This is a genomic window from Chryseobacterium arthrosphaerae, from assembly GCF_001684965.1.
GTDB classification, from domain to species: domain Bacteria; phylum Bacteroidota; class Bacteroidia; order Flavobacteriales; family Weeksellaceae; genus Chryseobacterium; species Chryseobacterium arthrosphaerae.
The window spans coordinates 3,112,977-3,170,647 of record NZ_MAYG01000001.1 but is presented as its reverse complement, the minus strand read 5'-3'; the positions used below and the strand labels follow the sequence as shown (position 1 = coordinate 3,170,647).

49 protein-coding genes and 1 tRNA gene (1 of these 50 only partly in view) are annotated in these 57,671 nt (G+C 38.9%); 41 read left to right on the top strand and 9 right to left on the bottom strand.

All coding sequences use genetic code 11. The annotated features are described in order from the left end of the window. Positions 1–1,326: the 5' portion of a DUF4394 domain-containing protein gene (locus tag BBI00_RS14230; protein ID WP_065399379.1), read on the bottom strand. It extends 174 nt beyond the left edge of the window; the window shows 1,326 of its 1,500 coding nt (coding positions 1–1,326); its start codon is at positions 1,324–1,326; the stop codon falls past the left edge of the window. A 327-nt stretch (positions 1,327–1,653) separates the two neighbouring features. Here BBI00_RS14230 and tuf point away from each other — a divergent pair, with 327 nt between their 5' ends. From tuf to BBI00_RS14050, 36 genes are all read left to right on the top strand, one after another. After that, on the top strand, positions 1,654–2,841 hold the full coding sequence (gene tuf / locus BBI00_RS14225; protein ID WP_062697363.1) for an elongation factor Tu: 1,188 nt from the start codon (positions 1,654–1,656) through the stop codon (positions 2,839–2,841). A 62-nt stretch (positions 2,842–2,903) separates the two neighbouring features. Then, positions 2,904–2,974, top strand: a tRNA-Trp gene (locus tag BBI00_RS14220). Positions 2,975–2,986: 12 nt separating this feature from the next. After that, entirely contained in the window at positions 2,987–3,193 is a 207-nt protein-coding gene (gene secE / locus BBI00_RS14215) for a preprotein translocase subunit SecE (protein ID WP_002976410.1), read from the top strand. Positions 3,194–3,213: 20 nt separating this feature from the next. Beyond that, the gene (gene nusG / locus BBI00_RS14210; protein WP_002976412.1) at positions 3,214–3,756 is read left to right on the top strand and encodes a transcription termination/antitermination protein NusG; all 543 of its coding nucleotides are present in this window, start codon (positions 3,214–3,216) and stop codon (positions 3,754–3,756) included. 620 nt (positions 3,757–4,376) lie between these two features. Next, complete coding sequence (locus BBI00_RS14205; protein WP_065399752.1) at positions 4,377–4,997, top strand: hypothetical protein; 621 nt, start codon at positions 4,377–4,379, stop codon at positions 4,995–4,997. 17 nt (positions 4,998–5,014) lie between these two features. Next, positions 5,015–5,656, top strand: coding sequence for a hypothetical protein (locus tag BBI00_RS14200; protein ID WP_065399378.1), 642 nt, complete (start codon positions 5,015–5,017; stop codon positions 5,654–5,656). Between the two features lie 12 nt (positions 5,657–5,668). Further along, positions 5,669–6,340: a hypothetical protein gene (locus tag BBI00_RS14195; protein WP_065399377.1), complete on the top strand. Its 672-nt coding sequence runs from the start codon at positions 5,669–5,671 to the stop codon at positions 6,338–6,340. Positions 6,341–6,504: 164 nt separating this feature from the next. After that, positions 6,505–8,064 carry a tetratricopeptide repeat protein gene (locus BBI00_RS14190; protein WP_065399376.1) on the top strand — a complete coding sequence of 520 codons (1,560 nt, stop codon included), beginning with the start codon at positions 6,505–6,507 and terminating at the stop codon, positions 8,062–8,064. A 143-nt stretch (positions 8,065–8,207) separates the two neighbouring features. Continuing rightward, complete coding sequence (locus BBI00_RS14185) at positions 8,208–9,833, top strand: T9SS type A sorting domain-containing protein (RefSeq protein ID WP_065399375.1); 1,626 nt, start codon at positions 8,208–8,210, stop codon at positions 9,831–9,833. A 294-nt stretch (positions 9,834–10,127) separates the two neighbouring features. After that, the gene (rplK, locus tag BBI00_RS14180; RefSeq protein ID WP_065399374.1) at positions 10,128–10,574 is read left to right on the top strand and encodes a 50S ribosomal protein L11; all 447 of its coding nucleotides are present in this window, start codon (positions 10,128–10,130) and stop codon (positions 10,572–10,574) included. A gap of 11 nt (positions 10,575–10,585) precedes the next feature. Beyond that, entirely contained in the window at positions 10,586–11,278 is a 693-nt protein-coding gene (gene rplA, locus BBI00_RS14175) for a 50S ribosomal protein L1 (RefSeq protein ID WP_050022253.1), read from the top strand. Between the two features lie 17 nt (positions 11,279–11,295). Continuing rightward, positions 11,296–11,883 carry a 50S ribosomal protein L10 gene (rplJ, locus tag BBI00_RS14170; protein ID WP_065399373.1) on the top strand — a complete coding sequence of 196 codons (588 nt, stop codon included), beginning with the start codon at positions 11,296–11,298 and terminating at the stop codon, positions 11,881–11,883. A 46-nt stretch (positions 11,884–11,929) separates the two neighbouring features. Further along, the gene (gene rplL / locus BBI00_RS14165) at positions 11,930–12,298 is read left to right on the top strand and encodes a 50S ribosomal protein L7/L12 (RefSeq protein WP_062675820.1); all 369 of its coding nucleotides are present in this window, start codon (positions 11,930–11,932) and stop codon (positions 12,296–12,298) included. A 267-nt stretch (positions 12,299–12,565) separates the two neighbouring features. Beyond that, a complete protein-coding gene (locus tag BBI00_RS14160; protein ID WP_065399372.1) occupies positions 12,566–13,057 on the top strand; it encodes a hypothetical protein in 492 nt (163 codons plus the stop codon). A 124-nt stretch (positions 13,058–13,181) separates the two neighbouring features. Continuing rightward, entirely contained in the window at positions 13,182–14,342 is a 1,161-nt protein-coding gene (locus BBI00_RS14155; protein WP_065399371.1) for a hypothetical protein, read from the top strand. Positions 14,343–14,373: 31 nt separating this feature from the next. Continuing rightward, positions 14,374–16,959, top strand: a complete 2,586-nt coding sequence (locus BBI00_RS14150) for a T9SS type A sorting domain-containing protein (protein ID WP_065399370.1) — start codon at positions 14,374–14,376, stop codon at positions 16,957–16,959. Between the two features lie 428 nt (positions 16,960–17,387). After that, a complete protein-coding gene (locus BBI00_RS14145) occupies positions 17,388–18,524 on the top strand; it encodes a hypothetical protein (RefSeq protein ID WP_065399369.1) in 1,137 nt (378 codons plus the stop codon). A gap of 26 nt (positions 18,525–18,550) precedes the next feature. After that, the gene (locus tag BBI00_RS14140; protein ID WP_065399368.1) at positions 18,551–21,139 is read left to right on the top strand and encodes a T9SS type A sorting domain-containing protein; all 2,589 of its coding nucleotides are present in this window, start codon (positions 18,551–18,553) and stop codon (positions 21,137–21,139) included. Between the two features lie 438 nt (positions 21,140–21,577). Next, the gene (gene rpoB / locus BBI00_RS14135; protein ID WP_065399367.1) at positions 21,578–25,399 is read left to right on the top strand and encodes a DNA-directed RNA polymerase subunit beta; all 3,822 of its coding nucleotides are present in this window, start codon (positions 21,578–21,580) and stop codon (positions 25,397–25,399) included. A gap of 71 nt (positions 25,400–25,470) precedes the next feature. Further along, entirely contained in the window at positions 25,471–29,736 is a 4,266-nt protein-coding gene (gene rpoC / locus BBI00_RS14130; RefSeq protein ID WP_065399366.1) for a DNA-directed RNA polymerase subunit beta', read from the top strand. Positions 29,737–29,823: 87 nt separating this feature from the next. Further along, entirely contained in the window at positions 29,824–30,129 is a 306-nt protein-coding gene (locus BBI00_RS14125) for a DUF3467 domain-containing protein (protein ID WP_002976436.1), read from the top strand. Between the two features lie 295 nt (positions 30,130–30,424). Then, complete coding sequence (locus BBI00_RS14120; protein ID WP_228394764.1) at positions 30,425–33,268, top strand: T9SS type A sorting domain-containing protein; 2,844 nt, start codon at positions 30,425–30,427, stop codon at positions 33,266–33,268. 12 nt (positions 33,269–33,280) lie between these two features. Beyond that, positions 33,281–33,739 (top strand): hypothetical protein, encoded by a 459-nt coding sequence (locus tag BBI00_RS14115; protein ID WP_123843494.1) that lies wholly within the window; start codon positions 33,281–33,283, stop codon positions 33,737–33,739. Between the two features lie 73 nt (positions 33,740–33,812). Then, the gene (locus BBI00_RS14110) at positions 33,813–34,301 is read left to right on the top strand and encodes a hypothetical protein (RefSeq protein ID WP_165602528.1); all 489 of its coding nucleotides are present in this window, start codon (positions 33,813–33,815) and stop codon (positions 34,299–34,301) included. A gap of 39 nt (positions 34,302–34,340) precedes the next feature. After that, positions 34,341–36,530, top strand: a complete 2,190-nt coding sequence (locus BBI00_RS14105; protein WP_065399363.1) for a TonB-dependent receptor — start codon at positions 34,341–34,343, stop codon at positions 36,528–36,530. A gap of 267 nt (positions 36,531–36,797) precedes the next feature. After that, positions 36,798–37,448, top strand: a complete 651-nt coding sequence (locus BBI00_RS14100; protein ID WP_065399362.1) for a Crp/Fnr family transcriptional regulator — start codon at positions 36,798–36,800, stop codon at positions 37,446–37,448. Positions 37,449–37,575: 127 nt separating this feature from the next. Then, a complete protein-coding gene (locus BBI00_RS14095) occupies positions 37,576–38,418 on the top strand; it encodes a DUF5777 family beta-barrel protein (RefSeq protein WP_065399361.1) in 843 nt (280 codons plus the stop codon). A gap of 1 nt (position 38,419) precedes the next feature. Next, positions 38,420–38,770 (top strand): c-type cytochrome, encoded by a 351-nt coding sequence (locus BBI00_RS14090; protein WP_065399360.1) that lies wholly within the window; start codon positions 38,420–38,422, stop codon positions 38,768–38,770. Between the two features lie 12 nt (positions 38,771–38,782). Beyond that, positions 38,783–39,328 carry a YceI family protein gene (locus BBI00_RS14085; protein ID WP_065399359.1) on the top strand — a complete coding sequence of 182 codons (546 nt, stop codon included), beginning with the start codon at positions 38,783–38,785 and terminating at the stop codon, positions 39,326–39,328. Beyond that, a complete protein-coding gene (locus tag BBI00_RS14080) occupies positions 39,325–39,849 on the top strand; it encodes an ankyrin repeat domain-containing protein (RefSeq protein WP_065399358.1) in 525 nt (174 codons plus the stop codon). The genes BBI00_RS14085 and BBI00_RS14080 overlap by 4 nt, the downstream gene beginning before the upstream one ends. A gap of 1 nt (position 39,850) precedes the next feature. Next, a complete protein-coding gene (locus tag BBI00_RS14075; RefSeq protein WP_065399357.1) occupies positions 39,851–40,615 on the top strand; it encodes a T9SS type A sorting domain-containing protein in 765 nt (254 codons plus the stop codon). A gap of 151 nt (positions 40,616–40,766) precedes the next feature. Beyond that, positions 40,767–41,366 carry a GrpB family protein gene (locus BBI00_RS14070; RefSeq protein WP_065399356.1) on the top strand — a complete coding sequence of 200 codons (600 nt, stop codon included), beginning with the start codon at positions 40,767–40,769 and terminating at the stop codon, positions 41,364–41,366. 24 nt (positions 41,367–41,390) lie between these two features. Continuing rightward, complete coding sequence (locus BBI00_RS14065; RefSeq protein ID WP_065399355.1) at positions 41,391–41,786, top strand: cytidine deaminase family protein; 396 nt, start codon at positions 41,391–41,393, stop codon at positions 41,784–41,786. Positions 41,787–41,815: 29 nt separating this feature from the next. Next, the gene (locus tag BBI00_RS14060) at positions 41,816–42,667 is read left to right on the top strand and encodes a GNAT family N-acetyltransferase (RefSeq protein ID WP_065399354.1); all 852 of its coding nucleotides are present in this window, start codon (positions 41,816–41,818) and stop codon (positions 42,665–42,667) included. A 107-nt stretch (positions 42,668–42,774) separates the two neighbouring features. Continuing rightward, complete coding sequence (locus tag BBI00_RS14055) at positions 42,775–44,058, top strand: alkaline phosphatase family protein (protein ID WP_065399353.1); 1,284 nt, start codon at positions 42,775–42,777, stop codon at positions 44,056–44,058. 119 nt (positions 44,059–44,177) lie between these two features. After that, positions 44,178–44,984 carry an alpha/beta hydrolase gene (locus BBI00_RS14050; RefSeq protein ID WP_065399352.1) on the top strand — a complete coding sequence of 269 codons (807 nt, stop codon included), beginning with the start codon at positions 44,178–44,180 and terminating at the stop codon, positions 44,982–44,984. A gap of 82 nt (positions 44,985–45,066) precedes the next feature. Here the strand turns inward: BBI00_RS14050 and BBI00_RS14045 are convergent, their stop codons facing one another. Continuing rightward, positions 45,067–45,945: an NAD(P)H-binding protein gene (locus tag BBI00_RS14045; protein WP_065399351.1), complete on the bottom strand. Its 879-nt coding sequence runs from the start codon at positions 45,943–45,945 to the stop codon at positions 45,067–45,069. A gap of 153 nt (positions 45,946–46,098) precedes the next feature. On the opposite strand from BBI00_RS14045, the gene BBI00_RS14040 reads away from it, so the two are divergent. Next, complete coding sequence (locus BBI00_RS14040) at positions 46,099–46,527, top strand: winged helix-turn-helix transcriptional regulator (protein ID WP_083988505.1); 429 nt, start codon at positions 46,099–46,101, stop codon at positions 46,525–46,527. 52 nt (positions 46,528–46,579) lie between these two features. Here the strand turns inward: BBI00_RS14040 and BBI00_RS14035 are convergent, their stop codons facing one another. Beyond that, positions 46,580–47,632 (bottom strand): NAD(P)-dependent alcohol dehydrogenase, encoded by a 1,053-nt coding sequence (locus BBI00_RS14035; protein WP_123902281.1) that lies wholly within the window; start codon positions 47,630–47,632, stop codon positions 46,580–46,582. Positions 47,633–47,884: 252 nt separating this feature from the next. On the opposite strand from BBI00_RS14035, the gene BBI00_RS14030 reads away from it, so the two are divergent. The 3 genes from BBI00_RS14030 (at position 47,885) to BBI00_RS23370 (ending at position 50,612) form a co-directional block, all read left to right on the top strand. After that, positions 47,885–48,787, top strand: a complete 903-nt coding sequence (locus BBI00_RS14030) for a helix-turn-helix domain-containing protein (RefSeq protein ID WP_065399350.1) — start codon at positions 47,885–47,887, stop codon at positions 48,785–48,787. 125 nt (positions 48,788–48,912) lie between these two features. Continuing rightward, positions 48,913–50,250 carry a carboxylesterase family protein gene (locus tag BBI00_RS14025; RefSeq protein ID WP_065399349.1) on the top strand — a complete coding sequence of 446 codons (1,338 nt, stop codon included), beginning with the start codon at positions 48,913–48,915 and terminating at the stop codon, positions 50,248–50,250. Between the two features lie 191 nt (positions 50,251–50,441). Beyond that, complete coding sequence (locus tag BBI00_RS23370; protein ID WP_165602527.1) at positions 50,442–50,612, top strand: hypothetical protein; 171 nt, start codon at positions 50,442–50,444, stop codon at positions 50,610–50,612. Between the two features lie 91 nt (positions 50,613–50,703). On the opposite strand, the gene BBI00_RS14020 is transcribed toward BBI00_RS23370, so the two are convergent. From BBI00_RS14020 to lpxK, 6 genes are all read right to left on the bottom strand, one after another. Beyond that, positions 50,704–52,176: an alpha-amylase gene (locus BBI00_RS14020; RefSeq protein ID WP_065399348.1), complete on the bottom strand. Its 1,473-nt coding sequence runs from the start codon at positions 52,174–52,176 to the stop codon at positions 50,704–50,706. A 44-nt stretch (positions 52,177–52,220) separates the two neighbouring features. Beyond that, positions 52,221–53,318 carry a DNA polymerase IV gene (gene dinB / locus BBI00_RS14015; RefSeq protein ID WP_065399347.1) on the bottom strand — a complete coding sequence of 366 codons (1,098 nt, stop codon included), beginning with the start codon at positions 53,316–53,318 and terminating at the stop codon, positions 52,221–52,223. A gap of 96 nt (positions 53,319–53,414) precedes the next feature. After that, a complete protein-coding gene (locus BBI00_RS14010; RefSeq protein WP_065399346.1) occupies positions 53,415–53,870 on the bottom strand; it encodes a GNAT family N-acetyltransferase in 456 nt (151 codons plus the stop codon). Between the two features lie 98 nt (positions 53,871–53,968). Next, the gene (locus BBI00_RS14005) at positions 53,969–54,484 is read right to left on the bottom strand and encodes a TlpA family protein disulfide reductase (protein WP_065399345.1); all 516 of its coding nucleotides are present in this window, start codon (positions 54,482–54,484) and stop codon (positions 53,969–53,971) included. 275 nt (positions 54,485–54,759) lie between these two features. Further along, the gene (locus BBI00_RS14000) at positions 54,760–55,575 is read right to left on the bottom strand and encodes a purine-nucleoside phosphorylase (protein WP_065399344.1); all 816 of its coding nucleotides are present in this window, start codon (positions 55,573–55,575) and stop codon (positions 54,760–54,762) included. Beyond that, positions 55,559–56,584, bottom strand: a complete 1,026-nt coding sequence (gene lpxK / locus BBI00_RS13995) for a tetraacyldisaccharide 4'-kinase (RefSeq protein WP_065399343.1) — start codon at positions 56,582–56,584, stop codon at positions 55,559–55,561. Before lpxK ends, BBI00_RS14000 begins: the two co-directional genes overlap by 17 nt. A 109-nt stretch (positions 56,585–56,693) precedes the next feature. On the opposite strand from lpxK, the gene truA reads away from it, so the two are divergent. Next, entirely contained in the window at positions 56,694–57,425 is a 732-nt protein-coding gene (truA, locus tag BBI00_RS13990; protein WP_065399342.1) for a tRNA pseudouridine(38-40) synthase TruA, read from the top strand. Positions 57,426–57,671: the final 246 nt, after the last annotated feature.

Sequence of the window (57,671 nt, the reverse complement as noted above, 5' to 3'; positions counted from 1 at the left end):
GTTGATTCCTAAAGGACCGGTCTCTACTAAAGTTCCGTTGTTCGGAGGGTTTTGCTGATATAATTTATCGGTATTATGATCAATAACAAAAAGAGTAGTAGAGGCTGCTCCCGCAAAATTATTGGTATATGCTGCAGCGCTTATTATAGGACTTCCCGGATTCAATATAATATCAGTTGCTGCAATTGTTCCGTCATTAGGATTGAGCCTGAGATTCTGTCCCGTATTACTCACCACTCTTATCCTGTCTACAGTGGGATTAAAATCAAATCCGAAATCTGTTCCGGAAAGCAGGGTTGAAAAAGGAGCTGATCCTACAGCAGTGGCAGTACCGGTTCCCAAATTAATAGTATAAATTCTGCTTGAACTTCCTAATGCATACAGCTGACCATTAACAGGACGGAAATCTATTCCTAAAATATTTTCACCGCTTTGCAGTCCCGCCACTGTTTTGGAGACGGGCATCGGGTTGTTTGGATTGAATATCTGCAGATTATTTGAATTGTCAATAGCGTACGCTACCGGTTCTGTAGGAATGGCAATATCTATTATTCCCTGTTGCAGAGACCCGATAGAGGTTGTTTTTCCGTTATTCAGATCCAGGATGTGCAATTGATTATTCAAAGCCAATAATGCAATGCTGTTATCATATTTAATATCAAATGCAGCCTGTCCCGTAAAAGTTGTTCCCAGACTTCCGACTTCCACTAAGGTTCCATTGTTGGGAGGATCCTGTTTGTATAATTTTCCTGAAGCCGGATCAATATCATATAAGATCGTTGCTGAAGCTCCAGCTTTACTGTTTGTATAAGCTAATCCTGTTACAGAAGGATTTCCTGTTCCGTTAATATTGATGTCAGTAGCGGCAACAGCCCCTGTTTCAGGATGTAAACGTAGATTTTGTCCGGTATTGCTCACCAGACGGATCCTGTCAACGGTAGGGTTGAAGTCAATAGCAGCTGTTGTTCCTGAAATCATGGGAGTAAACGCTGTTGAGCCGACAACTCTTGCAGAGGCATTGGAGGTGTTGATAATATATAATTTACTGGCATTCGACAATGCGTACAGTTCTCCGGTGGCAGGTCTGAAGTCGATGCTTAGCAGTTTCTCTCCTGAAGGTATACCGGTAACAGCTGTTTTTGAGGTGAACGTTTTGGGATTGTTGGAATTGAAGTAGACAAGTTCATTCATTGCAGTTATTCCATATACCATAAGGTCCGGGCCCTGAGGATTCATCATGTCAGGCATGTTGTCGTCCGAATTATCGCATGAAAGCAGGGCTATAAAAGCAAACAGGGCGAAGTAGGTGTGTAATAATTTTCTCATAATAGTAATTTTAGTTGTTGTACTTATATCTACGAGAAAAAAACAGGCCCGGATTTAAAGATCGATGCAATTTTCTTTATTTTTTATGCATGCATATTGTATTCATAATTAGTGAGATAGTTTATATTTTTAATAAAACATTTCTGAGATTTTTTTCTATTCGGAAAAATGTGTAAATTTGCAGTCTCAATACGTTGAAATATAAGGTTTGTCCTTCATTGGAAGATAATATTGAAAGTTTTTTTAATAAAAAGTTTTTGGTATTTAAAAATTCATTATATTTGCACACCGAAAATTTGAAAAACAATAAATAAATAATTTTAAATCATGGCAAAGGAAACGTTTAATCGTAACAAACCACACTTGAACATTGGTACTATTGGTCACGTTGACCATGGTAAAACTACACTTACTGCAGCTATCAGTAGTGTATTAGCGAACAAGGGTCTTGCTGAGAAAAAAGATTTCTCTTCTATTGACTCTGCTCCAGAAGAAAAAGAAAGAGGTATCACTATTAATACAGCTCACATCGAGTACGAAACTGAAAACAGACACTATGCACACGTTGACTGTCCAGGTCACGCTGACTATGTTAAGAACATGGTAACTGGTGCTGCTCAGATGGATGGAGCGATCTTAGTATGTGCTGCAACTGATGGACCAATGCCTCAAACTAGAGAGCACATCCTACTTTGCCGTCAGGTAAACGTACCAAGAATCGTTGTTTTCATGAACAAAGTTGATATGGTGGATGATGCTGAGCTTTTAGAGCTTGTTGAACTTGAACTTAGAGATTTATTATCTACTTACGAATATGACGGAGATAACTCTCCAGTAATCCAGGGATCTGCTCTTGGAGCTCTTAACGGAGACGAGAAGTGGGTTAAGACTGTTGAAGAATTGATGGATGCAGTTGATACTTGGATCGAGCAGCCTGTTAGAGATCAGGATAAGCCATTCTTGATGCCAATCGAAGACGTATTCTCTATTACAGGTAGAGGTACTGTAGCAACTGGTAGAATCGAGGCTGGTGTTATCAACACTGGTGATCCGGTTGATATCGTAGGTATGGGTGATGAGAAATTAACTTCTACTATTACAGGGGTTGAGATGTTCAGAAAAATCCTAGACAGAGGTGAAGCTGGTGATAACGTAGGTCTATTGTTGAGAGGTATTGAAAAAACTGACATCAAGAGAGGTATGGTTATCGCTAAGAAAGATTCAGTTAAGCCACACAAAAAATTCAAAGCTGAGGTTTATATCCTTTCTAAAGAAGAAGGTGGACGTCACACTCCATTCCACAACAAGTACCGTCCTCAGTTCTACGTAAGAACTACTGACGTTACAGGTGAGATCTTCTTACCAGAAGGTGTAGAAATGGTAATGCCTGGTGATAACTTAACTATTACTGTAGAATTGTTACAGCCAATCGCTCTTAACGAGGGTCTTAGATTCGCGATCAGAGAAGGAGGTAGAACAGTTGGTGCAGGTCAGGTTACTGAAATCATCGAGTAATTATTCTCTTAAAAATATAAAAAGCTTCCGTAAGGAACTTCTTTACGGAGCTTTTTTAAACTACGGGCATCGTCCAATGGTAGGATACCGGTCTCCAAAACCGTTGATCAGGGTTCGAATCCTTGTGCCCGTGCAAATATAAATTATGAGTTCATTTGTCGATTTTTTAAAAGGTTCTTATAACGAATTCAGACATAAAGTTGAATGGCCAAAGTGGGCTGACCTTCAGTCTTCTACAATTGTAGTGACTATTGCGACAGTGATTCTGGCATTATTTACCTTTGGAGTTGATGAATTGTTTTCAAAAGCAATCAGCAACATCATCGGAATGCTAATCAACTTGTTCAATTAATTAAAAAGTATTTTCCCATAATGAGCGAATTGAAATGGTATGTGCTGAAAGCTATCAGCGGACAGGAAAATAAAGTGAAAAACTATATTGAGACAGAAATCAAACGTTTAGGGTTTGAGCAGTACGTTACTCAAGTGGTTATTCCTATGGAAAAGGTGATTCAGATTAGAAACGGTAAAAAAGTTCCTAAAGAGAGACCTTACTATCCTGGATACTTAATGATCGAAGCTGATCTGATGGGAGAAATTCCTCACGTAATCAAAAACATCCCTGGAGTTATATCTTTCTTAAGCTTGACAAAAGGAGGAGATCCTGTTCCAATGAGAAAATCAGAAGTGAACAGAATGCTTGGAAGAATGGATGAACTTTCAGAATTCGCAAGCGATGTTGAGATTCCATATGTAGTAGGTGAAAACGTGAAAGTAATCGATGGACCTTTCAACGGATTCAACGGTACAGTTGAGAAAATTCTTGAAGACAAAAAGAAAATTGAAGTTTCTGTATTGATCTTCGGTAGAAAGACTCCAATGGAGCTAAGCTACATGCAAGTAGAAAAAGTATAATAATTACTTTATATAAAATTAAAAGACTGCTGTTTCAGCGGTCTTTTTTTGTTTTGTACATTCGTTTGATATTAAGTTGATAGTGCCTTATAAACCTTCCTGCTGGTAGATTCATGGTTGATTTCAGTCCTTTTCTAAGTTGTTCTTTTATCCTTATAATTTAATATTGAATCCGCAGAGTTATTGAATAGGCCAGTATATCTCTTAACCATCCCCGAAATTTTAACTTATCTGTGTTTAAATTAGAAAATATAATAATAATATACTAAACCTGATTTGTGATTTTATTCCCAGGTGTTAGAGTTTTCATAATTTTTTGCTGTTATTTTTATTAATAATTAAAATTTCGGTTCACCGCTGGCTCCTTCTGCATAGGAGTTTACCTTAATTTATTTATCTCTTCCGCGGGATAAAAGCTGTTTTTCACAGTATTGGTGCGGGTTTAGCCATCATATTTACCTATGGATGGCATACTTCTTGTAACTTGTTTTTCAGTTAATCCATAACTTTATTTTGCTTACTCGGTGCACAGTATAGTATGTGTAAAGGGTTTCTTGTTTTTGTATTCAATGATTACTGAGACAGGAATAAAGGAAAATAATAAAATAAACACATATCCAATGACAAAAATTATTTCGACAATCCTTTTGTTGGGCTTGTTCTCTATGACTGATGCTCAGGTTGGTATAAACACCAAAACACCTGAAAAAGACCTGACTGTTAACGGTACGATGAAGACGTCCGGAATGGTTTTCAAAAAACCAATAGAAAAGCTTGGAGCCAGTGAAAATTATACTTTTATTATTAAGTCTCCTGCTCCGGAAAATAAAATTACCGCTTATAATGATGCTTTCGTACCTAATTCGCCGGCGCCTATCAATCTGATCCAGTATAAAATTACCTGTGATCCTACCGATAAGGACTGGGTGAATGAATTTGACACTAAAATCAATTCCAGCAAATTTTTGGTAGTAATCTCTTCATTTGGATTTACTCAGGCCGTTAAAACCGGTGCTGCGGACTGGTTGACGCCGGTTCCTCAGATTTTTGCCTACTCTACCGGGACAACATGGAAGCTTAAAGCCGATTATCAGGGTTTTGCCCCGGATGCCTCTTTACCAACAGGTGTATGGACGCTCAATCTAATGGTTTTTGACCGTGCCTATGCAAAAGAGTTTAATCCTACACAGGCGATGGGAACTTCAACCACAGGCGCTGCAGCCGCACCTTTAATTCAGTAAAATAAAAACATAACATAATGAAAAAAATAATCACCTTACTCTTTGCAGCCGGAGCTTTTTTTACCGCAAATGCCCAAGTAGGAATAAATACAACTAAACCGCAGTCGACACTGGATGTAGCAGGGGAAACTTTAGTGGAATCCTATCTTATTGACACGGTAAACTCACCAGCAGGAGGAAATTATTTTCTTTTGACACGTTCTAAAGATACTACTCCGGTAGGAAAAGTGAAAATGATGGATATCGCTCTCAGAAATGTAGCACCCGTAAATGCCTATAAAGTTGTTCTTACCAATGTGAACCAGGATGAAGTAGTGAGCCTTAACACAGGCCTGGAAACCGGTAAATATGTTATTGCAATTACCGGAGCCACTTTTTCATCTGCTATTTCTGCAGCCAATACCAGTACAACTCCTAAATCTTTTGGAGCGTATTCTACAGAAGTAACACCGGTTACAAGTGGAGGAAAGACTTATCATGCCATTAATCTGAGCTTTAAAGGGGCCGGAACAGTATCTTCGGCTAACGGTACCTGGACACTTACTCTGAATGTATTTGAAAGATCTCTGGTAAAAGATTGGGGAACGTTTAATGGTTCCGTATCAGCAGCAGCAGGTTATACAGGCGTTTCATCAAACACTCCGCTTGGACTTCAATAAAAAATAACAATTATGGAAAGAAAAATTTATATTATCATAATCATGTGTCTGGGAGTTTTTTTTAATGCTCAGACCGGCAGAGTGGGAATAAAAACAACCAATCCCACAGAGACATTAGATGTGAACGGAGATACCCGTACCGATGCGTTATATCTTAGAAACCCGGGAGAACCTACCATGACTGGGGGGAGCTTTCTTGCCACTTCACAGAATTCACTTCAGTTGTATAACCCTGCATTAGAGAGCAGTGGATTGTTTAATTACCTTAAGCTTACGTTAACAGGAGTGTCTGGGGCAGGAATTACAGATTATGATACTAAGATAGATGCCAATAATTTTCTTCTTGTAGTGCATAATTATGCCTTCAAGCTTAATGATGGAACTACAAGTGTGGCTTTGGATTTCGGAGACAACGGGATCAATGATAACCGTCAGGGATCTCCGGATGTGACCGCATTCGTAAGTAATGGAACCTGGCATCTTAAAGCAGGATTTACCAATAACAGCAGATTGATTGCTTTTACATCAGCCAGCCCTGCAAGAACCTATAATAATTTTACAGTAGAATTTTATCTGATGGCTTATAAAAGGCTTATTACAAAACAGAACTTCAGTGATATCAATGCTAATCTGGGGGGAACCGATGGCTCAGCACAAACACTGAGCAAACCTTCAGGATTTTAAAAACAGAGAGAGTATTTCAGAATATAAAAGGCCATTTTTTAATAAATGGCCTTTTTTTATTTAATGGTATGTGTGAAATATTTTATGATTTATAAGGCAGATTAGCAGATTGCATATTGTTTTATCAAATGATTTTATAATTTTATAAGGAATTATATTGAAATATGGGAAAACTTCTACTTTTTGTCTGGCTGTTGTGCTGTTCAACGGTATTCTGCTTCGGGCAGGATAGGAAAGAATACGAGCAGTATATACATACGGCCGATGAGCTGAAGTTTAAAGATTGGGCGAAAGCAGAGCAATACATCCGTAAAGCCAGAAAAAGTGTTCCGGATAAAGAATTGGGTAATTTTTATATGGAAGCTGCCAAAATTTACAGCGACATGAATTATTTTGATCTTGCACTGGATTATTCTAATAAGGCCTATCATATTTTTCTGGATAAGGATGAAGAGAAAACAGCAAAGATAGATGGTATTTTTGCGTATACCTATTCACAGCTCAATGATACCAGGAGAGCTGTTACTTACTATAAGAAACTTCTCAACTTTTATCAGAAACAGAAAAAGCAGGTAGAAACGGTTAAAGCACTGAACAATCTGGGAAATGCATATCTGGTACTGTCGAAGCTTGATTCGTCACGGTATTATTTCGAAAAGAGTCTGATGACATTTGAGAATTATGACAATCCGGTTCTGAAGGCCTTTGTATTTTCAAATTTCGGTAAACTGAATTTTCAGGAAGGAAATAAAACAAAAGCGGAAAATTATTTACTTGAAGCAAGTGATATCTTACAGAAGAATAATATTGAGGACCATAAATCAAATTACCAGGTCAATTATAACCTTGCCAATTTCTATATTAAAACCCAAAACCCTGAAAAAGCATTGCTATATGCCCGTAATCTTGGGAAATATGTCATTCCGGATGCCGTAAGTTTTGATAATACCAATTATCTGAGAACCCTGTATGAAGCCTATCAGCTGAACAGGGATTACAGGCTTTCCGCAGAAACCTTCAAAAAATATGATTCTATACGTGATTTGCTGAATATAGAAGAAAAAGCAGTGAATGTAGAAAGACTGAAAGTGCAGCACGATTACGAACTGAGGAAAAGGCTTGACAAAATAGAACAGGACAAAAAGAATATCCTGTATGCAGTAATGGTCATTATTCTTTTACTCGTTCTGGTGATCTGTATTTTACTGCTTATTAATTTCAGAAATAAAGCTGAGAAGTTACGGCTTGAAAAGAAGCTGATCGAAAATAGAGAAAAACAGCTGGAAATAGACAATCAGATGAAAGAAAAAATGCTGGTCTATAAATCTATGGAGCAGTCTAAAATTGAAGAAATTTTCAAATCTCTTTTAGAACAGATCAATGTTCTGAAATCTAAACTGAAAGATAGTGAAATTGATGAAGTTTCAAGAATTATCAATGAAATAAAACTGAACACCAAACAGGACTCCTGGGGAGATTTTGAATATCATTTTCTGAATATCCACGAATCATTTTATGAAAATCTGGACCGTAAACATCCGGGACTTACCAATTATGATAAAAGGCTGGCTGCCATGCTGAAGCTTAAATTATCTACAAAAGAAATCTCCAATCTCCTTAACGTGACTCCGAAAACAATTGAAAATTCAAGGACAAGACTCCGTAAAAAAATGAATCTTACCAATACAAAAGAAGATCTTTCTCAATATTTAAATGAATTGTAATTGGTTGGTTATTAATGGTTAATGTGTAGGTGTGTGGTAATGATGTGGTGCTTTTTACTCCCTAAGTGGTAATTGTGTGGAAGATTTTGAATGCGGTTCGCAGACATTCTATTTCTTTGTTTCATATTTAAAACAATACCGCTATGAAAAAAATACTTATCCTTTTCGGAACCCTGCTTTTTTGGTTTACAGGGAAAGCACAATGGAATCCTGTTCTTGACCAGAACCTTGCCGTAACAAAACAGGCGAGTTCTTCTTTTGCTGCCACTACAAGTGACGGAAAGACCTATATAGGATACTGGAAAAGCGTACCGGCTCCTGTCAACTTTGAATTATGGGTACAGATGCTGGATCAGCAGGGAAATAAACTGTTAGGTTCAGACGGAATTAAAATTTCTGATCAGATTCCCATGAGTACCTATACCGTAATGGAAAGTACTGCCGTTGATTCTTCAAACAATTTCTATATAGGCGTGACGGGTACCGGGGCCGGAAATCCCGGATACATATTTAAGATTACTCCACAAGGCACATCAGAATGGCCAAACGGGATCAGCTTAGGAGAAGCTTATCTGCCAACCATCCTTCCACTGTCTGCCGGAGGTATTCTCGTGGCTTATTTTCCATCCAGCCAGAAATATACCAAAGTACAGAAGTACGATGCTGCCGGGCAGGCGGTATGGGCTACTCCAACTCAGATCAAGTCTGATGATACCACTAAAAATACAGTTCCTGGCAATCTTTTCGAACTTTCTAACAATGAATGTGAAATAATCTTCCATAAGCAGCTCTCTTTCGGAACCACAAGCTATCTGTTTGCTCAGAAACTTAACCTGGAAACCGGAACTATAGCATGGGATGCCCCTAAGCAGATTACCACCAAGTCTACCGCTTACAATGCCAAATATTCAGGTGCTGTGGATGGTAACGTCGTGTATTACGGATTCAGCAGTGGAGAAAATATGAGATTTGATGCCTATATTCAGAGAATTGATGCCAATAGTAACCTTCCGTGGGGGAATGTAGGCGTAGACTTTGATACCAATCAGACTTATTTTGAAAAAGATATGAAAATGGCATTTGCTCCGGGATCTCCTTATGTATGGGCAATAGCAAACTATAGCTCTTCATCGCAGGGACAAAACGGAGAATTCGTACAAAAGTTTGATAAAGCTACAGGAGCAAGGCTTTTAACAGATAATGCCAAACAGGTTTTTCCGGTTGATAATACATCAATGTTTCATTACGGGAACCTGCAGCTGGTGAACAACAGTCCTTATTTTGTAGTACAGAAGAAAGAAGGTACCGGTCTTAATGTATCACTGAATGCTGTTTTGCTTAATACTGACGGGGAATTTACATGGCCGGAACATTACCTTCCTGTTGCTACGTATGCAGCCTCAAAATCTTATCCGAGCGTACTAAGGCCTGTTAACGGGCAGGCTGTGGTTGTCTTTCATGAGCAGAAAAGTGGCGATATTCAGCCGGTTGCCTATGCACAGAATTTAATTTTTCCTTCCGGATCCATGTCAACACACGAAATTTCAGGTAAAAAATCAGAAATCAGAATATATCCTAACCCTGCAGCAGACTTTATTCATATAGATGGAGTAAAAGATCAGAATGTTGGTATCTATAATGCAGCAGGCCAGCTGATAAAAACCGGATCCGTGAAACAGGGAATGATAGATGTAAAAGATCTTGTGAAAGGAATGTATATTTTAAAAATAAAAGATCAGGAAGAAGGACTGAAGTTCCTTAAAAAGTAATTTTTCATCATATTAATATAATAGTATTTGGGAAGAGGGGAGGACAAGATGTGTTCTCCTTTCTTTTTTATATAATTGAAACCGTTTTAAAACAGCAGTACAGGAAAATATAAACTTCAGGATCTTAATTATTTTTTTAAAACTTTTTAAAAATCAACAATATCCGTTTGTAGTTTCAAAAATATTTTATACTTTTGCAGTCCAAAAAGTAGGCTTATCATAGGTGAGTGCGATAACCTGCTGAATAATAAATGCTTCCAAACTCATTAATTATTCAAATTTAAAAAACAAACAATGGCTAAGAAAGTCTTTAAAATGGTAAAGCTTCAGGTGAAAGGTGGCGCAGCTAACCCTTCTCCACCAGTAGGTCCGGCATTAGGTTCTGCAGGTGTGAACATCATGGAGTTTTGTAAGCAATTTAACGGAAGAACCCAAGATAAGCCAGGGCAAGTTTTACCTGTAGTAATTACAGTATACGAAGACAAATCTTTTGAATTCGTTATTAAAACTCCACCTGCAGCAATCCAGTTAATGGATGCGGCTAAGATCAAGGGAGGTTCCGGTGAACCAAACAGAAACAAAGTAGGTTCTGTATCTTGGGATCAAGTGAAAAAAATCGCTGAGGACAAAATGAGTGACCTTAACTGCTTTACAATGGATTCTGCAGTTTCTATGGTTGCAGGTACTGCTAGATCTATGGGATTAAGAGTAACAGGAACTAAACCAACTTTTAACGCTTAAAACTATTAGAAATGGCAAAATTGACTAAAAAGCAAAAGGAAGCTTTAAGCAAAGTAGAAAAAGGAAGAATCTATAACCTTGAAGAAGGTTCAGCTCTTGTAAAAGAAGTGAACACTGCAAAGTTTGATGCTTCTGTAGATATCGCTGTAAGATTAGGTGTAGACCCAAGAAAAGCAAACCAAATGGTAAGAGGTGTTGTATCTCTTCCTCACGGTACCGGTAAAGATGTTAAAGTTTTGGCTTTAGTAACTCCGGATAAAGAAGCAGAAGCTAAAGCTGCTGGTGCTGACTATGTAGGTCTTGACGAATATTTACAAAAAATTAAAGATGGTTGGACAGACGTTGACGTTATCGTTACGATGCCAGCTGTAATGGGTAAATTAGGTCCATTAGGTAGAGTATTAGGTCCAAGAGGTTTAATGCCGAACCCTAAATCAGGAACTGTAACAATGGAAATTGGTAAAGCAGTAACTGAAGTAAAAGCAGGTAAAATTGATTTCAAAGTAGACAAGTATGGTATCATCCATGCTGGTATTGGTAAAGTATCTTTCGATGCTGCTAAGATCAAAGAAAATGCTCAGGAATTAATCCAGACATTGATCAAAATGAAACCAACTGCTGCTAAAGGAACTTATGTGAAGTCTATCTATCTGTCTTCTACAATGAGCCCAGGTATTGCAATTGATACTAAATCTGTTAACTAATATTTAATCCTAAGACAATGACAAAAGACCAAAAAGTTGTAGCGATACAAGAGATCAAAGATTTGCTTCAGGATGCAAAAGTAGTATACGTAGCAGATCTAGAAGGTTTGAACGCTGGTAAATCTTCAGATTTCAGAAGACAGGCTTTCAAACAAAATATCAAAGTAAAAGTAGTAAAAAATACACTTTTACAAAAAGCAATGGAGCAGATTGAAGGAGTAGATTACTCTGAAATGTTCCCATCTTTCAAAGGAAACTCAGCGTTAATGATTGCTGATACAGCTAACGCTCCTGCGAAACTTATCCAAGGATTCAGAAAGAAAGAAGAAAAGCCGGCTTTGAAGTCTGCTTTCGTTCAGGAAACTTTCTACGTTGGTGACAACAACCTGGACATGTTGGCTAACATCAAGTCTAGAGAAGAAATGATCGGTGAAATCATCGGATTACTTCAGTCTCCAATCCAGAGAGTTGTTTCTGCTCTTCAAAACAAACCTGAAACTGTAGAAGCTAAAGCTGAAGAAGCTGCTCCTGCGGTAGAAGAAACTCCTGCTGCTGAAGCTCCTGAAGCTGCTGCAGATAGCACTGAAGAAACAAGTGCTGAATAATTACACTCAAAAAATTAAATAAATAATCAACAAAAACATTACAACAATGTCAGATTTAAAAAATTTAGCTGAAACGCTAGTAAACCTAACTGTAAAAGACGTAAACGAATTAGCTGCTATCCTTAAGGATGAGTACGGAATTGAGCCAGCTGCTGCTGCTGTAGTTGTTGCTGCAGGTGGTGCAGGTGATGCTGCTGAAGAAAAGACTGAATTCGACGTAATTCTTAAGTCTGCAGGTGCTTCTAAATTAGCTATCGTTAAATTAGTAAAAGATTTAACTGGTGCTGGTCTTAAAGAAGCTAAAGATATCGTAGACGGAGCTCCTGCTGCAATCAAGCAAGGTGTTTCTAAAGACGAAGCTGAAGCTCTTAAGAAGCAATTAGAAGAAGCTGGTGCTGAAGTAGAATTGAAATAATTTCAGTTTTATTATAAATATAAGAGCCCGGGCAAATGCCCGGGCTTTTTTGTTGTATACTTCTGAATAGCAGATTTTGTAAGCAATTGTATTTGAATATTATTATTCTGAATAAGTTGATATTGTTTTATTATTAATTATTTCGTAATTTTTAATGTGATATTTTGATTAATTAATGTGTATTGTAATATTTTAAGTTATTTTTTTTAATAAAATATTGTTTTGATTGGAAAAATGTTATATTTGTATTGAAAAAACACAACAGAATTGGATAGAAATTACTTTCTTTCTTATGGTCATAAAGTTGCATTGATATTGTTGCTGGTGGCTATTGGAAAATTAAATGCAAAGCTTATATCTGTGGCAGCAAATAAAGCAGAATTGCTGTATTACACAGATGTAAATAAGACTTTGCACTTTGGCCCCGCCGGTGTTTCTATACACCCCGTAAAAAGTAGGAATACTTCTTCCGGAACTGCTCAGGATGGAAATGATCATAAGGGCAGCCACAAAATTCATCATTACATCATTAAAAATAGTTATCCTTCTATCGACGGTAAATACTTTTTTCTTTCCTGTCTTAAGAAATTCAAATGTATGACGGTCTGGTATAAATGGAGCTTTTTTCATTTGGTGAACAGCCAGGGATTGAACCCATTTGATGAGACCAAAAAGTTCTGTATAAACCCTTTTAAACTTATTGACGGTTTTAAACTTATTATTAAAATTCCCGATAAGCTTTCTTCTCCATATAAATAATTCAGTATTTTCTGAAACCTTACGGTCCTTCGCCATAATCATTGGCTCATTTCATTTATCATTTGAATGGAATCACTTGGGGACTGTCTTCCAATACAACACACAAAAAAACATATCATTAGAAATGAAAAACAAATTATTCACTCTTGCACTTTTATCTGCAGGTTTACCAATGTTAGCACAGGTTGGGATTAATACAGGATCGCCTCAGGCTACTCTGGATGTGACAGGAACGCCGGAAACGGCAAGTAAGTTAGATGGTATAATTGCTCCAAGGCTTACGGGAGCTCAACTGAAAGCAAAAAGCTATACGTCTGCTCAGACAGGGGCATTAGTATTTGTCACTGCAGCAGAAACAGCACCTTCAGGTCAAACTGCAGAGGTGCTGTCTCCTGGGTATTATTTTTTTGACGGAACCAAATGGAATGGTTTGAGTACAAGCTGGAATACCATAGGAAATTCAGGGACTACCGCCACAGCATCAACACTGGGAACGGATATTTCCAAAGGAAATTATTTAGGAACCACTGATGGTCAGAGCCTTGTTCTGGCTACCCAGAAGAATGTAAAAGCAATATTGGATGTAAATGGAACCCTGCAAGGTGGGAATTCTAATGACGCTACAGGTGCTTATGCAGCTTTTTCCTGGGGGTCAAATAATGCAACCAATGCGGTGTCTTCCAATGTTGCCATAGGTAGAAATAATACCGCTACTGCCAATAATGCAAACTTTCCCTCTTTAGCTATAGGGGCAAATAATTCAGCAGCGAACGGAGCAAAAATCATTGGAAATTCCAATACGGCGACCGGAGCTAATCATTTTGTATTTGGAAACTCAAATACAGTTACCGGTGTAACAGGATTGACATTAGGAAACTCCCATATCAACAAGGGAGGGATTGCCATAGGAGGTGGAAATACAGTAGACCCGAACAGCTTTGCAGTGGGATCAGCAAGCGTTGCGGTAGGAGGTAAAGCTTTTGTAGCTGGATTTTCAGGAACAGCAAATCCCGGGCAGTCTGTATATGCAAATGGTACTCATATATTCTTCAGTGAAAACAATGCGGCAACTGCTGATGTAGGGGTCAATATGGTTCCCAATTCAACCAATTTTGCTGATCTGGAGGTAAGTAAAGCTATACTGATCAAAGCCAGCACAAGACCTGCATGTAATGCTGCCAACGCAGGAACAATCGTATATGAATTATCAGGAACAACAGGAAGTTTTGTAGGATGTAAGCAAACAGGACCCAATGCTGCTGATTTTGCATGGCAGACCCTTTAACAGAAACACAAACTTTATAAAACAATAAAAAATGACTAAAAAATTATTCGGGAAACTGGCTGCAGTACTTATGACATTCGTGATGTCTGTCACAGTATTTGGGCAGCAGGGCTATGAGCCTATCCGTGGGATGGGGGTAGAGGCAAAGCCTGTCAGCAATTCAGGAATTTGTCTGGCGTGCTATAACGGGAGTATGAACCCGGTGGTGGATGCTGATCTTGACAATAAAGTGAGTATGGGGAATTTCGCTTCTTTATTAAGCGGGAACGGGATTTCTGTGAAAAATACTAACACAACCTATCCGGCGGGAGATATTACAGGATTTAATGTAGATCTTGGGACAAGCTTTATTACCATAGAACTTTTAAGCTCTCTGAGAATCAGTACCTATAAAAACGGAGTTCTGCAGGAATCTGCGACCAGTAGTACTTTATTGTCTGTACCGGCATTTGGAGGTAATAAAAACAGAATATTCCTTCATTTTAAAACTACGAAAGAATTTAATGAGGTAAGGCTGTATCAAACCAATGTGCTGTCGGTATTCAGTTCGATGAATGTGTATTATGCATTTGCGTTTGATCCTGCAAAAGTCCCTACAGATAACAATGGAATTTGTGATGATATCATTGCCGGAAGTGGTGTTGATGGGAATGTGTCCGGAAGCAGCAGCTTTCTTGCTCCGCTTTCATATGTTCAGAACAGAGAAAGAATAGGGGATGGTGATAAGAACTCTTATGGATCAATTGTGCTTCCGGTAGGGTTATTGGGATCTTATTCCGTGGGAGTTTTAGATAAAAACCAGGTGTATCCTGCAGGCAACAGAACAGGATTTGTGATTGAACCTGATGATCAGGGGAAATTATTAAGTGCTGAATTCCTTAAGAATATTACTGTAGAAACCTATTTGTTCGGGCAGCTTCAGGATTCAAGACAATTATCAGACGGCGGAGGTCTTATCAATATTAAAATTCTTAGCTATGGCTCGGGAAGACAGAAAGTAACGTTGACTACAACCAAACCTTTTAACGAAGTCAGGCTAAAGATTACCCAGACATTAGGATTTAATTTAGGAAAACTGAACGTATATTATGCATTCGAAGAACCTGTGGGATGTGAATGTGACGATAAAATTCAGACCAGTGGATCTTCAGTTCAGGGCGACATTGTGAATGGATTCGGATGGACGCAGTCGGGACTGGGCTTTCTTTCTCCGAGCCTTACCAATGCCGGAGCGGTAGTAGATAATAATCCTTCCAATTATGCGAGGCTTACTTTTCCATTGTTAGGAACTTTTCTTTTCTCTGCCAACTTAACAGTGGGAAGCAACAGTTTGCTGCCTAAAAATACTGTCGCAGGATATACCGTGGAAAAAACAGGCGGTCTGATCGGAGTAAGCGTTCTGGATGCAGTTATAGTTCAGTTTTATAACGGAAATACGCTGACGGACACCTTCACTTCAGGAAGTCTTATTACAGGGAACTTCTTTACCAGCGGATCCAATAAATTCTATATCGGAGGGAAGGCAACCAAACCTTTCAACCGTATTAAAATTACGTTCAGTTCATTGCTTTCTGTAAATTTATCCCAGGGATATAATATTTACAATGCTTTTGCCAGCAAAGATGATGATAATGACGGAGTTCCCAATTGTTTCGACCGCTGTCCAAACGGAGATGATAGTATTGATAATAATGGTAACGGTATTCCTGACTGTGCGGAAGGATGTACTGTGATCAATGATAAATCTCCGACGCTGGATACAGATGGTGACGGTATTGTGGATGCCTGTGATTTTGATTCTGATAATGACGGTATTCCGGATTCAATGGAAGACTTTGATATGAACAGTAAATTTGAAGATGATGATATGGAAGGTGATATTCTGATTACTCCGGTATTGGGAGACGGAATTCCAAATTACCGTGATCTTGATTCTGATAATGACGGAATCCTGGATTTATTCGAATCGGGTATCCCAACATCAGTGATCACTCAGATTGATGCAGATCGTAACGGAGTTATTGATGCAGGCGTTGCTGTAGGTAAAAATGGCCTGGCAGATATACTGGAAACATATCCGGATTCCGGAACTTTAAAATATGCTCTGAAGAATACGGATGGAGATAACAGACCGGATTTCCTTGATCTTACTTCCAACGGATCGGATCTTGACTTGTATCAGATCGGAAAAGGTAATCTTGATACATTGGGAGGCGGATTTATTTCTACAATCAATGATGCTGATAAAGACGGTATTCAGGCAGTTGTAGATACGGATCTTGTGAAAAGAGGAGCGCCGGGCTCTCCACTTTCACCATATGCCACATTATTGAAAAATGCATCCGGTACAGCAGCGAAAATGACAGCTTCAGACGTTGCAGGGGCTGCCGTTGATGTGAAGATATATCCCAACCCGGTAAAGGCCGGAGAAAATCTTATGATTACATCTGCTGAAGAAGGAGTGTATACTTTATTCTCTGCAGAAGGCAAGGTGGTAAAATCTGATAAATTCTCTTCACGTACAGGTATTGATACTTCTTCATTGCCGGCCGGAGTTTATATCATTAAGATTGAAACCCAATCAACCGTGAAATCTTATAAGGTTATTGTGAAATAATCTTATAGCTTCATAATAAGGTGAAGGCTGTCCGTTTTCGGGCAGCTTTTTTTTGTCTGATAGCTGAAAGAGAAGCATGTTTTTTTATGTTGTCATTAATTCACCTCTGCTTGTGAAAAAAAATGATTCTTTATAAATGCATTATTAGGAATCATTTTCTTTATTAAAAGTTTATTTAATGATTTTTAATTTTAGCCTTATTGTTTTTATTTAAAATTATTTGTTTTTGTTTTTTATTGTTTTGATCATAATAAAAAGAGGAAAATGATTGAAATCTGTCATTTTTATGACGGGTTGTAAAAGGTAAATTTGCATAAGAGATTTTATCGATAATTAAAATTAATCTCATGTATTAAATAGGGTCGTAAGTTTTATTTTACCACCAAATTTTTAATATAAGTAAAAAAACACTTTAAATTTTTAATAGAATGAAAATAAGATTATTGAATTTTGCAATTTTATTTGCAGGGTACACTGTGTCTGCCCAAATTGGAATTAATACAACCAAACCGCAGGCTACTCTAGATGTGGTGGGATCAGCAACAAATGCCGACAAGTTGGATGGAATTATTGCTCCACGACTTACAGGAGATCAGCTGAAGGTAAAAAATTATACAGCTGCCCAAACGGGAACTATAGTATATGTTACGGCAGCTGGAGCAGCTCCTTCAGGTAAGACTGCGGGCGTTCAATCTCCAGGATACTATTTTTTTGACGGTACAAAGTGGAATGGCTTAAGCACAGGCTGGGATAAAATAGGAAATGCAGGTACCACAGCTACCACATCTGCCCTGGGAACTGATATTACCCAAGGAAATTATTTAGGAACAAATGACGGGCAAAACCTGATTCTAGCTACTCAAAGTAATGTAAAAGGTATATTAGACGTTAACGGAACACTGCAAGGTGGAAATTCAAACACATCATCAGGACCATATGCATCATTTACCTGGGGATCAAATAATGTACTATCCAACAGTATATCTTCCAATGTGGCATTGGGAAGAAACAATACGGTATCTGCACAAGGAGCGAATTTCCCGGCCATAGCTATTGGAATCGGGAACACCGCAACAAGTGGCGCTAAGGTAATAGGTAATTCAAATACAGTAAACGGAGCTACCAATCTGGTCTTTGGAAATCTGAATCAGGCGCCAACTGGTTTAGGACTTACTTTTGGGAATTCCAATACAAATAATGGTGGAATTGCATTCGGAACCGGAAATACTGTATCCTCTAATACTATTGCTGTAGGATCAGGTAATACTGCTTCAGGTACAGAAAGTATGGGATTAGGATTCTCCGCAACGGCTGGTGCGGGCCAGATTGTATATGCAAATGCGCAACATATCTTTTACAGTAAGGGCAACGGAGAAAATACAATAGTTGGGATCAACATGGTTCCCACAGCAAATACAACATCAGGAGCGGCCATTCAGATAAAGGGAATAAAACCTGCCGATAATAACTGTACAGTTAATGATGAAGGCGCAATCCGCTACAATAGTAATTTAAGAGTACATGAAGGCTGTAATGGAAGCAGTTGGAAAGCTTTTACTAATTAAAACACAAAAACCTTAAAATAAAAAAAATGACAAAAAAATTATTCGGGAAATTAATTACGGTACTTATGGTTTTCATGATATCTGTAAAAGCATTTTCACAAAAAGGCTATGAACCTATCCGTGGAATGGGGGTAGAAGCTAAACCTGTAAACAACTCAGGAATTTGTTTAGGCTGCTTTAATGGAAGTATGAATGCCGTTGTTGATTCAGATCTGGACAATAGTGTCAGCCTATCCAATTTTGCTTCAGTGGTAAGTGGAAACGGAATATCAGTAAAGAATACAAACACAACATACCCTGCCGGATATATTGCCGGGTTTAACGTAGACCTTGGATCAGGACTTCTAACGGTAGAACTTTTAAGTTCATTGAGAATTGAAACATATAAAAAAGGTGTTCGTCAGGAAACATCAAGCAGTAATACCTTGCTTTCAGTTCCTTTATTGGGTGGGACTAAAAACAGGTCTTTTCTTCATTTAAAAACTACAAAAGAATTTGATGAAGTAAGGTTGTATCAGACCAACGTATTGTCTGTATTCAGCGCACTAAGAATATATTATGCGTTTGCATTTGATCCTGCTAAGATTCCTGCTGATAACAATAAAATCTGTGATGATATGATTGCAGGTAATGGTGTAGATGGAAACGTTTCAAGTGCTAACACTCTTCTTGCGCCACTTTCTTTTGTTCAAAATAGAGAAAAGATAGGAGATGGAGATAAAAATTCTTTCGGGTCAATAGTATTTCCGGTAGGAGTACTTTCTTCCTATAGTATAGGGGTAATGGATAAGAACCAGGTGTATCCTGCGGGAAACAGAGCTGGATTTGCTATAGAACCTGGAGATCAGGGGAAATTAATAAGTGCTGAGCTTCTGAAAAATATGACCGTGGAAACCTATTTGTTTGGACAGCTTCAGGATTCTCAGACTTTATTCAACTCAAGTGCCTTGCTGAATATTAAGCTTGTGAGCTATGGATCAGGAAAACAGAAGGTGAGTATAGTAACAACAAAACCTTTTAACGAGATAAGGCTTAGAGTAACTCAGACCATTGGAGTAAATATAGGAACATTAAAGGTATATTACGCTTTTGAAGAACCTCAGGTGAATTGCGACTGTGATGATAAAATTCAGAAAAGTGGCTCATCAATTACCGGAGATATTGTTAGAGGCGACAGGTGGACATTGGCTGGCTGGGGCTTGTTAAGAGCCAGAATTGATAATGCAGACCGGGTAGTAGATGATAATCCTTCTAATTTTGCAACTGCAACTTTGCCATTGGTGGGTACATTTCTTACTCCTGCAGTTTTAACAGTTAGGTCTAATCCGTTACTTCCTGCCAATACCGTTGCCGGATATGTCATTGAAAAAACTTCAGGTCTTCTGGGAGTGGGAGTTCTTGATGGGGTAACTGTCGAATTTTACAATGGAAATACGAAAACAAATACATTTACTTCAGGAAGCCTTGTGACCGGTGAGCTTCTTTCAAGCGGATCAAAAAAAATATATGTAGGTGGTAAAGCGACCAAACCTTTTAACCGTATTAAGATTATTTTCAGCACATTAGTATCTGTCAATTTAGCTCAGCAATATAGAATCTATAATGCATTTGCCAGTATTGATGATGATAATGATGGGGTTCCGAACTGCTTTGATCGTTGCCCGGGCGGAGATGACAATATCGATACAAACGGGAACGGTATTCCGGATTGCGCAGAAAACTGTACAGGGATAAATGACAAGTCACCTGTACTGGATACAGATGGAGATGGTATTGTAGATGCTTGTGATCTTGATTCTGATAATGATGGTATCCCTGACTCTGTAGAAGATTTCAACCAGTCTGGTAAATTTGAAGATGATGATACTGAAGGTGATATTCTGCTTACACCGGTATTAGGAGACGGAATTCCAAATTACCTTGACCTTGATTCTGATAACGATGGTATTTTAGACCTTTTTGAATCCGGTATTCCAGCTTCGGTTATCAATCAGATTGATAAAGACCGCAATGGTATTATTGATAGTGATATTCCGGTTGGTAAAAACGGTCTTGCGGATATCCTTGAAACATTCCCGGATTCCGGAGTGCTGAAATATCCGATTAAAAATACAAACAACGATGATAAGCCGGATTTCCTTGACTTAAGATCGAACGGGGTAGATTTTGATTTGTACCAAATAGGAAAAGAAAATCTTGATGTTATGGGAGGCGGATTCATCTCTACTATTGATGATAAGGACAAAGACGGTATTCAGGCAGTTGTAGATACGGATCTTGTGAAAAGAGGAGCGCCGGGCTCTCCACTTTCACCATATGCCACATTATTGAAAAATGCATCCGGTACAGCAGCGAAAATGACAGCTTCAGACGTTGCAGGGGCTGCCGTTGATGTGAAGATATATCCCAACCCGGTAAAGGCCGGAGAAAATCTTATGATTACATCTGCTGAAGAAGGAGTGTATACTTTATTCTCTGCAGAAGGCAAGGTGGTAAAATCTGATAAATTCTCTTCACGTACAGGTATTGATACTTCTTCATTGCCGGCCGGAGTTTATATCATCAAGATTGAAACCCAATCAACTGTGAAATCTTATAAGGTTATTGTCAAATAATCCTGTAGCTTCATAATAAGGTGAAGGCTGTCCGTTTTCGGGCAGCCTTTTTTATTTTAACAACTTAAAAATGAGATGATTTATTTGTTATTGTGGATAACTTTTTGTATCTTTGCCCCTCTTTTGGCGCTAAAAATTGTTTGTAAATTTATAAAATACTGAAAATCAACTCTTTCACTGTGTAATGCAGGAAAGGGATTTTGTGTTTGTAGGTATTACGGGTAATATAGCCTCAAAAGTAATAAAAATATTTTGCATTACGCTGTGAAAAGATATACCAGTGTTGCAGTTAGAAAGAATCAAGTACAAAGTTAAAGAGCCTTAAGGTCCTTCGTGAGCGCCAAAAACACTTTTACCTTTACTTTTACCTTGCTTCTTGTTCTTTTCTGATATTTTTTAATGAATCAAAATATTTTTTAACCCTTTCTTAAAAGTTTTATGAGTAAAACAAAATCAACAACTCAAGGAAATCCGAGAATTAATTTCTCATCAGCGAAAGGAAAAATTGTAACTCCAGACTTCTTGGACATCCAAATCGAGTCTTTCAGAGAATTTTTCCAGCTTGATACACTTCCTGAAGCCAGAAAGACAGAAGCTCTTTACAAGACTTTCCAAGAGAATTTCCCAATTACGGATTCAAGAAACCAGTTCGTATTAGAATTCTTAGACTATCTGGTAGATTCTCCACGTTATTCAATCGATGAGTGTGTGGAAAGAGGACTTACGTATTCAGTTCCTCTGAAAGCAAGACTTAAACTGTACTGTACTGACCCGGAACACGAAGATTTCCAGACTGTGGTTCAGGATGTATATTTAGGTCCGGTTCCTTATATGACGCCAAGTGGATCTTTCATCATCAATGGTGCAGAAAGAGTTATCGTTACGCAGCTTCACCGTTCACCTGGTGTATTCTTCGGACAGACTTACCACGCTAACGGAACCAAACTTTACTATTCAAGAATTATTCCTTTCAAAGGATCTTGGATGGAATTTACAACCGATATCAACAGCGTAATGTACGCTTATATCGACCGTAAGAAGAAATTACCATTAACAACTTTATTAAGAGCTATCGGGTATGAATCTGATAAGGATATCCTTCAGATCTTCGACCTTGCTGAAGAAGTGAAAGTTTCTAAAGCTGCCCTTAAAAAAGTAGAAGGGAGAACATTGGCTGCGAGAGTATTGAACACATGGTTCGAAGACTTCGTAGACGAAGATACAGGTGAAGTAGTTTCTATCGAAAGAAACGAAATCATCTTAGATAGAGAAACAATCCTTGAAAAAGAACATTTGGATCTTATCCTGGATGCTGGTGTGAAATCTATCCTGATTCACAAAGAAAACAGCAATGAATTCTCTATCATCCAGAATACATTACAAAAAGACCCTACGAACTCTGAGAAAGAAGCGGTAGAGTACATCTATCGTCAGTTAAGAAACGCAGATCCGCCAGATGAGGAAACGGCAAGAGGAATCATTGAAAAATTATTCTTCTCTGAGCAGAGATATTCATTAGGTGAAGTAGGACGTTACAGACTAAACAAAAAGTTAGGTCTTAATATCCCGACAACAACTGAGGTTCTTACAAAAGAAGATATCATTGCGATCGTAAGACACCTGATCGAACTTGTAAACTCTAAAGCGGAGGTGGATGACATCGACCACTTATCCAACAGAAGAATCAAAACTGTTGGTGAGCAATTGGCAGGACAGTTCGGAGTAGGTCTTTCAAGAATTGCAAGAACAATCAAGGAGAGAATGAACGTTAGAGATAACGAAATCTTTACTCCTCTTGACCTTGTTAACGCTAAGACATTAACATCTGTAATCAACTCATTCTTCGGTACCAACCAGCTGTCTCAGTTCATGGACCAGACCAACCCGCTTTCAGAAATCACGCACAAGCGTAGACTTTCTGCACTAGGGCCTGGTGGTTTATCAAGAGAAAGAGCAGGTTTCGAGGTTCGAGACGTTCACCATACTCACTACGGAAGAATCTGTCCGATTGAAACTCCGGAAGGACCAAACATCGGTTTGATTTCATCTTTAGGTATTTATGCAAAAATCAACAACCTTGGTTTCATCGAAACGCCATATAGAAAAGTAGAAGACGGTAAGATTGATCTTAACGCAGACCCTATTTATCTGAATGCAGAAGACGAAGAAGACAAAGTAATTGCTCAGGCAAACGTTGAATTGAGTGATAATGGAGACTTCTTAACAGACAGGATTATTGCAAGATTGGATGGTGACTACCCGGTAGTGGAGCCTGCTCAGGTTAACCTTATCGACGTTGCACCTAACCAGATTTCCGGTATTTCCGCTTCATTGATTCCATTCCTGGAGCATGATGATGCGAACCGTGCATTGATGGGATCTAACATGATGCGTCAGGCCGTTCCTCTATTGAAGCCACAGGCTCCGGTTGTAGGTACAGGGCTTGAGCAACAGGTTGCAAGAGATTCAAGAATCTTAATTAACGCTGAAGGTACTGGTACTGTAGAGTACGTAGATGCTGACAGAATCGTTATTAAATATGAAAGAAGCGAAGACGAAGATTTAGTACAATTCGAGTCTGCTACTAAAACATACAACCTTACCAAGTTCAGAAAAACGAACCAGAGTACAACCATTACCCTAAGACCAAACGTAAGAGTAGGTGATGTAGTGGAAAAAGGACAGGTACTTTGTGATGGTTATGCTACTGAAAAAGGAGAATTGGCTCTTGGTAGAAACCTGGTAGTAGCCTTCATGCCTTGGAAAGGATACAACTTCGAGGATGCGATCGTAATCAACGAAAAAGTTGTACGTGAAGACTGGTTTACTTCAATCCACGTAGATGAATATTCACTGGAGGTTCGTGATACTAAATTAGGTATGGAAGAACTTACGGCTGATATTCCAAACGTATCTGAAGAAGCTACCAAAGATCTTGACGAGAACGGTATGATCAGAATCGGTGCTGAAGTGAAGCCTGGAGATATCATGATTGGTAAAATCACTCCAAAAGGTGAATCAGACCCGACTCCTGAAGAAAAACTTCTGAGAGCTATCTTCGGTGATAAAGCTGGTGATGTAAAAGATGCATCATTAAAAGCTGACTCTTCATTAAGAGGGGTGGTTATCAACAAGAAACTGTTCTCAAGAAACATTAAAGACAAAAAGAAAAGAACTGAAGAAAAACTTAAACTTGAAGAGATTGAAAACACTTACAAGGCTAAGTTTGACGAGTTGAGAAACACTTTAATTGAAAAATTAAATACACTGGTAAGCGGTAAAACTTCTCAGGGGGTACAAAATGACCTTGACGAAGAGATCATCGGTAAAGGAGTGAAGTTTACTCACAAATTATTAACTTCAGTTGAAGATTATGTAAACGTTAGCGGTTCAGACTGGACAGTAGACGCTGACAAGAATGAATTGATCAAACAATTGATTCACAATTACAAAATCAAATATAACGACATCCAGGGAGTTAAAAACCGTGAGAAATTCGCTATTTCAATCGGAGATGAGCTTCCGGCAGGTATCATGAAGCTGGCTAAAGTTTACATCGCTAAGAAACGTAAACTGAATGTAGGGGATAAAATGGCAGGACGTCACGGTAACAAAGGGATTGTATCAAGAATCGTTCGTGAAGAAGATATGCCATTCCTTGAAGACGGAACACCGGTAGATATCGTATTGAATCCACTAGGGGTACCTTCCCGTATGAACATCGGTCAGATCTATGAAACAGTTCTTGGATGGGCTGGTCAGAAATTAGGACTGAAGTTTGCTACGCCAATCTTCGATGGAGCAACCCTTGATCAGATTACTGAGTACACTGAGAAAGCAGGTCTTCCTAAATTCGGTCACACACACCTTTATGATGGTGGTACCGGAGAAAGATTTACACAGGCGGCTACAGTGGGTGTTATCTACATGCTGAAACTGGGACACATGGTTGATGATAAGATGCACGCACGTTCTATCGGTCCTTACTCATTGATTACTCAGCAGCCGTTAGGAGGTAAAGCTCAGTTCGGTGGTCAGAGATTCGGAGAGATGGAGGTTTGGGCACTTGAAGCATTCGGTGCATCTAATATCCTGAGAGAGATCCTTACTGTGAAGTCGGATGACGTAATTGGTAGAGCAAAAACTTATGAAGCAATCGCTAAGGGTGAATCTATGCCTGAGCCAGGTATTCCGGAATCATTCAACGTATTACTTCACGAGTTACAAGGACTTGGACTTGATGTAAGACTTGAGGAATAAATCCCATTTGAAATTAATTTATAGAGATATAAATCTCAAATTTCAAATGTCAAATCTCAAATTTAAAAAAGATGTCAAATAAAAATAAAACGAGTAGATTTAATAAAATAACCATCGGTTTAGCTTCACCGGAGTCTATTTTACAGGACTCAAGAGGAGAGGTTCTAAAACCGGAAACTATTAACTACAGAACTCACAAACCTGAAAGAGACGGGCTATTCTGTGAGAAAATTTTCGGTCCTGTAAAGGATTACGAATGTGCTTGTGGTAAGTACAAGAGAATTCGTTACAAAGGGATCGTTTGTGACCGTTGTGGAGTAGAAGTTACTGAGAAAAAAGTAAGAAGAGAGAGAATCGGGCACATCAACCTTGTAGTTCCAATTGCACACATCTGGTATTTCCGTTCATTGCCAAACAAAATCGGATACCTTCTTGGAATTCCTTCCAAGAAATTAGATATGATCATCTACTACGAAAGATATGTAGTGATCCAGCAGGGGATTGCCAAGAAATTAGACGGTTCTGATTTCGAAAATATGGAATTCCTTACAGAAGAAGAGTACCTTGATATCATGGAGACCCTTCCTGTAGAAAACCAGTATCTTGACGATTCCGATCCAAACAAATTCATCGCTAAAATGGGTGCTGAAGCTGTTGAGGAATTATTAAAAAGAATCGATCTTGATGCATTGTCTTTCGATTTAAGACACAAAGCTCACAATGAAGGTTCTAAACAAAGAAGAACTGAAGCTCTTAAAAGGTTGAACGTTGTAGAAGCATTAAGAGGTGCCAATACAAGAATGATCAACAGACCGGAGTGGATGATCATGCGTGTTCTTCCAGTTATCCCGCCAGAACTGAGACCATTGGTTCCGTTGGATGGAGGACGTTTCGCAACTTCTGACTTAAATGACCTTTACAGAAGAGTTATTATCAGAAATAACCGTTTGAAGAGATTATTGGAGATCAAAGCTCCGGAAGTAATCTTGAGAAACGAGAAGCGTATGCTTCAGGAATCAGTAGATTCATTATTCGATAACACAAGAAAATCTTCTGCCGTAAAATCTGAATCAAACAGACCACTGAAATCACTTTCTGATTCATTGAAAGGTAAGCAGGGGCGTTTCCGTCAGAACCTACTTGGGAAAAGGGTAGACTACTCTGCGCGTTCGGTAATTGTTGTAGGTCCAAACTTACAGCTTCACGAGTGTGGTATTCCTAAAGATATGGCAGCTGAACTTTACAAACCGTTCATCATCAGAAAACTGATTGAAAGAGGTATTGTAAAAACAGTAAAATCTGCAAAGAGAATTATCGATAGAAAAGAACCTGTAGTTTATGATATCCTTGAAAACGTGATGAAAGGTCACCCGGTACTGTTGAACAGGGCACCTACCCTTCACAGACTGGGGATCCAGGCTTTCCAGCCTAAGATGATCGAAGGTAAGGCAATCCAGCTACACCCGTTAGTAACTACGGCATTCAACGCCGATTTCGACGGTGACCAGATGGCGGTACACTTACCGTTAGGTCCTGAAGCGATCCTTGAAGCGCAGTTATTGATGTTAGGTTCTCAGAACATCCTGAACCCTGCAAACGGTTCTCCGATTACGGTACCTTCTCAGGACATGGTTCTTGGTCTTTATTTCATGACTAAAGAATTAAGTTCTACAGAAGATATGAAAGTAAAAGGGGAAGGTCTTGCTTTCTATTCTCCTGAAGAAGCGGAAATCGCTTATGCAGAAGGTAGAGTTTCATTAAATGCCAAGGTAAGATGTAGACTGCCAATCAAAGAAGACGGACAGATCGTAACAAGACTGATCGAAACTTCTGTAGGTAGAATCTTATTCAACCAGATTGTACCTAAGCAGGTAGGATATATCAATGAACTTCTTACTAAGAAATCATTGAGAAACGTTATCGGTAAGATCCTTGCTGATACGGATTTCCCTACAACAGTGAAGTTCCTTGATGCAATGAAGGACCTAGGGTATTCAAACGCATTCAAAGGAGGTCTTTCTTTCTCTCTTGGGGATATCGTAGTTCCTGTTGAGAAAAAGCAGATGATTGCACAATCAATCGAAACTGTAGACGAAATCAGAGCCAACTATAACATGGGTCTGATTACCGATACAGAACGTTATAATCAGGTAATCGACGTTTGGACAAACACCAACGCCGGATTAACTGAAATGATCATGAGCAGAATGAAAACTGACCAAGGTGGTTTCAACTCTGTATACATGATGCTTGACTCTGGAGCGAGGGGTTCTAAAGAACAGATCCGTCAGTTATCAGGGATGAGAGGTTTGATGGCAAAACCGCAAAAAGCCGGTTCTACCGGAGCGGAGATCATCGAAAACCCGATCCTTGCCAACTTTAAGGAAGGTCTTTCGATTCTAGAGTACTTTATCTCTACCCACGGTGCCCGTAAAGGTCTTGCGGATACCGCTCTTAAAACTGCCGATGCCGGTTACCTGACCAGAAGATTGGTAGACGTTGCACAGGACGTTATCGTTACAGAAGACGACTGTGGAACTTTAAGAGGAACAGAAGTTACTGCACTTAAGAAAAATGACGAGATCGTTGAAAGAATCTCTGAAAGAATCTTAGGTAGAGTATCTCTTCATGATATCTATGATCCTGAAACTGACGAGTTAATAGCAAGTGCAGATCAGGTAATCATCGAAGAATTAGCGAAGAAAATTGAAGAAGCAGGATTAGAAGCCGTTGAAGTACGTTCTCCGTTAACCTGTGAAGCTAAGAAAGGTATCTGTGCGAAATGTTACGGTAGAAACTTAGCAACAGGTAAAGTAATCCATATGGGTGAAGCGGTAGGTGTAATTGCAGCACAGTCTATTGGGGAACCGGGTACTCAGCTTACGTTGAGAACCTTCCACCAGGGGGGTACTGCAGGTAACGTATCAGAAAACCCATCAATCGTTGCAAGAAGAGACGGTATCGTAGAAATGGATGAAGTAAGAACCATTACTTCTGAAGATGAAAACGGTAATACAGCTGAGGTTGTAGTTTCCCGTTCAACGGAATTCAGATTAGTTGCTGATAACGATTCAAGAACTCCATTGATGGTAGCGAACGTACCTTACGGATCGATATTATCTGTAAAACCAGGTGATAAAGTGAAGAAAGGAGATACGATCTGTAGATGGGATCCGTATAACGCGGTTATCATTGCGGAAACTTCAGGTAAGGTAGAATACGAGGATATCATCCAGGGTATTTCATTCCAGCTTGAAATTGACGAACAGACAGGATTTGAAGAGAAAGTAATCTCTGAATCCAGAAATAAGAAAGCCGTACCTACCCTGAAGGTGGTAGACTCTAAAGGAGTTGAGCAGAAAGCTTACAACTTACCGGTAGGAGCCCACTTGATGGTAAACGATGGTGAAAAAATCAAGGCTGGTAAAGTCCTGATCAAGATCCCAAGAAAATCTGCAAAAGCAGGGGATATCACTGGAGGTCTTCCGAGAGTTACCGAATTATTCGAAGCAAGAAACCCTTCAAACCCAGCAGTTGTTACTGAAATTGACGGGGTAGTTTCTTACGGAAAAATCAAGAGAGGTAACCGAGAATTGATCGTTGAAGCTAAAACTGGTGAAAGAAAGATTTACTTAGTGAAATTATCTAACCAGATTCTTGTTCAGGAGAATGACTTCGTAAGAGCAGGTTCTCCGCTTTCTGACGGTTCTATCACACCGGAAGATATCTTAAGAATTAAAGGGCCAACAGCGGTTCAGGAATACTTAGTAAACGAAATCCAGGAAGTTTACCGTCTGCAGGGGGTAAAAATCGACGACAAGCACTTCGAAATCATCGTAAGACAGATGATGACAAAAGTATCTATCGTGGATGGAGGTGATACTCAGTTCCTTGAAGGAGCTCTTGAGCACAAGTATGATTTCCTTGAAGAGAACAACAGAGTATTCGGTCTTAAAGTAGTAGTAGATGCCGGTGATTCGAAAGAATTCAAACCAGGTCAGATGATTACTGCAAGAGAATTAAGAGACGAAAACTCTAAGTTGAGACGTGAAGACTTAGCATTGGTAGAAGTAAGAGAAGCTCTTCCTGCTACAGCGACTCCGGTATTACAGGGTATTACAAGAGCGGCGCTTCAAACGAAATCGTTCATGTCTGCAGCATCGTTCCAGGAAACAACTAAAGTTCTTAACGAAGCAGCAGTTGCCGGTAAGATAGATGATCTGAACGGTCTTAAAGAAAATGTAATTGTAGGACACAGAATTCCTGCAGGTACAGGTCTTAAAGAGTATCAGAATGTTATCGTAGGTTCTAAGAAAGAATTCGAAGACCTTAACTAAAATTAATGATTTGAAATTTGGGATTTGAAATTATTTTTATATTTTCACAATCTCAAATTTCGAATTTTAAAAACATAATTTATAACAATGGACAACAATCAAAATCCACAAGACGGAAACATCAACATCGAATTAAACGAAATGGTAGCTGCTGGTATCTATGCTAACTTAGCTTTGGTAAACCACTCTCCATCTGAATTTGTAGTAGACTTTATTCAGTTGATGCCAGGTGTTCAGCAGGCTAAAGTAAGATCAAGAGTTATTCTTGCTCCACTTCACGCTAAAAGAGTATTAAACGCTCTTCAGCAGAACATCGCTAACTACGAGCAGCAGTTCGGAGAAATCAAAGAAGTTGAGCCTTTCGTATTAGGTGGAAACAACGTACAAGCATAAGATTTCTTTTACAATAAAATAGAATGCCCCGGTTTTTATCGGGGCATTTTTTATTAAGTCTTGACACTGCCTCAAGTTTTCCAAAGAAAATTATTTCACTTTGCGGTATTAATTCACAATCCTGTTCTTTTTTTCATTTTTTTATATTTTCTTAAATTTTGACATTGTTTTAATGAATTTAAATATTTAAAATGCAATTTGTATTTTATTATTGATTTTGAATATAAATTAATAATAATTGTTTGTGCATTTTAGAAATATCTCATGTAACTTATCTACATTTGCGAAAAATTGAATGGAAATGAAACTCTACCCTATTGCAGCGGTTCTTCTTTTTATGGGCGTACATGCTCAGAAACAAAACACAGTTGAGGAGAATCAGAAACACTTACAAAAGCTTTATGCAAAATATGACAAAGACCTTAAAAAGGTACATAAAAATGCAAAAGCAGCAGGAATACCTCCTAATTTATATAATGAAGAGGACTATAAAAGAACCATGGACCCTGTGACCGGGAGAACTAATTTTGAAGAATTGGCAAAGCTCAACCAGGAGATTGTTTCCGGAAAATATGAGGCGACACAGCCAATGTCTTTTCTTTCCAATCATAGCTCTGCTTCAGGTAAGATCATCAATGAACCCTGGATTGAAAGAGGTCCCTACAGCGTAGGAGGAAGAACAAGAGCCATTATGTATGATCCTAATGATGCAACAGGCAAAAGAGTTTTTGCAGGAAGTGTTTCCGGCGGGCTTTGGGTGAATCAGGATCCCTCTGTGTCTACTAACGAATGGCAGCCCTTAAGCACGTTCTGGGCAAATACTTCAATTTCATGTATTGCTTATGACCCGAACAATCCTCAGGTCTTTTACGTAGGAACAGGAGAGTCATCTACTACTGATGCTGTGGGATCCGGAATATGGAAGTCCACAGATGGGGGAGCAACCTGGACGCAGATTTTTACCATTCCGGTAACGTATTCTTCTACCGGGGTAAGAAACGGAAATTTTTATATCAATGATATCAAAGTAAGAAATAATAATGGGGTTTCAGAAGTATATGCCGGAGTAAGCGGTGCCTATGTCGGAATTTCATTTAATGACGGATGGCAGGGATTAAGCCAGGCCGGGTTATATAAATCCACAGACGGCGGAACAACATTTACCAAAAATAACAGCTTGCTGGCTCTTAATACGACAACTGGTTTAACCAGCACAACAGGGTATTCTATTCAACAGATAGAAATAGGGGCAGATAATGCAGTATGGGTTTCTACCAGATCTTCCCGGTTTACAAACATAGACTCCGGAGGGAGAATTTTTAAATCTACAGACGGAAATACCTTTAGCCAGGTTTATAATGTTGGAAGTTCCGGCTCAAGAGTAAACTTCACTCTTTCTAAAACAGATGCCAATAAAATATACGCATTTATGCAGGGAGTTGGTACTGCAGAGCCCATCAGGATTGCAAAATCTGCAGATGGAGGAACCACCTGGCAGGCAACCAATGATGCAACCCCGGTTTTAACATTACCTACAGCAACGGATACCAGTATTCCTGCTAATGACTTTACCAGGGGACAGTCTTTTTATGACCTGATCATTGAGGCAGATCCTCAGGATGATAATACATTATATATAGGAGGTATTGATTTATTTAAATCTACCAATGGAGGGACCAGCTGGACCCAGATTTCAAAATGGTCTAACAACAATAATATGGCGGCTCTGCAGGTTTCACAGGTACATGCTGACCAGCACGAAATTGTTTTCAACCCTTTTAACAATTACTCCACAGGACAAATGATGTTTGGAAATGATGGGGGGATTTACTATGCTGCCAATAAAGCAAATATTGGTGCTGTTGGAGGTCTTGCAGCAAGAAATACCAGATATAATGTAACGCAGTTTTACTCTGCAATGTTAAATCCGATAAAAACACCTTCCAATGAAGAATTATTAGCAGGTGCTCAGGATAACGGCTCATGGTGGCTATATGGGGTGCCACAGGCGAATAACTTCCTTACTTCTCAGTCGGCTACAGGGGGAGACGGTATGTATACAGAATATGACGATCAGGATAATTATGAAATTGCCAGCTACGTATACAATAGCCATTATATATTACTGAATACCGGTACTTATTATCTGATAACCAGTGCCAACAGAAATGCAGGGCATTTTGTAAATGAAATTGCTTTAGACAGAAATAATGATGTATTCTTTTCTTACCGTTCCGGGCTTACCCTCTTCAGAACAAGCGGACTTTCAGCTACATCTACATCATTTACGAATAATACGGTAACTGTAGGTACTGCACAGAGCGGAGAACAGATTTCCTGGATGAAAGTATCACCTCATACTACTGCTTCCACCACACTTTTTGTAGGAACGAACCTTGGAAGAATCTTTAAAATCACCAATGCCAATACCGCATCATACGCCTCTGCCTTATTGGCCTCTTCACCGGTGACGGGAACTGTCTCTGATATAGAATTTGGCGCTAATGAGAATGAAATCATTGTAACTTTTTCCAATTATAATCTGGCCAGTGTATTCTATACTACAGATGGTGGAACTACCTGGCTGAATAAAGAAGGCAATCTCCCTGATATGCCGGTAAGAACGGTATTAAGAAATCCTGATAATCCAAACGAAGTATTGCTGGGAACGGAAATGGGAGTTTGGGGAACAACTAATTTCCTTGCTACAACCCCTGAATGGGCTTCTGTAACAGGAAATATAGGCAATGTAAGAATTACCAATTTAGATTACAGACCTTCTACCAAAACAGTATTGGTTTCTACTTATGGAAGAGGTGCATGGACAACACAGAATACAGAAACTGCATTATCAACAACAGAGACCAAAACTAAAAAGAACCTGAATATCATATATCCGAATCCGTCAAAAGGAATTTCTCATTTGAGATTTGATACTGCTAAATACAGCACTGTGGATATAAGCATCGTAGATGGATCAGGAAGGCTTGTATACAGTAAGAAAAATGTAAAGTCTGATGAAGAGTTTGGACAAAAAATGGTACCTGGAAACTATATATTAAAAGCCGAATCCAAAGGCGAGATTGTGTATAGCGGTAACTTCCTGGTATTAGGACGTACAGGCGGTGATGATGATTAAGCAATGAATCAGATGTATTTAATATTATTTTGGGTACTGGCTTCCTGCGGGAGGCCGGTACCCTCTTTATATCAGGATAAAACAATATCGCTACACTCTGCTGAAAAAACAGAATGGGTAGGAGGCAGAGCAGGTGTAAGAGGGACCATGTATACCATTATATTAAAGAAAAACAATACCGGTATTGTAACAGTAAAAACGTTGAGAGCAGAAGGAAACATCATTCCGTTTACCCAGAATAATATTGGAAACACCATTACACTGAGAGGAAATTTTCAGCATAGAAATGATGAAGATACCCGGACTGCTGATCAGGCCCCTTCGGGAATTTCTACAGAGAATCCTGTTCCTCAAAAATTACATCCAAAAGATAATTGGATAGAATACACTGTAAAAGGTTCTCAAAAACTGCATAGAATAAATATTTCTAAATTCACTGCTGTAGAATCTTCTGAAGAACCTGCTCCTTAATATCTTTCATTCCTTGAATAAAAAACTATTTTTTATTTTCCTTTGTATTCCGGTCATTATGTTATTCAGCAACATGATCTGTTCTGTAATGTCTCATGTCAAAAGAGAACTCTATGCAAAAACGCAATATACGATCAAACGGAGTAATCTGAGAAAAGGAGAAACAATCTGTTTCACAGAAAATGATCTTACGGAAGCAGAATGGAGGGAAGAAAAAGAATTTACCCTTAACGGGCTTTCTTATGATATTATCAGCGTCAGTATTGTGAACGGAAAAAAAACATATTTCTGTTATATTGACAAAAAAGATATCATCATCAATTCATTACTGGATTTTTCAAAAAAACTGGCGGTCAAAAAAACCTATATAAAACGGCAGATTGATCTTCCGGTACATGAGAAAAATATCTTTAAAACTTCTCATTTCTTTGTTGATTTTGATAAAAATGATCTCCGGTTTACTTCTGTTTTTCATTTGAAAATAATACATAACCTTTACAATCAATCAGAAAAGAATCATTATTTATCCATTATTATACCTCCTCCGGAGCCAGCTCTGTGATACAGTGGATATAATATTAATGGTAATAAATTTTAAATAATGAAAAGATACATATGCATAGCAGCGCTGTTAGGCTGCTCTATTGCCCATGCTCAGCAGAATCAGGAGGGCTCAATTGACGAAATCAACATCCTGGGAAGGAAAAAAATAAAACAGGAACGGGCAGAATTCAAAAGACACGCACAATCAGTGGAAACACTTTCAGAAGAAGATCTTAACAGAAACAATCCGGCTGCAATCGACCAGACTTTGTCTACCATGCCCGGACTTCAGGTGGATAAAAGGACCAACTTCGGAGGACAGAGAATTGTTCTGAGAGGGTACGGAAATGACCAGAAATTCAACAACTGGGGGATAAAAGCGTATTGGAATAATATGCCACTCACCACCGCAGAGGGAATCACAACCCTTGACGATATTGATTTTGCTTATGTAACGAATGTAGAAGTTATTAAAGGGCCTGCTGCCACAATGTACGGTGGAGGCGTAGGTGGAGCGGTACGTTTCTACACCCGTCCGGACTTCACGAAAGGAGCATCTGTTTCGGAAAATGCAATGTTTGGAGCATTTAAAACCTTCCAGTCCAGAACACAACTGAACGTTGCGGATGATAATTATTCCGTGAGTGCAGCTTATGGACATCTTGAAACTGATGGCTACAGACCGAATGGAAGCGGACTGAAAAATTTTTTCAACGTAAACGGTACCGTTAAGCTGGGCAAAAAAGATCAGCTGAGCTTCTTTGCCAGCCAGGCATATTCCTATGAACATACTTCCGGACAGATTTCCTATAATGATTACTATGCAGGAATTGATAACGGAAATGCAGCCTATATTCGTAAAAATGCAGGAACCAAAATAAAATCAACCAGAGTAGGATTGAGTAATATGGTAAGCCTTACTTCCAATTTTAGGAATTATACCACTTTATTCTATTATAACGGAAATACGGAAAGTGTTTCTGCCGGAGCCTATGGTATTACCAGCGCTCCCAATGTGGGATTACGTTCTACCTTTACCCTGAAGAATGAATTTAAAGACTTTGAAAACCGTTTGGACTTTGGTGCTGAAATACAGAATTCGGCTTCCACAACATCAAGCTACCGTTTTACAGGTTCAGAAACAATTCCATTGCAGACAACAGGAATGAAAGATGCTTCTTATTTCAAATATAATAATAACCAGTCCACTTATTTTGTCATTGATTATCTTACTTACAAACCCTGGGGACTTACCTTGCTTGCAGGACTTAGTGCCAATAGAACCAATTATGACAGAAAAGACCTGTATGCATTGCCGGAGTTGATTCCCGGCCGTAAAGATCAGTCATTTAATAAAAAATATGACATGGCATACACTCCGCATTTTGCTTTACAGAAAGAATGGAAGCACCAGATCTTTAATTTGAGTTACAGTGAAGGATACAACTCTCCTACCGCAGCTTCTTCATTTATTACAGCAACGAATACCGTAAATGATGACTTAAAGCCTGAACGGGCGAGAATGTTTGATTTCAGTGTCCATGGGCTGCTACTCAATACGAAATTAGATTACCGTATTTCCGCATTCAGAATTGATTATTCGGACAAACTTGCCCAATTACTCATCCCGGGAAGCACTGTTCCGGGACAAACCTATTGGACAAATACCGGGAGTCAGAAAAACACAGGATTGGAATTCAGTGTAGGATATCAATACAGAACTGAGAACTCTTTCATAGAGAGAGTGGTTCCGTTTGTAAATCTTTCTTATTATGATACAAAGTATAAGAATTTCTCTGTTTATGATCCAAAATATCAGGACCCTGATACGGGAAAGACTATAGGAAAACTCATGGTGTATGACCATAAAACAGTGGTGGGAGTTCCAAGAAATAAATATGCTGTAGGATTGGACATCTTTACCAAGCCTGGATTTTATCTTGTAAATACCTATAATTATCTTGGAAATGTATATGCTGATTTTAATAATACAAATCAGGTAAAAGGATTCGGATTGCTTAATTCCAAATTAGGATTTAAAAAGTCCTTCAATAAACTGGATGTGGATGTATACGTAATGGGGAATAACCTTACCAGCCAGGTCAATTATACTTTCCTGTTCTTAGGAAATAATATTGGGGATTGGGATCAGGGCAGTAATTACCCAAAAGGTACATCTACCGATCTTAATCCCGGGCCAGGCAAAGCTTATTTCTTTTATGGCCTGAATTTAAAATACCGGTTCTAAAATTAAAAACTGTTTCATTTTCTGAAGCAGTTTTTTTTATGGTAATCCTCAAGAGCTGATATCACTGAAAAGTTTTATTCACTAAACCCCATCGATATCTGAATAGATTGAACTATTTTTAATAGTATTCCATGTTGTTAATTGAAATGTGCATTTAAATAAACTGATTATTGATGTTTTTGTTTAAATAATAAAAGAATTTTATTTATATGATATATTGATGAGGTGATTTTATATATTTGTTGCAAATACTTGACAAAAAAAGATATGATAAGCGATCCATTTATTCTTCAGAAATTTGGTTTTTTAGGCAGTGGTTTTTCTGCAGAACTGGAAAAACATGCGGTAATGACCTCTATAAAAGCCAAGACAGAGATTATAAGGGAAGGACAGAAAAATAAGTATGTCCCTTTTCTGATCAAGGGTTCCATTAAAGTCTTTACCCTTAATGACGGGCGGGAACTTATTTATTATTATATCAAGCCCAGCGACAGCTGTCTTATGACCTTTTCTTCCATTTTTACAGATTATGTAAGCAGGGTATATGCTGTGGCGGAAGAAGACTCTGAAGCGCTGCTCATTCCTGTTTCGGTAATGCATGACTGGCTGATCCGGTTTCCCGAAATCAATAAATTATTTTACCGTGAGTATGACAGACGTTTCTCAGAAGTCATGAATATGGTGAATGATGCAGTTTTTCACAGGCTGGATAAAAGAGTGCTGAATTATATAAAGCAGCAGATTGAGCTTACCGGGAATAATCCTATCAGGATAACGCACCGTGAAATAGCCAATAATCTGGGGACTTCAAGAGAAGTGGTAAGCAGGGTATTAAAGAAAATTGAAAGTGACGGAGAAATTACCCAGACTAAAGAAGGAATAAAAATAGCTGTCAATGAGAATGTTAGATTGATCTAATTTATATTGTTTTAAAAGTTTTTGTTCCATGATTGATAAAAACAATTTCCATGGTGACTTTTATCACATATTTTTGAATTGAGAACTCTATAAGTTTGTCATATGATAATTAAATTCAAATTAAAATATGACAAAAGCTCTCTTATTTTTGTCGGTATTTTTTTCAGGTTTTGCCTTTGCACAGGAGGATCTGCTGAAAGATATTGACACCGTCAAAACCAATACGGAAACCTCACAACCCGCCTTCAAGGCCCTTCAGATTGTTACAGGACAATCTACAAAACTCCCTGCAAAAAAGGAATGGTACATTATTGTTGCCCACCGGTTCGGTGATATCAGTGCAGGATTTAAGGATTTTTTTGGTCTTGATAATGCTTCAACCAAATTAGGGGTTATTTACGGTGTTTCAGACGCTGTTTCAGTCAGCCTCTCCAGGGAAACCAATATGAAAACCTTTGAAGGCGCTGTCAAATACCGGTTGGTAAGACAAAACGAAAATTTTCCTGTAGATATTGCCGGTTACAATGTAATGGCCGTCAATACTGCTTTGGATAAAGATACTTATCCACACCTTAAGTTCAACGACAGGCTTTCTTACCTTACCCAGGCACTCATCTCAAGACGGTTTAATGATAAACTGTCACTACAGCTTACCCCTTCCTATGTTCATAAGAATCTTTATGATCCGGCCATTGAAGATAAAAATCAGTTTCTGGCAGGTTTGGGCGGACGCTATAAAATATCAAAAAGAGTCTCTGTGAATGCAGAGTATTTTGTGAATTTCGATAATCACAGTTTTTATAAAAACCCTCTTTCATTGGGGGTAGATATAGAAACCGGGGGACATGTTTTCCAGCTTTTATTCACCAATTCCCAGATCAATTCAGATATAGGATATCTTACCAATGCATCCGGCAATTGGGGAAAAGGACATATTTTCTTTGGGTTTAATCTTTATAGAGTCTTTTAATATGAAAAAATTAGTATACCTGTTGAGCTTATCCTCAATGATCATCCTGAACAGCTGTGATAGCAGGACCTATGAAGAAATATCAGACAATACCCCTATCGTATTGCCTGTAAAATATACCGCAGACATAACACCTATTATAGACAATAACTGTATCGGATGTCATTCTGCAGACGGCTTCATTAAGCCATTGGCGACTTATGATCAGGTGAAAGCCAATATAGACGGTATTCTGGACCGCATCCAAAGACCCAATGGAGATCCGGAAAAAATGCCCAAAGGAGGTTCATTATCTGCAACGCAGATCAATACTTTCATTAAATGGAAAGCTGACGGACTTAGTGAAAATTAAAAAATATTTGATATGAAAAAAGTAATATTATTGAGTGTATCCCTGCTTTCTGCCGGTTACGCATCAGCACAGAAATATAGCTCCAAGACAGGAAAGGTTACCTTTGAGGCTTCAGTACCGTTATTTGAAGATATTTATGCCCAGGATGATAATAATACCGTGGTGATCAATGCTGATACCGGGGAAATGGCCTCTGTTTCCGCTGTAAAGAACTTTCATTTTAAAACAAAACTTATGGAAGAACATTTCAATGAAAGCTACGCAGAAACGGCAAAATATCCTAAAACAACTTTCAGGGGAAAAATTACAGGATTTGATAAAACAAAACTTACGACAAGCCCTCAAAAGTACACTGTTCAGGGAACCCTTAATTTTCATGGCGTGGATAAAGCGGTTTCTTCTGCAGCTACAATATATTCAAAAGACGGGAAGATCTATATGCAAGGTAATTTTGTGGCCAGACCTGCAGATTATAAAGTGACCATTCCAAAGATGGTGACGAAGAAAATTGCGGAAAATGTAAATGTTGAGTATAACTATGTACTGATCAGACAATGAAAAACTTCATCTTAGTATTAGGGCTCATTCTGAGCAGTCTTCTGTCTGCGCAGGAAAAGGCAAAATCAATCTATGATGTTGCCAGGAGCGGAACAGTGGCCGAAGTCAAAGAGCTGATGAAACAGAATCCGGATATTATCAACCAGATTAATGAAAACGGATTTTCACCCCTGATATTGGCCTGTTACAGAGGAAATACCGAGGTTGCCAAGTATCTTATAGATCATGTAAAAGATCTGAATTATAAAAGCAGGGAAGGAACAGCCCTGGCAGGATTATCCATAAAATACAACAAAGAGCTTACAGAATATTTATTAAAGAAAAATGCAGATCCCAATATTGCAGATCCCACAGGATTTACCCCTTTGTTCTGGGCTGTAAAATTCGGGAATAAAGAATTGACAGAGCTTCTGCTGAAATACAAGGCAGATAAGACATTAAAGGATTCAATGGGAATGACTCCCTTTGAATATGCTTTAAAGGCAGACAATAAAGAAATTATCAATCTCTTAAAAAATTAATATGAAAAAAACTTTACTAACACTCAGTTTGGTCCTTGCCAATTTTGCATGGGCCCAGTTTTCATCAGGAACGGTGCCTCTTTCGGCTACCGGTATGACGGTGAAATTAGACACTACCCCTGCGGGAGTAACCCTTACAGTAACGGGGGACAGCAATTCTATGCTAGGAATTGGTTTCGGTGGGAACGGTATCGATACCGGTGGTATGGCTTCCGGTGCAGATGGTTTTATTTATAATGCTTCTGCGAACAGGGATTATTCATTTAGTGGAAAACCTAATCCTCCTACAGCAGATGCTATACAAGACTGGACTGAGACATCCAATACGGTTTCAGGAAGTACCAGAACAGTGGTTGCTACAAGATCCCTTTCAGGAGGAACCGGCGATTTTGCCATTGCCAATGCTGCAGGAACCATCAATATCTTTTACTCTCGCAAAAGCGGAGGCACTACGTTGGGGTATCATGATGCCGGAAGAGGATATGCTACATTAACAATGGCAGCCAGCACTTTATCTGTAAATGAGGCTGTTGCAGAGGCTAAAAAAACGATTCTCTATCCTAATCCTGCCAAAACATCAGTCAGCCTTAAGAATTTCGACAGCGTAAAATCCATCGGAATTTATGAAGCATCAGGAAGAAAAGTAAGATCAATAAGACCGGATCAGGAAAAAATAAATGTTGAAGACCTGAAGTCCGGAATTTATTATTTTGAAATTCTGCTGAAAGACGGAAGTACATCTTACGAAAAACTTATCAAAGAATAACCTTAAAAAAACACACCTAAATATTTCAAAAGAATGCCTCTGATTTTTCAGGGGTGTTTTTTTTTATTTATGAATTTTAAAAATTATTGAAAGGCTTTATTTTAAAGGCTTTGGCCGAAATTCCATATATTTGTATACAACCGGATCTCCCATGAAAATCACCTTTGAAAAATACAATCCATCCTGGAAAGACCAATTTGAATCCATCAGAAATGAGTTGGAAGAAAATACCGGTTTTTTGAATCCACAGATTGAGCATATTGGAAGCACATCAGTAGAAGGTCTGTCGGCAAAGCCTATCATAGACATTATGATCGGTGTACAGAATGAAGAAGATCTGGATAAAATTCCACCTTTGCTGAAAGAGAAAGACTATGTGTATTACGAAAAGTATAACGGAGAAATGCCGTATCGCCGTTTCTTTATTAAACTTACAGACCGTCCGCAGAATTTAGGACTTCCGGACATCATTCACCAGGGAGATGAAATTCCTGAGAAAATGCATGATCACAAACTGCGTATTGCCCATATTCACACCATTCCTGTTTCCTCAGAACACTGGCTTCGCCATATCGCTTTCAGAGATTATCTGCGTACACATCCTGAAGTAAGGAATGAATATCAAAAGATAAAAGAACGTCTAAGCATGCAGGAATGGCATGACGGGAATGACTATAATGAAGGAAAAGATCCGTTTATCAAAAAAGAAGAGCAAAAAGCTGTTCAATGGTATTTGGATCATCATCAATAAAAAAACAACCATAATATTTGCTGTATGAGAAAAGATCTGAAGGAAATTGCTGCCAGGTTTGCAACATCAAAAACGCTGAATGACTTTGTAGAATATGGAGGAGTAGCCGCTGCCATTGAAACAGCAGAAGGAAATGTATACACGGGGATCAGCATAGATACAGCCTGTTCTATGGGTTTTTGTGCAGAACACAGTGCTGTGGCGGAAATGCTGAAAAATGGCGAACATCTTATCAGGGCTGTGGTAGCTGTAGGTGATGACGGGAATGCTGTACCTCCCTGCGGACGCTGCAGGGAACTGATGAGCCAGCTGTCAAAAGAAAACCTCAATGCAATAATAGAAGTGAAAAACGGAGTGTTTATGACTTTAAAAGAACTTTTACCCTACGATTGGAAAGAAGATCTAGGCAGGGAATGGTAACTTTTTAATCTGAAATTTTTAAACAACATATGACAATAGAATTCAAAACCCTTTCAAATACGAGTGTAGAAGATGTTTTATCCGTATTCAACCATTCATTTTCAGACTATATCGTCCCTTTTCATCTGTCAGAAGAACAGCTGATGACAAAAATTGTGGCGGAAAAAATAGATTTTGAGATATCGGTAGGTGCATTTGAAAATGATAAGCTGGTCGGATTTATCCTTCAGGCTGAAAAAACAGGAAATGGCGGGAAAACTATATACAACGGAGGAACAGGAGTAGTTCCGGAGAGCAGAGGAAAAGGGCTGGTAAGAAAAATGTATGACTTCATCATTCCCATATTGAAAGAAAGAAATGCAGATACGCTGCTTCTTGAGGTTATTGAAGGTAATAATGCTGCAATCAGGGCCTATGAGAACTTAGGCTTTCATAAAGTTCGGAGACTGCTTTGTTTTAACGGAAATATTAATCCGGCAGAAGGAAATACCGAAATATCTGTTCGGGATATGAAAGACTTCCAGTGGGACAGATTATCCGCTTTCTGGGATATTGAGCCGTCGTGGCAGGGATCTGTTTTTGTACTGGACCCAATGCCAGAAAGTTATATTACGTTGGGAGCTTATGCTGATGAAAAACTGGTGGGCTATATCATTTACGGACCTGCCGCAAAAAAGGTATACCAGGTTGCAGTAGATAAAGAATACAGAAAACAGGGAATAGGAACGAAGCTTTTCAATGCAATCCGGGAAAAAAATAACGGAGAAACCATTTCCCTTAACAATGTGGATGATATTTCTGAAGACTCAGCTGCCTTTTTATCAAAAACAGTAGGACTTAAAAATCCTGTTTCTCAATTCGAAATGAAGCGGAGCATTTGATCATAAAATTTTTTTGAACAGGAGAATGAGAGGTTTTTAATATACTTTTAACCTCTTAAACTTTTCAGGCAGCAGCAGAGAATGTACCTTTGCCCAAAATTTAAACAATGAAGCAAGGAATACACCTTTTGCTGCTGCTTATTTCCTTTACGGTTTTGGCACAGCAGGCCAATACGGATACAGCTCAGGTAACAATACCGGGCCGTCACAATAATATTGAAGCACAGTCCAAGCCTTACGTTATCATGATCTCTACAGACGGTTTCCGTTATGATTATGCTGAAAAATATAACGCTCAAAATCTACTCAGGCTTTCCAACAGCGGAATCAAAGCAAAGGCAATGATCCCAAGTTATCCGAGTATTACCTTTCCCAATCACTGGAGCCTGATTACCGGTCTCTATCCTTCCCATCACGGGTTGATCGATAATTTCTTCTATGATTACAAGCGTAAGGAATCTTATGCGCTCAGCAATAAGAAAAATGCTGAGGACGGAAGCTGGTACGGAGGAACTCCACTTTGGGGATTAGCAGAAAAACAGGGCTTGGTAACAGCCTCTCTGATGTGGGTGGGCTCTGCCAGTGATGCCGGAGGATTGAGGCCTTCTTATTATTATCCTTATCACGAAAAATTTACCCCTTCCGAAAAAGTGGAAAAAGTGGTGAACTGGCTGAAATTACCTGAAGATACAAGACCACATTTTATTTCTTTATATTTCCCGGAAGTAGATGGAAGCGGGCATCATTACGGTCCGGATACCAAAGAAACCGAAACTGCCGTTCATCTGATCGATCAGGCTATTGGTGATCTGGTACAGAAAGTAAATGCATTAGGCTTAAAAGATGTCAACTTTGTGTTTGTTTCAGACCATGGAATGATTAAAGTAGATGGAGGGACACCGTTAGAAATTCCTTCGGTTCTTTTGGATAAAAACCGGTTCGATTTTTATAATTCCCAGACCCTGTTGAGGGTATATGTAAAAAATCCTGATGAGGTAAAGGCCGTATACAAAGAACTCAAAGCAGACAAAACAGAAGATTACGAAGTATATCTGGATAAAAAACTTCCGAAATACCTGCATTTTGCAACAAGAGATGACCGCTACAACAGGATAGGGCAGATTCTTCTGATTCCTAAAGCTCCGAAAATATTTTTAGAAAAAGGCAAGAAAACCTCAGTAGGAAAGCATGGCTATGATCCCCGTATTGTTCCGGAAATGAAAGCTACATTCTATGCCTGGGGACCGGAATTTAAAAACAATATGGTCATCGACGAGTTTGCCAATGTAAATGTGTATCCTCTGGTTGCTGAAATTTTAGGCTTAAAAATTGACCATCCGGTTGATGGAAAGCTGAAAGTGCTGAAAGAAATTCTGAAAGAGAAAAAATAATAATTAAAGCTGAAACTGAGATCATAAAATCGCAGTGTATCATGAACAGATACATTGCGATTTTGTTGAATATAGGTTTGTTATCAATAAAAAGCACTACTTTTATTAAAAAAATAAACATGAAGTATAGGTTACTATTCGTATTTTTATTGCTGTTGAGCTGCCAGGTATTTTCTCAGAATCAGGATCCTGTTCCGGCACATGATGATTTTAAAATCGAGTCGAAAGAAGTAGGTGAAACCAGAACCATTAATGTATGGAAGCCTTCCGGCTACGATAAAAGCTCAGCAAAATTTTCGGTTTTATATATGGCAGACGGAGGCATCCAGGAAGATTTTCCCCATGTTGCCAATACCCTGGCTAAGCTTATCAAATCAAAAAAAATACCTCCTGTGATCCTGGTCGGGATTGAAAATACACAGCGCAGAAGAGACCTTACCGGACCTACAGAAGATGAGGAGGATAAAAAAATTGCTCCTGTTGTAGGTGGTTCTGAAAAATTCAGGGCATTCATCAATAATGAACTTTTTACTGAAATCAACAAACGGTACAGAACCGGCAATGAAAAAGGGATCATTGGAGAATCCTTGGCAGGACTTTTTGTAATGGAGACTTTTTTGCACCACTCTGATATGTTTGATTTCTACATTGCCATTGACCCGTCATTATGGTGGAACAAAGAATATGAAGTAAAAACGGCTAAAGAAAGCCTTGCCGGTATTGGCAAAAAAACTAAAAAGCTGTGGTTTACTTCATCCGGTGAAAAAGGAATTTCCGAAGCTGTAAATGGATTGTCCCAGGTACTGAAAGCAACGGAGATGAAAAATGTGAAATGGAAATATGAAAAAGCACCTGGAGAAACCCATGCTACTATTTTCAGGGCCAGTAAAGAAAAAGCTTTAATCTGGACTTTTACCACTAAATAATCGGACAGATATAATTTTGTTACTCAAATAATACTTTTCGGCGCACCTTTGGTGCGCCGAAAAGTATTTATCATATTTCAATTTAAAATTTAGAAGAAAATTCCTTCGCAAAATCTTCCAGCTTTACACTTCCCGTAACAGGAGATCCGTGCTCAACGAAATCCCTTTGCACAGTACCGGTTCTCAATCCTTTTCCCATTTCAACATACAATTCTGCCATATCGTAAGGTAAACCTGCCTGAAGCATTCCGTTCAAGGCATCTTCATCGGAGAACTCTACCCATGGAAGTTCCGGTTTCTGCACAGATGCGCCTAAAACTTTGGCAAAATCAGAAGCCTTTCGCTGGTCACTTACAATGTACCGGATATTTTTACCGGTATGGTCTTTCAGCAGTTCTTCAGCGGCTGCTTTGGCAATGTCATTGGGATGTACCACAGGGATTTCTATATCTCCGGCATAATTACCGCCTATAATTCCTGCATTTTGGATCAGTGGAATGTCATTAAAGAAATTCGTATAGAAATATCCCGCTCTTAAAAACGTGAAAGAAGTGTTCTCAAGCTGATGATATAGATTTTCAATATGATGAAGTCCTTTGATAGGTCCATTTTCTACAGGAGATGCCGCCCCTACGCTACTGAGCATAACCGCTCTTTTCACATTGGCGTTCTTTAAAGCTTCTGCATAATTTTTTCCTGCATTGATCGTCTGCTCCACAATATGATTTTCACTGATGGCAGGAGGAGTCATTACAAAAACGGCATCTGCCCCCTGGAATGTCTGGGTCAGGAAATCTACATCTGTAATAGATCCGATAGCCGGAGTTGCTCCCAGAGATTCAATATCGTGTTTTCTGGTTTCGTTACTGCTGATAACAGTAAGATCGTGTCCAGCTGCAGCCAATTGCTGGGTTAATGGTTTTGCTACATTTCCTAATGATCCGGTGATTACAATTTTCATAAGTAAATTTTTTATTGTTTTTAATGATTGTATGTAATAGCTGAATGAATTGATCAGGCATCAGCAATTTCATACAAATATTTTTTTATTTCTGAGAACAAAGGTATATTTGTACTTACTTTTATACAAGTACTTACCCTAAAGTATGTGACAATGACAGCAATCAAAGAAAGCTCAACGATTCAGGAAAATAAAAAAATAGTGCAGGATTGTCCTGTAATGTATGTAATGGAAAGAATAGGTGGATTCTGGAAGCCTATTATCCTGTTTAACCTTTCCACAGGAGAGAAAAGATACAGCGAATTGAAAAAAGCAATTCCTGCCGTGACGGAAAAAATGCTGATTCAGCATCTGAAACAACTGGAAGCAGACGGATTGATCATCAGAACCGCAAAACCTGTAGTGCCGCCACATGTGACGTATAAGCTGAGTGAAGCAGGAAATGAACTGGCTCCTGTCATTGATGCCATGGCTGCATGGGCCTTCCAGGATATGGAAAGGAATGATATAAGATGTACAGAAGGAAACCGATATAGAGTGAATCAGGATCAGAATGCCTATAGCCGGAATCTTAAAAAATAAAACAGGCGCTTCAGATAGAAGCGCCTGTTTCTGTGACTGTTTTACAGAAGAATTACAAAGACTTCATATCAATGACGAAACGGTATTTTACATCACTTTTGAGCATTCTTTCATACGCATGATTGATATCCTGCATCCTGATCATCTCAATTTCAGAAACAATATTGTGCGTTCCACAGAAATCCAGCAATTCCTGGGTTTCTGCAATACCTCCGATGACAGAACCTGCTACAGACTTTCTTCCCAGAATTAAAGGAACTGTGTTCAAGATCGGCTCCAATCCGCCCAGATAGCCCACCAGGACATGGGTTCCGCTGATATTTAAAGTAGTTACATAAGGGTTTACATCATGTACATACGGAACCGTATCAATAATGACATCAAACTTTCCTTTCACCGACTTCATCTGCTCTTCATCGGTAGAAATAATCACATGGTCAGCCCCTAATTGTTTTGCATCTTCAGTTTTTCCTGGTGTTCTGGAGAATAAAGTTACTTCCGCTCCTAATCCTTTTGCCAGTTTTATAGCCATATGCCCTAATCCTCCCAATCCTACTACAGCTACTTTTGAATCCGGACCTACATTCCAGTGTCTCAAAGGGGACCATGTCGTAATCCCGGCACACAAAATAGGTGCTACGGCAGCAGGGTCCAGATTTTCAGGAACTTTTAGAACATGATGGGAATCTACCACTACTTTCTGGGAATATCCCCCGAAAGTATGACCTCCGGAATGTTTGTCGTGACCATTATAGGTTCCGGTAAATCCATTCAGACAGTATTGTTCGAGATCGTGCCGGCAGCTTTCACAATGCCCGCAGGAATCTACGATACAGCCTACTCCCGCAAGGTCGCCCACTTTAAATTTGGAAACCTCGTTTCCTACTTTAGTGATTCTTCCGATGATCTCATGTCCGGGAACAGCAGGGTAGAGGGTTCCGCCCCAGTCGTTTCTTGCCGTATGAAGGTCAGAGTGGCAGACCCCGCAGTATAGAATTTCGATTTCTACATCCTTAGGGGTTACTTCTCTTCTTTCAATATTCATCTCTTTCAGATCAGCTGTTTTGGATTCTGCTCCGTAAGCTTTTACTGTAAATGTGCTCATTTGTTTATTTAGTTTTAAATTAATTTCAGATTAAAAATTATGGTATTCCACATCCGTTAAAGGTTCCATATTCTGAAAATCCCGGAAGAAGTTGTTTACCCTTTTAGAAAATGGTTTCCATAACGGTACAAAAGTCGAAACTTTCACGTAAACCAAACTTATACAGATTACCGAATTACCTACCAATTTTACAGACACCATTTCAGTTACAAATGAAATTGGTAATTTTGAATAGTAATAAAAATATACTTCATGGAAAATCAGGAGGTTGAAATCTATAATACGGTCTCGGAATACAATAAAATGGCGAATCATGAAACCCTGCATCCGCTGGTAAGTATTATTGATTTTTCCAAATCTGATCCTATTTGCCAGTATAAAAGAACATTTGGGTTTTATACCGTTTTTCTGAAAGATGTCATGTGTGGAGATATGCAATACGGGAAACACAGCTATGATTATCAGGAAGGAACTTTGGTTTTTATTGCTCCCGGGCAGATGTATGGAATTTACAATAAAGACAAGTACGTACAGCCTGCAGGATTTGCCCTGATTTTTCATCCGGATTTAATAAAAGGGACCAATCTGGCAAAGAATATGAAAGATTATTCATTCTTCTCTTATGATGTGCATGAAGCGCTCCATCTTTCCGAAAAAGAAAGAGAAGTGGTACTGGATTGTTTTAAAAATATTAAGCTGGAGCTGGAACAGGCTATTGATAAACACAGCAAATCTTTAATTGTAAATAATATCGAGCTTTTCCTGAATTACTGCATGCGTTTCTATGACCGTCAGTTTATTACAAGAGACCATATCAACCAGGGAGTCATCGGCAAGTTTGAAACCCTTGTAGATGATTATTTGAAATCTGAAAATCCTAAAAATATAGGCTTCCCGATGGTTAATTACTTTGCGGAAAAGCTGAACCTTTCTGCCAATTATTTCGGGGACCTGATCAAAAAGGAACTTGGAATTTCGCCACAGGAATTTATCCACAACAAACTTATTGATGTGGCCAAAGAGCAGATCCTGGACGAGAGAAAATCGATCAGTGAAATTTCTTATGATCTTGGGTTCAGATATCCCCAGCATTTCACAAGGCTATTCAAAACCAAAGTAGGAATTTCCCCAAGTGAATACAAATCCTTGAACTGAAGTAAAATTATCTTAATACCGGTAGTATCAATTTTACCCGTCAAATTCGTACTGAATTAATCCCATAAATTTTTTATTCTCAAAAAACCAAGCTACCTTTAAGTATAAAATATTTATAGTTTAGAATGAACGCATACCAGACAGGAACCCATATTTTTGAAACCCGTTTCGGAAGGATTATAGCCGTAAAAGAAGATGGAATCATCAAGGCGAAAAGCATTCGTTATGCCCATTCCCGAAGATTTCAGAGACCTGTACCTGCAGAACCTTCCGCTTCAGATATTATTTCTCCGGATAAAACCCCGGTTTGTCCGCAGGCATTAAGTCCGCTGGTGGAAAAAATGATCGGAGCTACTCCTGTGGAAAGCTTTGAAGCCGATGAATCTACCCAATATCTTTCCATTACCCGCCCTGAAAAGATTGTGGAACATGAAAAACTTCCTGTAGTTGTCTGGATTCATGGAGGTTCCCATGAGATTGGCTGCGGGGATATTTCCACTGCTGATCCTGCAGAGTGGGTGAAGGAACAGAACATTATTGTGGTTACGGTTTCCTATCGTCTGGGGCTTTTCGGATTTTTGGGAGGTGATGAAAAAAGACCTCCCAATCTTGGACTGTTTGATATGATCGAAGCCCTTCAATGGATCAACCGTTATATTGCCGGCTTTGGAGGTGATGAAAAAAACATTACACTTCTTGGCCAGTCTTCAGGTGGTGATGCGATTGCCCATCTGATGATTTCAGAAGGTACAGAAGGTTTGTTCCAGCGGGTAATCATTCAGAGTGCTCCTTTGGGATTACGGCATAAAAGACAGAAAATGTCAGCGGAATTTCTGAAAAAAACAGAATTTCTGAAAGATGAAACGGATGTTATAAAAATGATGGATGAATATGGTAAACTGACTCCATCTGTAATGAAATACGGACTGAAAGCAGCAATGCCTTTTGGAACACAATACGGATTTCCCCCTTTATGTACAGAAGAAGAATCAGCAGAAATGTGGAAAGCCAATGCAGGGAAATATGATGTGCTGATTGGTCTGAACAATGATGAAACGGCTTTTTACCTTAAAACTTCCGAAGCTTTGAACAAATACTTCGGAAAAGGGATTGGATTGAAGATCATGGATAAAACCGTTGAAAAAACTACGGCATTTATTTATGGTGATCCGGCAAAGAAATTTGCAGAAAATTATGCCAGCGGTGGCGGAAATGTGTATTTATTCAGGATTTATTCCAGATTAAAAGACAATCATATAGGTGCTCCTCACTGTATCGATCTTCCTTTGATCTTCGGTAATGAATCAGCCTGGAAGTCTTCAGAAATGCTGAAAGGCATTCCCTGGGACCGTATTCATGAAAATGGAAAAAAGCTGAGAGCGCTCTGGGCAGAGTTTGCCCGTACCGGAAAAATATCAGATTTATCTGAACGACCGGAAATCCTGGAACTTCAAAAGATTTAGATGTATTACTTCGTAATATAAACCACAAGTTTTTGAACACTGAAGTATTTTTAAATACTGGCTTTAAAATTCAAAGAATTTTTGACGGGATGGTTTTAAATAGACCTATCACTGCCGTTCATAGCACAATGTAAACAAAACCCCTCACAGCCCGTTATATTTGATTTTCAATCTTAAAAATATTAATCATCATGCAAACAAAAATCATTTTGAATACACGGAAGCTTGACCGTCAAAAACTCAGAAATTTAAAGGCAGGAGACATTATTCCTGCACATTGGGTATGCTGTACGCCTCTTGAAGACGGGCAATGCTGTGAATGGGCTAAAGACGCTTACAGCTGCCGGTATATTTATTGCTGAAACATGTCGTTATCATCCTGGTAAAGTATATTTTCAGACATACATGACCGGAAAAGGCTTTCTGATCATGTATGTTATTTTTAATCATTGTTTACTCAGGAATCCAGACACTCACATTTCCTGCAGGAACGGGAAAGTCTCCCCATCCGTTTTCGTCAATCGTTACCTTTTCCTTGAATCTTTTCAACAGGTCCTTACATTTTTTTCCGGCATAGCGTTTTCCCATTTCCATAGGTTTGTTGTAAGTATCTTTATTGCTGAGTACCACGGCACATCCTGTATGTTGATCATCCCCTTCACGCACCCATCCCAGGCAATTGGCATCTTCAAAATAATCCCGCTGCTCTCCATAGGCATGGTCTTTTCTGGCTTTAAGGAGTTCTTCAATACCGTCTGTTTTGGGCATAAAAATTTCCTGATCATGGCCGCTTCGGTCCTTATCCACATAATGGGCACCATAGAGGTCAGGATAAAAAACACATGGGTACCCGTCTTTTCTCAATAAAATCAAGGCATATGCAATAGGCTTAAACCATGATTCTACGGGTGCTTCAAGATCCTGTAAAGGCTGGGTGTCATGATTGGCAACCAAACTTACAGAATGCATAGGATCTGCCTGAGTAAGAGTTCCGTCAAAGATCTTACGCAGGTCATAAGAGGCTCCTTCCCTGGAAGCATTGTGAAAATTATTCTGAAGGGAGCTGTCAAAAAGACTCATGCAGCCTTCCGTCACTTCAATATATTTCTGAAGCAGGTGAAGATATCCCGGAGCCCAGTATTCCCCAACGGCAAAAATATTTTTCCCGGTATTGGAGCGGAGGAGGGTAAGCCATTCTTTATAAAAATCAAATGAAATATGCTTTAAGGCATCCAGCCTTACCCCATCGAAATCAGTCTGGTCAAAATACCATTTCGCCCATGTATTGAGCTCTTCCCTTACAAAAGGATTCCGGTGTTCAATGTCATTGTACATCAGATAATCGTAGTTCCCTTTTTCATCATGGATCATTTCTTCCCAGTCATCTCCATATTCAGATTGTATTTTATAAATATGGGATTCCATGCCTTCTGCATAGTCTACTCCACTGAAACAGGTGAAATTCCATTCAAAATCAGAATATTTTTTTCCTCTTCCGGGAAATGTGAATTTAGTATAAGATTCTATCTCAATCACATCGGAAATTACTTTTTCCCTGTTGTCTTCATCCACTTTTACAGCCTTGAATTTCTCCAGCTCATCACCACCGGCTTTATGCCCCAGTACAATATCTACAATGACGTCTATATTCTGTTTTTTTAATGCTTTGATGGCTTTCAGGTAATCATTTTTAGTGCCGTATTTCGTAGGGATCGTTCCTTTCTGATCAAATTCTCCCAGGTCGTAAAGATCGTATGCGTCATATCCGATGGAGTAGCCTCCGTTTGTTCCCTTGTAGGCCGGTGGAAGCCATGCAGAGGTAATTCCCAGTTTTGCTAAATATTTTGCCTGTTTTTCGGCTTCTTTCCATAATTTTCCTTCTCCTTCAGAATACCAGTGGAAAAACTGAATCATTGTTGGGTTCATAAATTTGCTGATTTGGTGGATACAAGTTAGCAAAAAAAAATAACCTACTGATTTTCGAATTCTTCAAACGGGATTTTTAGTTGAACTGAAATCTGCTTTTTTTCTTCAGTATTGAGATGGGAGAGAGACAGACCCAGCAAGCGTACTGCTTTATCATACGGGCGGAGCTCCCACAAATTTTTTCCGGTATTGAAATACTGTTCAGGTGATGTAAAATAATCATCCCGGGTGATGCTTCTGGTAAAAAGTGAAAAATCTTTATACTTTATTTTCAACGTTAAAGTTCTTCCCAGAATATTGTTTTTCTGCAGCCGTTGATGAAGTTCCTGGCTCAGGCTGTCCAGTTTTTCATTGATCTGCTGCTCATCGGAAAGATCTTCAAAAAAAGTTCTTTCCACCGCTACACTTTTCTGAATACGATGAGGTTTTACTTCTGAAGTATGAATGCCCCGCACCACATTGTAATAATGCTTCCCGGATTTTCCAAAAATTTTAATCAGCTCCTGCTCTGATCTTTTCTTTAAATCTTTTCCTTTATAAATTCCTAAACTAAACATTTTGTTAGCCGTAACCTTGCCAACGCCGTAAAATTTCTCAACGGGAAGTTCTTCCAGAAAGCCCTCCACTTTATCCGGGTGAATGGTTTTCTGACCATTGGGTTTATTGATATCAGAAGCCACTTTCGCCAGAAATTTATTCACTGAAATTCCTGCAGAAGCCGTAAGGCCGGTTTCTTCAAAAATCTTCTGACGGATTTCCCTTGCAATCTGATTGGCAGACTCTATTCCTTTTTTATTTTCGGTGACATCCAGGTAAGCTTCATCCAGAGATAAAGGTTCTACGAGATCAGTATATTCATAGAAAATCTCACGGATTTTTTTTGAAATTTCTTTATATCTGGGAAAACGGGGGGGAACAAATATAAGATGAGGACACTTTTCTTTGGCTGTTTTACTGGGCATTGCAGAGCGCACTCCGTATTTTCTTGCTTCATAGCTGGCCGCGGCCACCACACCCCGGTGCTGGCCACCTACTGCAATAGCTTTGCCTTTGAGCGTAGGATTATCATGCTGCTCCACAGAGGCATAGAATGCATCCATATCTACATGTATAATTTTACGAAGCGGCAAAGAGAAATCCATATGACAAAGATATGGATTCCTTTATTGATGGTAAATGATTTTAAAGAGGGAAGCTATGACCTGAAAATTGATTCTCATCTTCGCTCCTCCATCTTTTTACGGTTTCAGTCTCATCGTAAGAAGATGCGGTTCAAATCCTGCTTTTTCATAAGCTTTTACAGCAGATTCATTTTCAGCATAGACATCAAGCCTTATCTCTGAGATATCTCTGGATTTTGCCCAGCTGATCAGTTCGTCGGTAATCACTTTGTTGATCCCTTTTCCTCTGTATTCAGGCTTTACATACATAAAGCCCAGATAAGCATATTTCTCAAACTTGTAATAATATTTTTCCGCTTTTTTGATCAGTGCATATCCCGATCCTATGATTTCGTTATTCTCCTCGGCAATAATGAGGGTTGCATCCGGAGACTGTATAAAATGGTTCAGATCATAATAATGAATTTCCCCGTCAATAAGGGTAACATTGAATGGCCTTTCTGCCGTAACAATTCCCTGTTCAAATTCTAAAAGTGTCTGTAAATCCTCTGTTGTGGCTTCTCTTGTGGTCATGGTGTCTGGTGAATAAATAAGCACTTAAGTTTTAACGGAATGTCTTATTGTTCAGGACAGGTCTTAAAACTTAAGTGCTGATATGTGGTGATAAAAAATTATTTTAAAAGGCTGTCAATCGTTTGCTGAATTTCAGGGTCTTCCGGAGATATTGCATAATATTTGGCAATAGAGGATTTCTGATCTATGACCATATACCGTGGAATCCAGTTCAGGTCTACATAATTGTTGAAGTCATTTTTCCAGCCTGAAGCAAACCAGTAATTATCTTTGTCCTTCATATTGAATCTTACAAGGCTTTTATCAAAACCTTCTTTTGATCTTTCCAGTGAAAGGAAGACAAAGTCTACATTAGGGTTATTTTTTTCCAGTTGCTCAGCTTTTGGAAGTGCCTGAAGGCAATCTCTGCACCATCCGGCCCAGAAATCAATCACTAATACTTTTCCTTTATGCTGGTCAAGAATCTGCTGGATTGTGATGCTTTTTCCGTCTTCATCTTCAAGTTTCTGCTGTAAGGCTTCTTTGGAGAAACCCTTTTTCAGAACGGTAGGGGTTTTCTGGGCATAGCTGGCTCCAAAAATTCCTATCATAAAAATTAATAACAACTTTTTCATTTCTTACAATTTCATTTACACAAAACTAAGCAATGCACGGCAATCTTCTCTTTATTTTTGATGAATTGGGAAAAATTTATATTATTGAGAAATTCTATGGATGTTGTATTCAGGAAAAAGATTCTAAAAACAAAAAAAAAATTATCTCCCGCAGATTGTGCAGATAACGCAGATGTTTATGAATAATGCTATGACCGCTAATGCTCAATTTTTTTGTGAGCATAAGCTTATGCATTCTTAAATGTTTTAAAATTTCTTTTGAGAATGAAAGGGTACTATTGATAATTTTTAATCAGTCCTTTGACCACAGTAATCACATTGGGCATAGCTTTGTTGGCTGCATTCAGAACTTCCTCATGAGAAACGGCAAATGCAATATCAGGTCCGCCAAGATCTGTAATCACAGACATGCAGAATACATCCATTCCCATATGTCTGGCGACAATCACTTCAGGAACGGTGCTCATACCTACCATGTCACCACCGATGGCTTTTATCATACCATATTCAGCCGGGGTTTCAAAAGTGGGACCCTGAAGGGCTACATAAACACCCTGGTGAATTTTTACTGTATTTTCAGCAGCAGCCTGTTCAGCTACAGCGATCATTTTTTTATTGTAAGGCTCACTCATATCCACAAAACGTGGTCCGAGTTCATCAATATTCCTGCCACGAAGTGGATGCTCAGGCATCATGTTGATATGATCTTTTACTATCACAATATCAGCAACGCTGTAATCTGGATTTACCCCGCCACAGGCATTGGATAGAATAAGATTTTTAATGCCCAGTAAATGAAAAACTCTTACAGGGAAAGTTACGGTTTCCATAGAATGGCCTTCATAGTAATGGAAGCGGCCGCTCATCATCAGTACTTTTTTACCTTCCAGCATTCCGTAAATGAGTTTTCCGGTATGCCCTGCAACCGTAGTCTGAGGAAAGTTAGGAATATCTTTGTATTCTAAAACATGGATCTGATCTACTTCATTCTGCAGCTTTCCAAGCCCGGATCCTAAAACAACAGCAAAATCAGGAGTCTCCTGAATAATATTTTTGATAAAATCAGCTGTCTCTTTAATTTTTTCTAACATAATCTAAGATGATTTGATTGAATTCTTCCTTCTTATCAATAAGGACATTGATAGGCCAGTAGTAAACAATTTCTCTAAGATAGTCAAAAGTTTTCAGACGAACGTAATCTTTCTCTGTGGTTAATATCAGTTTATATTCTCCTAATTTTTTGTATTCCGCAAGGATTTTTTTAATATCATCATCGGTGAAATTATGATGGTCCCTGAATTTTAAATGCTTGACTCTTTTCGAGAATTTTGCCAGATGTTCCAGAAGCGGTTTAGGATTGGCAATTCCCGTGATGAGTAAAATATCATAATAATTCAGGTTGTTATCCGGAAGCATTTTATCTTTTCCGTACACATTTTCATCATAGCCGATGGATGAGAAGAATACTTTTTGGGTATGAGAAGGCCTGATCCTTGAAATATAGTATCTTTTCGTTTCCTCAGTCAGTTCATCAGGGCATTTGCTCACCATAATGATGTCTGCTCTTTTGTAGCCGGATCTCGATTCTCTGAGGTCTCCGGCAGGAAGAAGATAGTCTTTGAAAAACGGATCGTTGAAGTCGGTCATCAGAATATTGAATCCTGCCTTGATGGCTCTGTGCTGCATGGCGTCATCCAACACCAGTACTCCAAGATCCATATCTTCGATCACTTTTTTGGCACCGGGCACACGTTCTTCTGAAACGGCAATCACAAAACGGTTTTTGAAACGTTCAAAAAGCTGCATCGCTTCGTCGCCCACCATTTTGTAATTGCTTTCATAATTGGTGACTTCATAGCCTTTAGTGAGTCTTCCGTAGCCTCTTGAAAGCACTCCGGTTCTGTAATGTTTGGATAAAAACTGGGCAAGATACATCACCATCGGTGATTTTCCGCTTCCACCCACAGAAAGATTACCGACATTGATTATCGGGGTCTTGAATTTTGTCGACTTAAAAATTCCCAGATCATACATTGTGTTCCGGATACCCGTTACCAAATGATAACCGAGGGAAAAAGGATAAAGGTACCATCTTTTCATACGATTGCAAAAATAGGAATTTTCATAAGCATTTGGTGTAATATTCTCAAAGACTTTTCAACAAATATTTCGTTAAATTAAAGTATTTTTGTGGAGTTATTACAATACATTGAGATACTTTATTGAATTTTCTTACAACGGAAAGAATTATTTCGGCTACCAGATACAGCCGGATGCTATTTCTGTACAGGAAGAACTGGAAAAAGCCCTTTCCACCATTTTAAGAGAAGAGATTAAAACAACCGGTGCCGGAAGAACGGATACCGGAGTACATGCCAAAAAAATATTTGCCCATTTTGATACGGAACAGAAGTTGAGTGATGAGCTTCCCCGAAGATTGAACAGCTTTCTTCCGCCGGATATTTCTATCAAAAGAATATTTCCGGTAAAGGATGACTTTCATGCCCGGTTTGATGCAACTTACAGGATGTACGAATATTATATTTCGCTGGAAAAAAATCCTTTCACCCAGGAATCGGCATGGCAGCATTGGAAGAGACCTCTGGATATCGACAAAATGAATGAGGCCTGTAAGATATTGTTTGAATATGAAGATTTTACAAGCTTTGCGAAATTAAAGACCGACAACAAGACCAATATCTGCAAAATATATAAAGCGGAATGGGAACAGAACGGATCTGAACTGAAGTTTACCGTTTCAGCCAACCGTTTCCTCAGGAATATGGTGAGGGCTATCGTCGGAACAATGGTAGAGATCGGTACAGGAAAACTGAAACCTGAAGATCTCCGTAAAGTCATTGAAGATAAAAACCGTAACGCTGCCGGAACTTCAGCACCAGCCCACGGATTATACCTTGTAGATGTAGGCTACGAATTTTAAGGCTAAAATATACTCTTGTCAATTCATTTCGGAAACCCGTTGGGTTACAAACGGCATTAAAATAACCCTTCCGGGCCCTCGGGAAGATTACTGCAATCTGCAGGAGACTTTCCGGGATGCCAGGACGTTCCAAACAACTCTCTTTTAAACAGCCGGAGTCCTCGGGAATTGTGTTTCACTATTGTTTTAAACCTTCGGAGATGTCGGGAGATTTAAAACAAGGCTGTTTTACTGGTTACAGATTTA

Coding starts and splice junctions, on each gene's coding strand:
- BBI00_RS14045 (WP_065399351.1), bottom strand. CDS start 45,945: ATGAAAATTGTAATCACCGGATCATTAGGAAATGTAGCAAAACCATTA.
- BBI00_RS14205 (WP_065399752.1), top strand. CDS start 4,377: ATGACAAAAATTATTTCGACAATCCTTTTGTTGGGCTTGTTCTCTATG.
- secE (WP_002976410.1), top strand. CDS start 2,987: ATGAGTTCATTTGTCGATTTTTTAAAAGGTTCTTATAACGAATTCAGA.
- BBI00_RS14025 (WP_065399349.1), top strand. CDS start 48,913: ATGAACGCATACCAGACAGGAACCCATATTTTTGAAACCCGTTTCGGA.
- BBI00_RS14125 (WP_002976436.1), top strand. CDS start 29,824: ATGGACAACAATCAAAATCCACAAGACGGAAACATCAACATCGAATTA.
- BBI00_RS14070 (WP_065399356.1), top strand. CDS start 40,767: ATGAAAATCACCTTTGAAAAATACAATCCATCCTGGAAAGACCAATTT.
- BBI00_RS14145 (WP_065399369.1), top strand. CDS start 17,388: ATGAAAATAAGATTATTGAATTTTGCAATTTTATTTGCAGGGTACACT.
- BBI00_RS14055 (WP_065399353.1), top strand. CDS start 42,775: ATGAAGCAAGGAATACACCTTTTGCTGCTGCTTATTTCCTTTACGGTT.
- BBI00_RS14105 (WP_065399363.1), top strand. CDS start 34,341: ATGAAAAGATACATATGCATAGCAGCGCTGTTAGGCTGCTCTATTGCC.
- BBI00_RS14060 (WP_065399354.1), top strand. CDS start 41,816: ATGACAATAGAATTCAAAACCCTTTCAAATACGAGTGTAGAAGATGTT.
- BBI00_RS14000 (WP_065399344.1), bottom strand. CDS start 55,575: ATGTTAGAAAAAATTAAAGAGACAGCTGATTTTATCAAAAATATTATT.
- BBI00_RS14050 (WP_065399352.1), top strand. CDS start 44,178: ATGAAGTATAGGTTACTATTCGTATTTTTATTGCTGTTGAGCTGCCAG.
- BBI00_RS23370 (WP_165602527.1), top strand. CDS start 50,442: ATGCAAACAAAAATCATTTTGAATACACGGAAGCTTGACCGTCAAAAA.
- rpoB (WP_065399367.1), top strand. CDS start 21,578: ATGAGTAAAACAAAATCAACAACTCAAGGAAATCCGAGAATTAATTTC.
- BBI00_RS14075 (WP_065399357.1), top strand. CDS start 39,851: ATGAAAAAAACTTTACTAACACTCAGTTTGGTCCTTGCCAATTTTGCA.
- BBI00_RS14140 (WP_065399368.1), top strand. CDS start 18,551: ATGACAAAAAAATTATTCGGGAAATTAATTACGGTACTTATGGTTTTC.
- BBI00_RS14190 (WP_065399376.1), top strand. CDS start 6,505: ATGGGAAAACTTCTACTTTTTGTCTGGCTGTTGTGCTGTTCAACGGTA.
- BBI00_RS14085 (WP_065399359.1), top strand. CDS start 38,783: ATGAAAAAAGTAATATTATTGAGTGTATCCCTGCTTTCTGCCGGTTAC.
- BBI00_RS14095 (WP_065399361.1), top strand. CDS start 37,576: ATGACAAAAGCTCTCTTATTTTTGTCGGTATTTTTTTCAGGTTTTGCC.
- BBI00_RS14080 (WP_065399358.1), top strand. CDS start 39,325: ATGAAAAACTTCATCTTAGTATTAGGGCTCATTCTGAGCAGTCTTCTG.
- BBI00_RS14020 (WP_065399348.1), bottom strand. CDS start 52,176: ATGAACCCAACAATGATTCAGTTTTTCCACTGGTATTCTGAAGGAGAA.
- dinB (WP_065399347.1), bottom strand. CDS start 53,318: ATGGATTTCTCTTTGCCGCTTCGTAAAATTATACATGTAGATATGGAT.
- BBI00_RS14100 (WP_065399362.1), top strand. CDS start 36,798: ATGATAAGCGATCCATTTATTCTTCAGAAATTTGGTTTTTTAGGCAGT.
- rpoC (WP_065399366.1), top strand. CDS start 25,471: ATGTCAAATAAAAATAAAACGAGTAGATTTAATAAAATAACCATCGGT.
- nusG (WP_002976412.1), top strand. CDS start 3,214: ATGAGCGAATTGAAATGGTATGTGCTGAAAGCTATCAGCGGACAGGAA.
- rplK (WP_065399374.1), top strand. CDS start 10,128: ATGGCTAAGAAAGTCTTTAAAATGGTAAAGCTTCAGGTGAAAGGTGGC.
- BBI00_RS14195 (WP_065399377.1), top strand. CDS start 5,669: ATGGAAAGAAAAATTTATATTATCATAATCATGTGTCTGGGAGTTTTT.
- BBI00_RS14110 (WP_165602528.1), top strand. CDS start 33,813: ATGATCTGTTCTGTAATGTCTCATGTCAAAAGAGAACTCTATGCAAAA.
- BBI00_RS14030 (WP_065399350.1), top strand. CDS start 47,885: ATGGAAAATCAGGAGGTTGAAATCTATAATACGGTCTCGGAATACAAT.
- BBI00_RS14120 (WP_228394764.1), top strand. CDS start 30,425: ATGGAAATGAAACTCTACCCTATTGCAGCGGTTCTTCTTTTTATGGGC.
- BBI00_RS14115 (WP_123843494.1), top strand. CDS start 33,281: ATGTATTTAATATTATTTTGGGTACTGGCTTCCTGCGGGAGGCCGGTA.
- BBI00_RS14035 (WP_123902281.1), bottom strand. CDS start 47,632: ATGAGCACATTTACAGTAAAAGCTTACGGAGCAGAATCCAAAACAGCT.
- rplL (WP_062675820.1), top strand. CDS start 11,930: ATGTCAGATTTAAAAAATTTAGCTGAAACGCTAGTAAACCTAACTGTA.
- BBI00_RS14185 (WP_065399375.1), top strand. CDS start 8,208: ATGAAAAAAATACTTATCCTTTTCGGAACCCTGCTTTTTTGGTTTACA.
- rplJ (WP_065399373.1), top strand. CDS start 11,296: ATGACAAAAGACCAAAAAGTTGTAGCGATACAAGAGATCAAAGATTTG.
- BBI00_RS14150 (WP_065399370.1), top strand. CDS start 14,374: ATGACTAAAAAATTATTCGGGAAACTGGCTGCAGTACTTATGACATTC.
- BBI00_RS14040 (WP_083988505.1), top strand. CDS start 46,099: ATGACAGCAATCAAAGAAAGCTCAACGATTCAGGAAAATAAAAAAATA.
- rplA (WP_050022253.1), top strand. CDS start 10,586: ATGGCAAAATTGACTAAAAAGCAAAAGGAAGCTTTAAGCAAAGTAGAA.
- BBI00_RS14155 (WP_065399371.1), top strand. CDS start 13,182: ATGAAAAACAAATTATTCACTCTTGCACTTTTATCTGCAGGTTTACCA.
- BBI00_RS14090 (WP_065399360.1), top strand. CDS start 38,420: ATGAAAAAATTAGTATACCTGTTGAGCTTATCCTCAATGATCATCCTG.
- BBI00_RS14065 (WP_065399355.1), top strand. CDS start 41,391: ATGAGAAAAGATCTGAAGGAAATTGCTGCCAGGTTTGCAACATCAAAA.
- tuf (WP_062697363.1), top strand. CDS start 1,654: ATGGCAAAGGAAACGTTTAATCGTAACAAACCACACTTGAACATTGGT.
- BBI00_RS14200 (WP_065399378.1), top strand. CDS start 5,015: ATGAAAAAAATAATCACCTTACTCTTTGCAGCCGGAGCTTTTTTTACC.
- BBI00_RS14010 (WP_065399346.1), bottom strand. CDS start 53,870: ATGACCACAAGAGAAGCCACAACAGAGGATTTACAGACACTTTTAGAA.
- BBI00_RS14005 (WP_065399345.1), bottom strand. CDS start 54,484: ATGAAAAAGTTGTTATTAATTTTTATGATAGGAATTTTTGGAGCCAGC.
- lpxK (WP_065399343.1), bottom strand. CDS start 56,584: ATGAAAAGATGGTACCTTTATCCTTTTTCCCTCGGTTATCATTTGGTA.